This window comes from Rhodothalassium salexigens DSM 2132 (assembly GCF_004341375.1).
GTDB lineage: Bacteria > Pseudomonadota > Alphaproteobacteria > Sphingomonadales > Rhodothalassiaceae > Rhodothalassium > Rhodothalassium salexigens.
Genome location: NZ_SLXO01000006.1, coordinates 57,672 through 115,342, shown reverse-complemented (window position 1 = coordinate 115,342; position 57,671 = coordinate 57,672). Strand labels below are relative to the sequence as shown.

Sequence of the window (57,671 nt, the reverse complement as noted above, 5' to 3'; positions counted from 1 at the left end):
GCGGTGGTGCGTGCGGGTAGATCATGGGCAAAGACATCGAAACCGATAACGAACTGCGCAAATGGGCGGTTCGCGCGTCGATGACCGTGGCGATCACCTTGATCGTCGCCAAGGCGGTGGCATGGGTGATGTCGGACTCGGTGGCCATGTTCGGCTCGCTGGCCGACAGCACGCTCGACCTGGCCGCCAGCGCCATGACCTTCCTGGCGGTCAAGACGGCGATCATGCCGCCCGACCACAATCACCGATTCGGCCATGGCAAGGCCGAGGCGCTGGCGGCCTTGTTGCAAGCGGCGATCATGGCCGGGTCGGTGACCTTCATCGTGTTCGAATCGATCCGGCGCATCGGCGATCCGGTGGCGCTCGACCATACCGGTCTGGCGCGCAATGTCTCGATCCTGGCGATCGTGCTGACCGCCTTGCTGGTCAGTTTTCAGCACTGGGCGGTCAAGCGCACCGGGTCGATCGCCATCGCGGCCGACCAGATGCACTATCGCGGCGATCTGGCGCTCAACCTGGCGGTGATCGCCGCCATGGAGGTCTATCGCCTGGGCGGTCCGGCCTGGGCCGACGGGGCGTTCGGGTTGCTGGTGGCGGGCTATCTGGGCTGGCACGCCTGGCGGGTGGCGGTGCCGGCGGTCGACGTGCTGATGGACAAGGAATTCAGCAAGGCCGAACGCGACCAGATCTTCAATCTGGTGATGGGCAATGGCGAGGTTCAGGGGCTGCACGACCTGAAGACGCGCAATGCCGGCATGCAGCAATTCATCCAGATGCATGTGGAAATCGACGGTCGCGTGTCGCTGGCCCATGCCCATATGATCGCCACCGAGGTCGAGGCGACGGTGGGCGAGCGCTTCCCGCGCGCCGAGATCCTGATCCATATGGACCCGGCGGGCCTTGAACTGCCGCACCTGACCCACCGCGAACTGGATCTGGAGAGGATGCCGCCGTCATGATCGTCGTCTACGGCCTCAAGACCTGCGATAGCTGTACCAAGGCGCGGCGCTGGCTCGGTGACGCGGGCCTCGATCATCGCTTCGTCGACCTGCGCGCCACGCCGCCGGCGTCCGAGCGCCTGGCCCGCTGGGCCGACGCGTTGGGGGGCGGGGCGTTGGGGGCCGGGGCGCTGGTCAACCGCCGCTCGATCACCTGGCGCGGCCTGGATGCCGCTGAGCGCGCCGAGGCCGAAGACGCGTCCGGCGCGCTGGCCCTGGTCGCCCGCCACCCGAGCCTGATCAAGCGGCCGGTGATCGAGATCGAGGCCGAGACGCCGGGCGAGCCGGTGGTGCTTCAAGGCTGGACCGAGGCGACCCGCGCCGCCCTTGCCAACACGGCCTCGGCCGGGGCATAGCGGCGCAGCCCAAGCCGGCGTCCTCTTCCCCCCTTTTCGGGCGCGTCCGCCGCCCGACCCAGGAGCCTTTCGCGCATGCGCATCCCGCTGATCCAGGTCGACGCGTTCACCCGCCGGCGCTTCGGCGGCAACCCGGCGGCGGTCTGTCCGCTCAACGCCTGGCTCGACGACGACACGCTGCAGGCGGTCGCGGCCGAGAACAATCTGTCCGAGACCGCCTTTTTCGTCGCCAACGAGAATGACGCCGATGTGGACTATGACCTGCGCTGGTTCACCCCGACCCAGGAGGTCGACCTGTGCGGCCACGCCACCCTGGCCGCGGGCTATGTGATCTTTCGCCATCTGCGCGCCGGTGCGGGCCAGGTGGTGTTCGCCAGTCGATCCGGGCCGTTGCGGGTGTTTCGGCGGGGCGACGCGCTGGCGCTCGACTTTCCGCGCCGGCCGGCGCGCGCCGCGCGCGAGCGGCCGGGGGTCGCCGCCGCCCTGGGCGCGGCGCCGCGCCATGCGCTGTTGAGCGAGCGCGACGACCTGCTGGTGTTCGACGACGCCGGAGCGGTGGCGGGCCTGGAACCCGACTTTCGCGCCCTGCGGGCGTTCGACGGCCGGGGTTTCATCGCCACCGCGCCGGGCGCCGATTGCGACTTCGTGTTGCGCTACTTCGCGCCGGCGCTCGGCGTCGACGAGGACCCGGTGACCGGCTCGGCGTTCTGCGTTGCCGGGCCCTATTGGGCCGAGCGGTTGGACAAGGGCCGCCTGACCGCACGCCAGATCTCGGCGCGCGGCGGCGAACTGGTGGTCGAGATGGCGCCCGACGGCCGGCTGCACATCGCCGGCCACTGCGTCGAGGTGCTGAGCGGCGAATTCACCGTCGCTTGACGGAGGGGCCGGGTCGCCGGCGCCCCGCCCACCGTCACGGGGCTTGGCAAGCGGTCGGCAGGGACGCCAAAATGGCCGCCGAGCTTGCGGATGAGGGCGTCATGACCGAGCCGAAGTCTTCCGATCCCGCCGATCCGGGCGCCCGCCTTGCCTTGCCTGAGACGCCGTTACAAGGTGCGCCGCCGCAGGCGACGCTCGACCGGCTGTCGGCGCGTTTCGAGGCCGAGCCGCCGGCCGCCGTGGCGGGCGAGGCCGAGGCGGTGGCGCGCGCCTGGCCCGACCATCCGCTCGCCTGGCTGGTGCTGGCCATGTGCCGCCAGCGCCAGGGCGACCATGCCGGTGCCTTGCCGGCGTTCGAGCGCGTGCTCGCCCTGCGCGGCGAGGTGGCGCCGGTGTTGGTCAATTGGGGCGTGTCGCTGCGCCGGTTGGGCCGCATCGACGCGGCGGTGGCGGCCTATCGCCGGGCGCTGGCGGTGGTGCCCGACCATGCCGAGGCGATGCGCAACCTGGCGGCGGCGCTGTTGCACGGCCAGCGCTGGGCCGACGCCGTGCCGGTGGCCGAACGCGCGCTGGCGCTGGCGCCCGACAGCGCCGAGGCGGCGGCCAATCTGGGCCAGGCCTATCGCCGTACCGGCCGGCTGGCCGAGGCCGAGGCGGTGCTGCGCCGGGCACTTGGTGCCGGCGGCGGCGGGCTGCCGGGGCTGCGGCGCGAGTTGATCTACACGCTCAAGGACGCTGGCCGGCTGACCGAGGCGCTGGGCGAGGGCGCGCGCGCCGCCGCCGCCGGCGCCCATGCCGGCCTCGCCGCCGACGAATGGGTGCTTTTGCACCTGACCGCTGCGGCCTGGGACGGTCTCGACGCCTGGGAGGCGCGCGCCGCCGCCGCCCTCGACCGGCCCGATGGCGGCATCGCGCCCTTTACCGGCCTGCTCATGGGGCTGGCGCCCGCGCGCCAGGCCCAGGCGGCGCGCGCCATGGCCGCGCGCTATCGCCCGACGTATCCACTGCCGGCCCCGTCGCCGGCGCGGGCCAAGGCAATGGCCAAGGCGGGGCGGCGCCCGCTGGTGATCGGCTATCTGTCGGCCGACTTTCACGACCACGCCACGGCCTGGTTGCTGGCCGAGGTGCTGGAGACCCACGACCGGGCCCGGGTCGCGGTTCACGGCTATTCCTACGGGCCTGCGGCGGGCGGGGCGATGCGCGCGCGCCTGGCCGCGGGCGTCGACCGGTTCGTCGACCTTGCCGGGCTCGACGACCGCGCGGCGGCCGAGCGGCTGGCCCGCGACGGCGTCGATATCCTGGTCGACCTCAAGGGCTATACCCGCGACGCCCGGCCCGGCATCGCCGCCCACCGGCCGGCGCCGCTGGCGGTGAACTATCTGGGCTATCCGGGCACCATGGGCGCCGACTTCATCGATTATCTGATCGCCGACGCCTGGGTGGTGCCACCCGGCGACGAAGGCGCCTATGACGAGGCGGTGGTGCGGCTGCCGCACAGCTATCAGCCCAACGACCGCCGGCGCCGGGCCGCCGATACCGCCCCGACGCGCGCCCAACTGGGCCTGCCCCACGCCGCGCCGGTGTTCTGCTGCTTCAACAATCCGTTCAAGATCCGCCCGCCGGTGTTCGCCCTGTGGATGCGCATCCTGCGCGCCGTGCCGTCGGCGGTGCTGTGGCTTTATGCGCCGCAGGGCGAGGCGGCGGCCAATCTGCGCCGGTCGGCGGCGGCTGCGGGGGTGGCGCCGGGGCGGCTGGTGTTCGCCCCATCGGTCGACCAGGGCGCCCATCTGGCGCGTCTGGCGCAGGCGGATCTGGTGCTCGACACCTGGCCCTATGGCGCCCACACCACGGCCAGCGACGCGCTGTGGATGGGAGTGCCGGTGCTGACCTGTCCGGGCAGGCATTTCCCCGCCCGGGTCGGCGCCAGCCTGGTGGCGGCGTGCGGCCTCGACGAGATGATCGCCGCCGACGCCGAGGCTTATGTGGCCACCGCCGTGCGCCTGGGCCGCGACCGGGCGGCGCTCAAGGCGCTCAAGGCGCGGCTGGCGTCGGCCTTGGCCACCGCGCCCCTGTTCGACACGCCGCGCTATGTGCGCCACCTGGAGGCGGCCTATGACGCCATGTGGCAGCGGGCGGTTCAGGGCCTGCCGCCCGGGACCATTGATGTGGCGGCAAATGGGGGTATGGGGGAGGGGAAACGGCCGGACCCTTGATTGCATCGATTTCCTTTTACCTTTAATTATTTTCAGATCAAATATCTTTATTTACTTAAAAATAATGCAGAATAAATGTTAAGATGGAGGCTCGGTATTGGCTTTTTGGCAAAACACATTGGAGTGATGGTGAAGGCATTGGGCATTGGTTCGGTGAGGCCATTCTGAGGTTGACAAAAAGTTCATCAGATAGAACAGTTTTTTGAAGTGATTTTGGCGTAATTGGGGGCTGTTTTGGAAAAGATCAGGTTTCATTTTGAGGGAGCTCTTGCAGCAGAGCATCAATTAAATTTTTATGAGGCGGCAAGATTTCAGTACGCTGCTGCAAGGTTAATAGTGAAGTTGATGCAGTTCCAGAATTATGGGCGTTTTAACAAAAAAATTACTGCGAAAACAAATACGAATGCCCTTTTGGCTACGCATCAGAATGGTTCTTTCGATATTACAATATTGGTCCCGCTTGCTGTGGTGGCCGCTGAGGCTTTCGTTAATGTCCCAGTGGGGTACCTTATGTCCTATGTATTCGAGCGCATTCTTGGAAAGTCGAGCGATTCTCAAGTTCGTGACGTGCTGGACCGTCATGCGCAGGTGGTTGAGGAATTAGGGCGCATCAAAGAAAGTGATAGCGAGTCCTTAAAAAAAGCTCTTGAAATAGTTGATCAGCAACGCCAAGATCTAAAAGATTCTAATGATTATAGCAAAAAAGTCCTTGAGCGTCGCATCGCGGAGCTTGAGCGGGAAAAGATGCTTGAGCCCGTTGAGGATCAAATGAAACGCATAGATGGTGCGCAGCAAGAGAAGCTCTTGGCAATGGCGGCGCCACTTGTCGCGGAAATGGCAACAGTACTTCGTGTATCGGCGTATACTGTTGAGATTTTCGATGAATCGCGCGACGGGAAAGCTCAACGCTTTCTCTATTTAGACCGAGAAATGGCAGAGGACGTCATCGTCTCAAAAGTCGATGATCAAATTACATCTATCCGTGTGGATATTGTTCAATACAATAAAGAGACAGGGTGGGGAAAGTTGCGTTTGGCTGATTCTCGGGACCTTATTACCTTTAGTGTTCCGGCGGATTTAAAGGGAAATTTAACGGACAGGATTGTTCAGGAGATGAAAAATGAACAGACTTTTGTTCGGGTCAATTGCGTTCGCGATCGTGCGCAGGAACCAACACGAATGATCCTTGTTGGAATTATTGATGAGTAGAGCTTGGTGCGCCACTCAAATCTGTGAAAAGACCCTCGGTCCCGAGCGTTGATGGTTAATGCTTCTTGTTTCCCTCCGCTGGGGAAGTTTGGCTGGTCGGGCATGTCGCGCCGGTCCCGTGCCCGATGCGGTGTCAGGGCCGGACGGTTTCGAGCGGTGGGCGGGTCTCGTCGGATTTGCTCGCTGGTGGGGTGTCAGGGCCGGGCGCCGGTGTCGCGTCAGGCTTGTGGCGCTCAGTGCTGCAGGGCGGCGGTGATCCTTTGCGAGGCGGTGCGTAACTCGGTCAGGATGCGTCCGCCCATATCCGCCGGCGTGATCCGTGTCGCCGGGCAGCAGACGTTGAGCGCGGCGATCACCGTGCCCTGGCCGTCGCGCACCGGCACCGAGATCGCCGCCAGCCCCTCCTCCATCTCCTGGTCGACGATGCAATAGTCCTGACGCCGGGCGTCTTCGACCAGGCTGCGCAGCTTGACCTTGGAGGTGACGGTGTTGGGTGTCAGCTTGGTCAGGGTCACCTGGTCGAGATAGGCGTGCAAGGCGTCCTCGGGCAGGGCGGCCAGCAGCATCCGGCCGGTGGAGACGCTGTAGGCGGGCACCCGGGTGCCCACCGAGATGCCCACATTGACCAGCCGGTCGGCGTTGGCGCGCGCCACATAGAACAGATCGTGGCCGCTCAGAACCGCCAGAAAGCAGGACTCGCGCAACGTCTCGGCCAGCCGGGTCAGGATCGGTTGCGCCACATCGAGGAAGCTTATGGACGACAGCGCCGAATAGCCCAGTTCCAACACCTTCGGGCGCAACGAGAAATACTTGCCGTCGGTCTCGGCATAGCCCTCGCGCACCAGGGTCAGCAGAAAGCGCCGCACGGTCGCCCGGGTCATGCCGGTGGCGCGGGCGATTTCGCTCAAGGTCATGCGCGGCCTGGTGCGGGTGAAGGCGCATATCACCTCAAGCCCGCGGGCGAGGGAATTGACATAATCCCGGTCGCTGATCTCGCCGGGGGAACGGGGGGCCAAGGACGGTTTCATCGCAGCTCTTACCTGGTGTGTTCAACGCGCGGGGGGCGGGGCGGATCGCTCGCGCCATGCGTGTGGCGCCCGTGTCGGCATCGGCGCCGCGCCCATGCACTGCGGGCCGCCCGGCCGGCGGCAGGGGCGGCCGTCGGAGGCACGGGGCGCGCGGCGGGACGGGTGGCGAGGCAGGGGGGCGGAAGACGCGTCATGGTCGAGCAGTCCGTCGGTCAAGCGGGCGATGTTCACACAGAGAACGAACGGGCGCAAAGGTTTTGCGGGGGCGTCGACGCTTTGGCGCTTAACCCCGCCATCGGCGCCTTGTTGGTGGATTTCGGGGCGGCGTGCGCAGATAGCATTTGTCTAAATCGAACGGGTGTTCGATCAATGGACGAGGCGTGCCGGAGGCGGGGGCGCGACCGCGCCGGGCGTCGGTCAGTGCGGACGGATCGCCCAGAGCCCGCCCCAGGGCGGCAGGGTCACGGTGTCGCCGTCGATCTGGCCAGTCAGCGGGCCAGCCAACGGTGTCGCGCCGGCGAACGCCGGGTGGCGGAAGGTTTGCGGCCGGTCGGACAGGTTGAAGGCGGCGAGCACCGGGCGCGGGTCATGGTCCTCGGTGGCGTCGGGGGCTGGGCCGGCCTCGGCATCCAGGCACCGCACGAACCCGACCACCGGGTCGGCCAGGTCGAGCAGGTGGAGCCGGCCGCGCACCAGGGCCGGGTGGGCGCGGCGCAAGCGCAGCAAGGCGCGGGTGACGTGCAGCGTCGAGACGGCGTCGGCCTCCTGCCGGTCGACCGCCAGGGCGCGGTGTTGGGGGGCGACCGGCAGCCAGGGCTCGGCGTCGGAAAAGCCCGCATGGGGGGCGTCGGCCGACCAGGGCATGGGCGTGCGCGCGCCGTCGCGGCCCAGTGTTTGCGGCCACGACTTGATCGCCTCGGGGTCCTGAAGCCGCTCATAGGGCACATCCGCCTGGGCCAGGCCCAACTCCTCGCCCTGATAGAGAAACACCGTGCCTTGCAGGGTCAACAGGATCGCCAGATAGAGCCTGGGCAGGGCCGCCTGGTCCGGGTCGCCGCCGAAGCGGCTGGCGACCCGGGGCACGTCATGGTTGGAAAACGCCCAACTGGGCCAGGAAGCGGCCCCGTGCTGCCCCCAGTCCTTGAGCGGCTGGGTGAGCGTGCGCCCGTCGAGCGCGCCGCCATGGCCCAGATAGACGAAGTTGTAGGCGGTGTGCAGGCGCGTGTGTCCTTGGGTGTATTCAGCGGTGCGGGCGAGCGGGTCGTCGTCCTCGATTTCGGCCACCGCCATGCGCCCGTCATAGGCGTCGAGCAACGCCCGCAGCCGTTCGAGAAACGCCAGATTTTCGGGGCGCGATTTGTCGTAGACATGGCGCTGGCGATAATAGGGCCGGGTGTCCGCCGGCACGTCGGGGGCGGCGGGGTTGTCGCGCAGCAGCGGGTCGTGGAAGTAGAAATTCGCCACGTCGAGGCGGAACCCGTCGACCCCGCGTTCGAGCCAGAAGCGCGCCACGTCGAGCAGCTCTTTCTGCACCTCCGGGCTGTGCAGGTTCAGGTCCGGCTGTTCGGGCAGGAAATTGTGCAGATAGTATTGGTGGCGCCGGGTGCCCCAGGTCCAGGCCGGGCCGCCGAAGAAGGACTGCCAGTTGTTGGGCGGCGAACCGTCGGCGCGCGGATCGGCCCAGACATACCAGTCGGCCTTGGCGTTGGTGCGGCTGGCGCGGCTTTCCTGAAACCAGGCGTGGCGGTCGGAGGTGTGCGACAACACCAGATCGATGATCAGCTTGAGCCCGCGGGCGTGGGTGGCCTCGATCAGCGCGTCGGCGTCTTCGAGCGTGCCGAACATCGGGTCCACGTCGCGATAGTCCGACACGTCATAGCCGAAATCGCGCATCGGCGAGCGGAAGAACGGCGACACCCATAAGCCGTCGACGCCGAGCGCGGCGATATAGTCGAGCCGCCCGATGATGCCGGCCAGATCGCCGATGCCGTCGCCATTGGTGTCCAGAAAGCTGCGCGGATAGACATGGTAGATCACCGCGCCCTGCCACCAGTCGCGCCCCGGGGTCGCGCGCGCGTCCAGGGAGCCGGCCGGCGCCTTGGTGCCGGCGTCGGTCGGCCGGTTGCGGCCCAAGCCTGCCGGGGTTGGCCCCGGGGCGGGGTGGCCCCAATGGTCGGGCGTGGTCATGGCCGTGCGTTCCCTCGCATGGTGGCGGCCCCTGCGACCGCACCTTAAGCGCGGTCGAAAACGGAGCAAATGAAAATCCGCACAGCTTTACACCCACCCAGCGTTCGCCGGGCGCCGACGGCCATGGGCGAGACCGTCTTCGCGGTCCGGGCTGGTCATCCGCCTGTCGGGCCGCGCCGAGCGTACCGGCCAAGGGGACCATGTCGCCCGGCGATTTCTTTTCTTTTTCGTCCGTTTTGGCACTGATGATACCATATATGCGAGTAAAGACCGCAGACTGTACCTATCGAGGGCGCGAGGCTGGCGCATGCCCGGCGGCGACAAGGCGATGGCGGATACGCGTATTCACTCCCAGCGCGGCACCGACCGGCCCTCCGGCGCAAATCCGGGCCGCGCTTACCAGGCAATTGGTCAGGCAGCCTGCGAGGGGGGCGGCGAGGCTCGATCGGTTTGTGACCCACCGGTTTATGACCTGGCGATCATCGGCGGCGGCATCAACGGCGTCGGCATCGCGCGCGACGCGGCCGGGCGGGGTTTGTCGGTCTATCTGTGCGAGGCCGGCGATCTGGGCGGTGCCACCTCGTCGGCCAGCACCAAGCTCGCCCATGGCGGGCTGCGCTATCTGGAACAGTACGCCTTCAAGCTGGTGCGCGCGTCCTTGCGCGAGCGCGACATCCTGCTGGCCACCGCGCCGCACATCGTTTGGCCGTTGCGCTTCGTGCTGCCCCAGGGGCGCGGCCAGCGGCCGGCCTGGATGATCCGATTGGGGCTGTTTCTCTATGACCGGCTGGGCGGTCGGCGCTCGTTGCCGGGGGCGCGGGCGCTCGACCTGCGCCGCGACGCCGCCGGCGGGCCGCTCAAGGCCGGGCTGGGTCGCGCCTTCGCCTATTGGGACGGCTGGGCCGAGGACAACCGCCTGGCGGTGTTGACCGCGCGCGACGCCGCCGACCGTGGCGCCACCATCGCGCCGCGCACCCGCTGCACCGCCGCCGTGCGCGACGGGCGGCTTTGGCGGCTTTGGGTCACAGACGTGGCGTCGGAGGGCGTGGGGGGCGCCGCGCGCGGCGAGCCGGGCGGGCGCGTGGGCGCCGGGGTCTCGGATCGGGGGGCTGCCGGGCCGATGGTGCGGGCGCGCGCGCTGGTCAATGCCGCCGGGCCCTGGGCCGGGCAGGTGCTGGAGCGCGTGCTGGGGCGCCCCGGCGCCGCGCCGCTGCGTCTGGTCAAGGGCAGCCACATCGTCACCCGCCGGCTGTTCGACCATGACAGCGCCTATCTGTTCCAGAACGACGACGGTCGGGTGGTGTTCGCGATCCCCTATGAGGGCGAGTTCACCCTGATCGGCACCACCGACCAGGATGTGGGCGCCGACATGGGCACCCCGCAGGCCAGCGCGGCCGAGATCGGCTATCTGTGCGCCGCCGTCAGCGGCTATTTCCGCCAGCCGGTGACGCCCGATCAGGTGGTCTGGTCCTATGCCGGGGTCCGGCCGCTCTATGCCGAGGCGGCCGAGACGGCGGGGACGGCGGCGTCGGCCAGCCGCGATTATGCGCTCGATCTGGAGGCGCCCGCCGGTGCGCCGCCGCTGCTCACCGTCTATGGCGGCAAGCTGACCGGCTATCGCCATCTGGCCGAGACCGCGCTCGACCGGCTGGCTACGGCGATGGCGATCCCCGGCGGGCGCTGGACCCATGCCGCCTGTCTGCCGGGCGGCGACCTGGGCACCGATTTCGAGCGTTGGGCGGCGGCGTTCGCGGCCCGGCATCCGTGGCTCGACCCGGCGCTCGCCCGGCGGTTGGCACGCGCCTATGGCAGCCGGGCCGACCGCATCGTGGCCGGCGCGGCGGCCATGGCGGACTTGGGCCGGCATTTCGGCACCGGGCTCTACGAGGCCGAACTGGCCTATGCGGTGGCGTGGGAATGGGTTCGCTCGGCCGACGATTTCCTGTGGCGGCGCACCAAGCTTGGCCTGCGGCTGAGCCCGGCGGCGGCGCGTGACGTGGCGCACTGGATCGCCGCCCACCGGCCGGCTGCCCCGGATCGGGTGCCGGCCGCATCCGACGCGCCGTAGCGGAGAACCACCGCCCAAGGCCCGACGTAAACACCGCTGCCGCATCGGCCCGCCCCAATGCCGACAGACACAAGGCGGTGCGGGGCAGGGCGGGTGGCGGTCGCTTGGGCCGCCGGCGCGCCCTGCCCAGTGTCGGTCCGCTGCCGATCAGGTGTCGAGGAAGCTGCGCAACTTGCGGCTGCGGCTCGGGTGCTTGAGCTTGCGCAGCGCCTTGGCCTCGATCTGGCGGATCCGCTCGCGGGTCACCGAGAATTGCTGGCCCACTTCTTCGAGCGTGTGGTCGGTGTTCATGCCGATGCCGAAGCGCATGCGCAGCACCCGCTCTTCGCGCGGCGTCAGCGAGGCGAGCACCCGCGTCGTGGTCTCGCGCAGGTTCGACTGGATCGCCGCGTCCACCGGCAGGACCGCGTTCTTGTCCTCGATGAAGTCGCCGAGATGGCTGTCTTCCTCGTCGCCGATGGGGGTTTCCAGGCTGATCGGCTCCTTGGCGATCTTCATCACCTTGCGCACCTTGTCCAGCGGCATGGACAGCCGTTCGGCCAGTTCTTCAGGCGTCGGCTCGCGGCCGATCTCGTGCAGCATCTGACGCGACGTGCGCACCAGCTTGTTGATCGTTTCGATCATGTGCACGGGGATACGGATGGTGCGCGCCTGGTCGGCGATTGAGCGGGTGATCGCCTGGCGAATCCACCAGGTGGCGTAGGTGGAGAACTTGTAGCCGCGCCGGTACTCGAACTTGTCCACCGCCTTCATCAGGCCGATATTGCCCTCCTGGATCAGGTCCAGGAATTGCAGGCCGCGATTGGTGTATTTCTTGGCGATCGAGATCACCAGGCGCAGATTGGCCTCGACCATCTCCTTCTTGGCGATCCGGGCCTCTTTCTCGCCCTTCTGCACCGTGTGCACGATGCGCCGGAATTCGCCCACCTGCAGGCCGGTCTCGCTGGTGATCTCGGCCACCTGGGTGCGGATATTGCCGATCGCCGCGGTCTCATGGTCGACGAACTTGGCCCACTTCTTGTCGATGCCGGCGACCCGCTCGACCCAGCCGTCTTCAAGCTCGTTGCCCATATAGTGGTCGAGGAAGTCCTTGCGCTTGATCCGATAGCCTTCGGCGAGCCGCAGCAACCGCCCGCCCAGATTGAGCAGGCGCTTGTTGAGGCCGTAGAGCCGGTCGACCAGTTCCTCGATGCGGGCATTGTTAAAGCGCACCGAGCGCACCAGCGCCACCAGGTCGCCGCGCAGCTTGCGATAGCGCTTCTCCTGGTGCGGGGTCAGGCCCTCGCCGCGCTTGGCGGCGTCGAGCCGCTGGTCCTGAAGCCGGGCCAGCTTCTTGTAGGTCGACGCGATGGTCTCGAACTTTTCCAGCGTCTCAGGCGTCAGATGCTCTTCCATCGCGGCCAGCGACATGGCGGCTTCGTAATCCTCGTCGTCCTCGTCGCCGTCGCTGTCCTCGTCGCCCGCGGTCTCGCCGCTGGCCTCGCCGGTGGCCTTGTCGTCGGCCGGCTTGGCATCGGCTTTCGCGTCGCCCGCTGGTTCGCCCGCCGCTGCGCCGCCAGCTTTGCCGGCGTCGTCGCCGGCCGCTCCCGGCGCGCCGTCGGCACCGGCCGCGTCGGCCTGGCCGTCCTCGGAGGCGCCCGCCGGGCCGCCGCCCATGGTGGCGTCCAGGTCGATCACGTCGCGCAGCAACATGCGCCCTTCCATCAATTCGTCGTGCCAGAACACGATCGCCTGGAAGGTGAGCGGGCTTTCGCACAGCCCCTCGATCATGGTCTCGCGGCCGGCCTCGATGCGCTTGGCGATGGCGATTTCGCCCTCACGGCTCAGCAACTCGACCGAGCCCATCTCGCGCAGATACATGCGCACCGGGTCGTCGGTGCGCTCGCCTTCGCCGGCCTTGCCGGTGGTCTTGAACTCGTCGGCCTCTTCAGCCTCTTCCGGCTCGTCCTCCTCGTCCTCATCCGCCTCTGCGGCGGCCGGTTCGGGCTTGGCACGGGCGGCCTTTGCCGGGGGCTTGGCGTCCTTGTCCTCGGCCTCTTCGGGGTCGTCGCTGTCGACCACATTGATGCCCATTTCCGACAGCATGGTCATCACGTCCTCGATCTTCTCCGAGGACATCTCGTCGGTGGGCAGCGTCCGGTTCAACTCGTCATAGGAGATGTAGCCGCGCTCCTTCGCCTTGGCGATCATCTTCTTGACCGCGGCTTCGGTGCCGCCGCCGATGGGGGCGTCGGCCTCGTCGCGGGCTTCGGGCGCGTCGGTATCCGGGGTAGGGGTGGCCATGGGTTGCCGATCTCTCATGGGATGAGGAACCAACCGGTCGACTTGTAAAGCCGACTCGCATAATTCGCGTTAACTAACTTGATTCGCGACCCGATGCGACCCCGAAACTGCGCAACTCTGGCGGAGACTCGCTCAAGCTCGCCAATTCAGTTTGCAAAATGCGCATGCGCTCCATGTCGGTCGAGGTCAGATCATCCAGCGGCGTCCGGCTGAGCGCATCCAGTTCTGCGCGCAGCGCGGCCGACCGCACCAGGGTCATCGCATGGGTCAGGCCCAACTCAGCATCCGCCAGGGCGGCGTCGGGCCGGGCCTGCCAGACGGGAGCGAGCGCGGGCGCATCATCGAGGCGCGCCACGGTCTCCGCCCAACCGTCTGACGACAGATGGGCGCGCAGGTGCGTGCGATCAAGATGCGGCAGGCGTGTCCAGGCGTCGAGCACCGCGTTCTTGAGCCCGTTGAGCTCGGCATCGGCGAAGCGCAGGGCGGCCACCTGTTCGTCATGATGGGCCAGCAGGGCGGGGTGGTTGAGCAGGGTCAACAGCACCATCTGCGCCGCCCGGTCGGCCTCGGGCAGCGCCAGGGCGCGGTGGCCGGGCGCGCCGCCGGTCCCGCTCCGCCAGCCGCCGGCGCGGCCATTGTCTCGGCCGCCGCCGCGCCCGCCGGCGCCGCGCTGGCGCCATTGCAGGTCACGGAACAGGCGGCGGAACCGGGCGCCGATTTCCTTATGATAAAAGTGCCGGACCTTCTCGTCTTCGATCTCGGCGAGCTTGGCGAACAGCTGGCGTTCGGCGCCGGCGCGGCGTTCGGGCGTGTCGAGGCGCGCCTCGGCGGTCTCGAAGCGCCACAACAGATCCACCAGCGGCGTCGCCCGGTCGAGCAGGCGGCGCATGGCCTCGGGCCCGCTGCGGCGCACCAGGTCGTCGGGGTCCTGGCCCTCGGGCAGCAGCGCAAACGACAGGCTGGCGCCGGGCTTCAGCACCGGCAATGCGCGCTCGATCGCCCGGTGGGCGGCGCGCAGGCCGGCACTGTCGCCGTCGAAGCACAAGACGGGTTCGGGCACCAGCCGCCACAAAAGGGTCAATTGCTCGGGCGTCAGCGCGGTGCCAAGCGGTGCGACCGCCTGGGCGATGCCGGCGTCGGCGAGCGCGATCACGTCCATATAGCCTTCGACGACGACGATCTCGCGCGCGTCATGGGCGGCGCGGCGTGCCTTGTCCAGATTGTAGAGCGCGTGGCCCTTATGGAACAGCGGCGTCTCGGGCGAATTGAGGTACTTGGCCTTGGCGTGGCCGTCGAGCGCCCGGCCGCCGAACGCGATCACCCGGCCGCGGCCGTCGGCGATCGGGAACATCAGCCGGTTGCGGAACCGGTCGTAGCCGGCGCCGCCGTCTTCGGGGCGGATCAGCAGCCCGGCCTCGACCATCTGCCCCTCGCTGACCCCGCGCGCGCTGAGCGCCTCCTTGAGCGCGGTGCGCTGCGCCGGCGCGACACCCAGGCGGAAGCCCTCGACGCTTGCCGCCGAGACGCCGCGCCGGTCGAGATAGGCGCGCGCCTCGCGCCCGCCGGGGCCGGTCAATTGCGCCTGATACCAGCGCGCCGCCGTCTCCATCACGTCGTGGAGCGAGGCGGCGCGGGCCTCGCGCCGTTCGGTCTCGGGGTCGGGCTTGGGCAGGTCGAGCCCCGCTTCGGCGGCCAGCCGCTCGACCGCTTCGGGGAAGCTCAGGCCCTCATGGTCGGTCAGGAAGGTGATCACGTCGCCCGACGCGCCGCAGCCGAAGCAGTGATAGAAGCCCTTCTCGGGGATGACGTGGAACGACGGCGTCTTCTCGTTGTGGAACGGGCACAGGCCCTTGTACTCGCGCCCGGCGCGCACCAGTTTGACCGACCGGCCGATCACATCGGCCAGCGGCACGCGCTCGCGGATCTCGTCGAGGAAGCGGGGCGGAAAACGCATGGGCCTTGGGTCCTGGACCGGCGCGGCCGTGCCCCGCCCGCGCCATGGGGCGGATGCGGCGGTCGCGCCGCAGTGGATGAGCATAGGCCGAACGCCGCTGCGCACCAAGGGCCGCGCCTCGCTGGCCTTGGCGGCGGCGCTGTGCCGGCTTCGGTCGCGGCGCTAAGGTGCGCCGCCCGGGCCAAGCGGTCACCGGTCGGGGGCGCCCGGAGTTGGTCGCGGCCGGTCGGGTGCCGGTTCGGGCTGATCGGCTTTGGTTGCGGCCGGCTGGGGCTGCGGCCGCCCGCCGGCGCCGGTCAGGGGCGCCGATCAGGGGGGCGATCAGGGGGCGAGGATTTCCTTCACCTTGGCCGACGCCTTGGCGAAATCCATCTGTCCCGCATAGCGCGCCTTGAGCGTGCCCATGCAGCGACCGATGTCGCGCAGGCCCTGCGCGCCGACCTCGTCGACCACCTCTTGGCAGGCCGATTTGATTTCCCGGTCGTTCAACTGCTTGGGCAGAAAGCGTTCGATCACGCCGATTTCGTCGCGCTCACGCTCGGCCAGTTCGCAGCGGCCGGCGTCTTCATAGGCGCGAATCGACTCCTGACGCTGCTTGATCATCTTGGCCAGGATCTGGCGGATCTGCGTGTCGTCGTCCTGCTCGGTCTTGTCGTCCAGGCGATTGGCGATGTCCTGGTCCTTCACGGCAGCCAGGATCAGGCGCACCGTATCGGCCTTGGTGGTGTCGCGCGCCCGCATGGCGTCTTTCAGTTCGTGCTTCAACTGCTCGCGCAGCATGGCATGGCCTCATACGGACAGAAAACAGGGAAGCTTCGTATCTACACCCGGAGGCGGATTGGAGGCAATTCGAAACGTATCTGTTAACTCATTGATTAATAAGAGAAAAATTATTTTACTAAGGCGCTTGACCGGGCCCGGCGCGGGGCATAGGGTCCGGCCAATTTAGCCGCCGGCCCCGACATATGGCGGTACGGCCGGCGGTTTGCAACCGACTGCCGGCGGATTACTAAGGAAAACCAGTCCATGCCTCATGCCGACACGCCCGAGCCACGGTCCCGCTTGGCCAAACCGTTCGACCCCACGCCCTTGGCCACCGCTGTGCTGGTGTTGGCCGACGGCACCGTGTTCCGCGGCCAGGGCTGCGGCGCCGAAGGCGTGGCGGTGGGCGAGGTGTGCTTCAACACCGCCATGACCGGCTATCAGGAAATCCTGACCGATCCCAGCTATGCCGGCCAGATCATCACCTTCACCTTTCCCCATATCGGCAATGTGGGCGTCAACCCTGAGGATATGGAGGCCGAACGCCCGGCCGCGCGCGGATTCGTGCTGCGCGAGCCGGTGACCGGGCCGAGCAACTGGCGCGCCGCCCAGGACTTCGACGCCTGGGCGCGCGGTCATGGCCTGGTGGGGCTGTCGGGTGTCGACACCCGGGCGCTGACCCGGGCGGTGCGGCGCGGCGCGGCGCCCACCGGCGTCATCGCCCACAACCCGGACGGCGCGTTCGACCTGGCCGACCTGCAGGCGCAGGCGGCGGCGTGGCCGGGTCTCGCCGGCATGGACTTGGCGCAGGCGGTGTCGACGCCGGGCGAGCCGCGTCCCTGGGGGCAGGGCGCCTGGAGCGTGGCGAAGGGCTATGCCGCCGCGCCCGAGAGCGGGCCGCACATCGTCGTGGTCGACTATGGCACCAAGCACAATATCCTGCGCAACCTGGCGCGTGCCGGCGCGCGGGTGACGGTGGTGCCCGCCGACACCACGGCCGAGGCCATCGCCGCCCTCAAGCCCGACGGGGTGGTGCTGTCCAACGGTCCGGGCGACCCGGCGGCGACCGCCCACTATGCGGTGCCGACGATCCGGGCGCTGATCCACACCGGCATGCCGCTTTATGGCATCTGCCTGGGCCACCAATTGCTGAGCCTGGCGCTCGGCGGCAAGACCGTGAAGATGGCCCAGGGCCATCGCGGCGCCAACCATCCGGTCAAGGACCTGGCCACCGGGCGGGTCGACATCACGTCGATGAACCATGGCTTCGCGGTCGACCCCGACAGCCTGCCCGCCGACGTCAAGGTCACCCAGGTGTCGCTGTTCGACGGCTCGGTCTGCGCCATCGAGGCCGAGGGGCGCAAGATCCTGTCGGTCCAGCAGCACCCCGAAGCCTCGCCCGGCCCGCAAGACAGCTTCGCCCTGTTCGACCGCTTCCTGGCGATGGTGAAGAGCTGAGCCCTGGTCTCGCCGCCGTCCGTTCCCGTCTGCCCCTAGTGAAGGCCCGCACCCCATGCCCAAACGCACCGACATCAAAAGCATCCTGATCATCGGCGCCGGGCCGATCATCATCGGTCAGGCTTGCGAGTTCGACTATTCCGGCACCCAGGCGGTCAAGGCGCTGCGCGAGGAAGGCTATCGGGTGATCCTGGTCAATTCCAACCCGGCCACGATCATGACCGACCCCGAGCTGGCCGACGCCACCTATGTGGAGCCGATCACGCCCGAGATGGTCGCCAAGGTGATCGAGGCCGAACGCCCCGACGCGCTGTTGCCGACCATGGGCGGGCAGACCGCGCTCAACACCGCGCTCGCCCTGTCGCGCGACGGTACGCTGGAAAAATACGGCGTCGGGTTGATCGGCGCCAATGAGACCGCCATCGAGAAGGCCGAGGACCGGCAGTTGTTCCGCCGCGCCATGGACGCCATCGGCCTGGACAGCCCGCGCAGCCGGGTGGTCCACACCATCGAAGAGGCGATGGTCGCGCTCGACGACACCGGTCTGCCGGCGATCATCCGGCCGAGCTTCACGCTCGGCGGCACCGGCGGCGGCATCGCCTACAACCGCGAGGAATTCCAGGAGATCGTCCTGCGCGGCCTCGACGCCAGCCCGGTCAACGAGGTGCTGGTCGAGGAGTCGGTGCTCGGCTGGAAGGAATATGAGATGGAGGTGGTCCGCGACCGGGCGGACAATTGCATCATCATCTGTTCGATCGAGAATGTGGACCCCATGGGCGTCCACACCGGCGACAGCATCACCGTGGCCCCGGCGCTGACCCTGACCGACAAGGAATATCAGGTGATGCGCAACGCCTCGATCGCGGTGCTGCGCGAGATCGGCGTCGAGACCGGCGGCTCGAACGTGCAGTTCGCGGTCAACCCCAAGGATGGCCGCCTGGTGGTGATCGAGATGAACCCGCGGGTCAGCCGCTCGTCGGCGCTGGCGTCGAAGGCCACCGGCTTTCCGATCGCCAAGGTGGCGGCCAAGCTGGCGGTCGGCTACACCCTCGACGAGGTGGTCAACGACATCACCCGGACCACGCCGGCCAGCTTCGAGCCGACCATCGACTATGTGGTCACCAAGATCCCGCGCTTCACGTTCGAGAAGTTCGCCGGCACCGACCCGTCGCTGAACACGTCGATGAAATCGGTCGGCGAGGCCATGGCGATCGGCCGGTCGTTCCCGGAAAGCCTGCAAAAGGCGTTGCGCAGCCTGGAAGTGGGCTTCGACGGCCTCGACCCCGTGGAGATCCCGGGCTATGACCGCGACCACCCGGACGAGGGCGCGATCCTGGCCGCGCTGACCAAGCCGACCCAGGAGCGATTGTTGCTGGCGGCCCAAGCGATGCGCGAAGGCGTCGACCTGGCGACCATCCAGCGCGTCACCCACTACGACCCGTGGTTCCTGGACCAGCTTCAGCGCATCGTCGCGGCCGAGGCGTGGGTCGCCGAGCACGGCCTGCCCAGCGATGCGGCGGGCCTCCTGGGGCTCAAGCAACTGGGCTTTTCCGATGCCCGGCTGGCCACGCTCATCGGTCACAGTGCCGCCGACGTGCGCGCCCGCCGGCTCCAACTGGGCGTGCGCCCGGTCTATAAGCTGATCGACACCTGCGCGGCCGAGTTCGACGCCCACACGCCCTATCTCTATGGCTGCTATGAGACCGGCATCGAGACCGTGTCGGGCGAGCGGCTGCCGGCCGAATGCGAGGCCCGGCCCACCGAGGCGCGCAAGGTGGTGATCCTGGGCGGCGGTCCCAACCGGATCGGGCAGGGCATCGAGTTCGACTATTGCTGCTGCCACGCCTGTTTCGCGCTCAGCGCGGCGGGCTATGAAACGATCATGATCAACTGCAACCCCGAGACGGTGTCGACCGACTATGACACCTCCGACCGGCTCTATTTCGAGCCGTTGACCGCCGAGGATGTGCTCGCGGTCATCGACAAGGAGTGCGAGGCCGGCGAGTTGATGGGCGTGGTGTTGCAGTTCGGCGGCCAGACGCCGTTGAAGCTGGCGCGCGACCTGGCCGCCGCCGGCGTGCCGGTGCTCGGCACCGACCCCGACGCCATCGACCGCGCCGAGGACCGCGACCGGTTCCAGGCGCTGTTGCACGAACTGGGCCTGGAACAGCCGCCCGGCGGCATCGCCCGCAGCGAGGAAGAGGCCGCCTCAATCGCCGAGCGCATCGGTTATCCGGTGTTGCTGCGGCCGTCCTATGTGCTCGGCGGCCGGGCGATGGAGATCGTCCACGACCAGGCCGGCCTTGAAACCTATATCCGCGAGGCGGTGCGGGTGTCGGGCGACACGCCCTTGCTGGTCGATCGCTATCTGTCCGACGCCATCGAGGTGGACGTGGACGCGCTCGGCGACGGCGAGGAAGTGGCGATCGCCGGCATCATGGAGCATATCGAGGAAGCCGGCATCCACTCGGGCGACAGCTGCTGTTCGCTGCCGGCCCATTCGCTGCCGCAGGCGGTGCGCGACGAGATCGAGCGCGAGACCAAGGCGCTCGGCTTGGCGCTCGGCGTGCGCGGGCTGATGAACGTGCAGTTCGCGGTCAAGGACGGCCAAGTCTATCTGATCGAGGTCAATCCGCGCGCCTCGCGCACCGTGCCGTTCGTGGCCAAGGCCATCGGCCGGCCGGTGGCCAAGATCGCCTCGCGCCTGATGGCCGGCGAGAAGCTGGCCGACCTGTGGACCCCGGTGCCGCCCATGGACCATGTGGCGGTCAAGGAAGCGGTGTTCCCGTTCGCCCGCTTCCCCGGCGTCGACGTGCTGTTGGGCCCCGAGATGCGGTCGACCGGCGAGGTCATGGGCCTCGACCGGCGCTTCGACCTGGCGTTCCTCAAAAGCCAGACCGGTGCAGGCACCCACCTGCCGCGCGAGGGGCTGATCTTCGTGTCGGTCAAGGAGCAGGACAAGGCCCATTTCGTGCCGATCTGTCGCGATCTGACGGCGATGGGCTACCGGCTTCTGGCGACCCGCGGCACCGCCGCCTATCTGGCCGAGCGCGGGCTTGATGTGGAGGCGGTCAACAAGGTGGCCGAGGGCCGGCCGCACATCGTCGACCGGATGAAGGACGGCGATGTGGCGCTGATGCTCAACACCACCGAGGGCAAGCAGTCGATCGACGATTCCTACGAACTGCGGCGCACCGCGCTGACCATGAAGGTGCCCTATTACACCACGCTCGCCGAAGCGCGGGTGGCGGTGCAGGCGCTGCGCGCCTTGCGCGAGGAAATCCTGAGCGTTACACCGCTGCAAAGCTATGCGGTCGGGCTGCCGTCATAATCCGGCCGTGCGGGCGTGATCGGCTGTGCGCCTGGCGGCTGATGAACAGCGCCGCTGGACGCATGGAGCACAAAGGAGAGTAGCGGCCATGGGAAATGGTAACGGATTGGGAATTGCGCTGGCCGGCATGTTGCTGGCGGCGGGGCTGACGGCGGCCGGCGGCCTTATTGGCAAGGGCTTTGTCGAGGCGCGCATGGCGGATCGCTATGTGACCGTCAAGGGCCTGGCCGAGCGCGAGGTACAGGCGGACCTGGCGGTCTGGCCGCTGGGCGTTACCGCCGCCGGTGACGACCTAGCCGCGGTGCAGGCGTCGGTCGAGGCCGATCTGGACAAGGTTGCGGCGTTCCTGACCGATCAGGGCATCCGGCCGGCGTCGATCGAACGCCGGCGGCCCAATGTCACCGACATGGAAGCGCGCGAATACGGCAATACCGGCCAGGCGCCGCGCAACCGGTATATCGTCCGTCAGCAGATCGTCGTGCGCGGCGACCAGGTGGACCTGGTGCAGAAGCTGTCTGGCGACTTGGGGTCCCTGGTGCGCCAGGGCGTGGTGTTGAGCGACAATCAGGGGCCGTTCTTCACCTTCACCCGGCTTAATGAGATCAAGCCCGAGATGATCGCCGAGGCGACCCGCGCGGCGCGCGCCGGCGCTGAACAGTTCGCCGCCGACAGCAACGCCACGGTGGGCGGCATCCGCCAGGCGCGTCAGGGTCTGTTCTCGATCCAGGCCCGCGACGGGGCGGAAAGCTATGACCAGCGCCTGGAGCCGGTGAAAAAGGTCCGGGTGGTCTCGACCATCGAATTCTATCTGACCGATTAAAGCCTTACCGGGTCGGCTTGAGCGCCGGCCCGGTGCCGATCGCAAAACGTCTTGCCGCCGGTTGCGCCTTGAAGCCGGGCTTGCCAGTATCTATGTCCTGAGGCTGGGTTGCATGTCCGGGGGCACGAGCCCCCCGGACGGCTCCCGCTTCCGTTACAGATTGCGGTCAACCAGCCACCGGCCGCGGCGGCATAATCCCGTCGCGGTGTTAGAAGGATATTTGGAGTCTGCCATGGAAAAGGTTCCCATGCTGGCCACGGGCCACGATGCCCTGGTGCAGGAAGTGAAGCACCTGAAGTCGGTGGAGCGCCCCAATATCGTCGCGGCGATCGAAGAGGCGCGGGCCCATGGCGATCTGTCGGAGAATGCCGAGTATCATGCCGCCAAGGAACGCCAGGGCATGATCGAGGCGCGGCTGTCCGAGCTTGAAGACAAGCTCAGCCGGGCCGAGGTGATCGACCCCGCGCAACTCAGCGGCGACAAGGTGATGTTCGGCGCCACGGTGACGCTGATCGACGAGGACGACAAGGCCGTCGTCTATCAGATCGTCGGCGCGGAAGAGGCCGACGTGAAGCAGGGCCGGTTGTCCTATACCGCCCCGCTCGCGCGCGCGCTGATCGGCCGTCGCCTCGGCGACGATGTGGAGGTGCAAACCCCCTCGGGCGAGAAGTATTACGAGATCGAGAAGATCGAGTTCAAGTAACCGTCCGACCGTCCGACCGTCCGACCGTCCGGCACTCAGCCCCGGTGGGGCCAAACCGGACGGATCGAAAACCCGACGACCCGAAAAAAAGGGGCTCGCCATGGCGGCGGGCCCCGTTTTTGTGCTGGCGACGGTCGCGTCTGTGGGTCAGGCGTTGCCGGTCGGCTCGCCGGCGGCGTTGGTCGGCGCCGACAGCAGTTCCACCGGCACTCCTGGCGCCGATTTGCTGGCGCGGATCATCAGGGCCGTCTTGATCGAGCCGACGCCCGGCGCGCTGGTCAGATGGTTGGTCAGGAACCGCTGATATTCGCCCAGGTCGCGCGCGACGATCTTGAGCAGGAAGTCCACATCGCCATTGAGCAGATAGCATTCGCGGACCAGCGGCCAGTTGTGGGTCATCTCTTCGAACGCCTTGAGGTCCACATCGGTCTGGCTCTTCAGGCTGATCATGGCGATCACGGTGATGCCGAAGCCGAGCCGTTCGGGGTCCAGATCGGCGTGATAGCCGCGGATATGGCCGGTCTCTTCCAGGCCGCGCACCCGGCGCAGGCACGGCGGTGCGGTGATGCCGACCTTTTCGGCCAGATCCACATTGGTCATGCGGCCATGATCCTGCAGGGTCGACAGGATCTTCAGGTCCACATCATCGATTTTCATGCGCGGCATGCCGGGAGCCTCCATTGGGGTACGCGAACGCCCGCTGTATACGCGTCAGGATGTTAGGTGGAAAGGACATTTTGTTTCAAAGTCCGGTGCGCCGGGGGCGTTGGCCGGGGCGCCATGGGCGGGGCGGTCCGCGCCGCTATGCGGGGCCACGGCATGGTCGTCCAACAGCGTGATATCCGCTCGGTCATGAGCCCTCTCGGTGGCGGTCTTCTGCCCTTTTCAGGCTGCCGACGCAAGGGTTTTGGGGCGCTTTTTCGCCGCCGACCTTGCGCCCGGACGATGGTCCCCGCTAGCGTCGTCGCGGACCGTTGTGCGAACGGGGCTTGACGGCGTCGTCTTCGGTGCCAGGTATGGCCGTTGGACGATGGGTCAAGGCGGCCGACCACCGGTGCGCCGCCGGTCAGTACAAGCAAGCAGGTTTGTTGAACGAAGGGAGTCGGCCGCCATGGCGGAAACGCGTCACAGCAAGATGTTGATTATCGGGTCGGGGCCGGCGGGTTACACCGCCGCCATCTATGCCGCCCGGGCCAATCTGGAACCGCGCCTGGTCTCGGGCCTGCAACCGGGCGGGCAGTTGACCATCACCACCGACGTGGAGAACTATCCCGGCTTCGCCGAGCCGGTGCAGGGCCCGTGGCTGATGGAGCAGATGCAGGCCCAGGCGGCCAATGTGGGCACCGACATCGTCAACGATTACATCGTCGACGTGGATTTCACCGAGCGGCCGTTCAAGGCGGTGGGGGACAGCGGCACGGTCTATACCGGCGACACGGTGGTGATCGCCACCGGGGCGCAGGCGCGCTGGCTCGGCCTGCCGTCGGAGACCAAGTTCATGGGCTTTGGCGTCTCGGCCTGCGCCACCTGCGACGGGTTCTTCTTCCGCGGCCGCCAGGTGGCGGTGATCGGCGGCGGCAACACGGCGGTGGAAGAGGCGCTGTTCCTGACCAAGTTCGCCGACAAGGTGACCTTGATCCACCGCCGCGACGCCTTGCGCGCCGAGAAGATCATGCAGGACCGGCTGTTCGCCGATCCCAAGGTCGAGGTGTTGTGGGACCATGTGCTCGACGAGGTGGTGGGTGAGGAAAACCCGCTCAATGTCACCGGGCTCAAGGTCAAGAATGTCAAGACCGGGGCGGTCTCGGATCTGGCCGTGGACGGCGTGTTCGTCGCCATCGGTCACGACCCGGCGACCAAGCTGTTCCGGGGCAAACTGGCGATGGACGAGGAAGGCTATATCCAGGCCGACCTGACCAGCACGCGCACCGAGATTCCGGGCGTCTATGCTGCCGGCGATGTGGTCGACAAGACCTATCGCCAGGCGGTCACCGCCGCCGGCATGGGCTGCATGGCGGCCTTGGAGGCCGAACGCTTCCTCGCCGAACAAAGCGTCAAGGAAACCGTCGCAGCGGAATAGCCCGCCGGCCTATCCAGCCAAACAGGAACGACGGGCGCGCCGGCGCGCCGCCCGTCGCTCTCACCGGTCGGCACAGGTGCCAGCCCGTGGGGTCAGCCGGCGAGCCAAGTCGGCTTGCGCTTCTCCAGAAACGCGGCGATGCCCTCGCGACCCTCGTCGGTGGCGCGGCGCTGGGCGATGCGCTCGGCGGTGTCCTCGCGCAGATTGGCGTCGATCGCCGCGCCGTCGACGGTGAAGATCAGGTCCTTGGCCGCCGCCTGGGCCCCCGGCGCGCCCGCCAACAGCGCCTTCAGGACCGGTGCCGCCGCGGTCTCCAGCGCGTCGGCGGTGTCGACCACCTCGTGCACCAGGCCGACGGCCCGGGCCGCCGCGGCGTCGAAGCGCTCGCCGGTCAGGAAATAGCGCCGCGCCGCGCTTTGACCCATTTTGGCGACCACATAAGGGCTGATGGTCGCCGGCGTCAGGCCGAGCCGCACCTCCGACAGCGCGAAGCGCGCGTCCGCCACCGCCAGCACGATGTCGCAGCACGCCACCAGCCCGACGCCGCCGCCCATGGCCGCGCCGTTGACCAGCGCCAGCGTCGGCTTGGGGCAGGTGTTGAGCGTGTGCAGCATGTTCGACAGCCGCTCGGCGTCGCGCAGATTATCGTCATAGGCGTAGGTCGCCGCCTGCTGCATCCAGCCCAAATCGCCGCCGGCGGAAAAGGACGCCCCGGCACCGGTAAGCACCACCGCGCGCACATCTTCGGCTTCGGCGATCCAGGTGAAGGTGCTGTACAATTCCCCGATCAGCGCGTCGTTGAAGGCGTTATGCTTGTCCGGGCGGTTGAGGGTGATCCGGCAGACACCGCGCGCGTCGGTCTCGGCGAGCAGCAGGTCTTGGGCGGCGGTCTGGCTCATGGCGGCGGCCTCCTGGTCGGGTGCACCGGCGGTCGGCCGGCGGTGGGGGAACGAGCGCAGCCGCCAGCCTTGTCCGCCGGCGCGCGCGGGTCAAGTCCCCGCGCGCCCGGCGCCCCCGGTCCAGGCCGGCCCGATCCGCGCCCGATCCCCGATTGCCGGTCGACGCGGCCGCCAGCCGCGATTTCGGGTCGAACCGGACTTCGCGGCGGCCCCGTCTCGGGACGGCTGTCGGGGCGCGCCGCTCCTATCCGGGCGCGCCCGGCCTTGGGTCCGCCTGGGCTCAGCGGCGGGCCGGGGGCGCGGCCGCTGCGTCGTCGGGGGCGATCACGGTCACCGCCACCGGCCATTGGCCGAGCGCCAGGCGCGCTTCGGCGACGTCGCGCGCCAGTTTGGGAACCACCGTCACGGCCAGGCCGGCGCCGGTCAGCCGGGCGGTCACCTCGGCTTCGATGGTGCGCCGGTTGAGCGCGTCGCGCACGGCGTGTTCGGTGGCGCGCAGGCGAAGCGGTGCCTTGTGCAGGCGCCCCGACGCGGTGCTGGGCAGCCGGTCGAGGATTTCCACCGCCACCGGGTGAGCGGCCGGGTCGTCGAGCCTTGCGCGGGCGTGCTCCAACAGCGCCAGGGCGTCGACCCAGGCGCCGGGCTTGAGGGTCACGAAGGCCGACGGCACCGCGCCGGCGCGCCGGTCGGGGCGGGCCACCACCGCGGCACCGGCGACCGCGTCGTGGGCGGCGAGCGCCGCCTCGACCGCCGCCGGATCGACCGCCCGGCCGTCGCGGTGGATGCGGTCGTCGGCGCGGCCGACCAGCCACAGATAGCCGTCGTCGTCGAGCCGCGCCAGGTCGCCGGTGTCGAGCCAGCCGTCGTCGTCGACGGCCGTCGGGCCCCCGGGCGCCCGGGCGTCCAGACAGACATTGGGCCCGTGGACCAGCAGCCGGCCGACCCGGCCCGGCGCCACGTCCTCGGCCGGGCCGCCGTCGGTTTCGGCGGCGACGATGCGCAGCGACTGATAGGGCAGGCGCAGCCCTGCCGAGCCGATGCGCCGTGGGCCGTGCAGCGGGTTGAAAGCGCTGGCGCCGCCGGCCTCGGCGAGGCCAAAGCCTTCGAGCACGGCGAGCCCGGTGCGGTCCTCGAAGCGCTTGAAGGTCTCGGGGCTCAACGCGCCGGCGGTACACAGCGCGACCCGCAGGCTGCTGGCGTCGGCGGCGTCGGACGGCGTGTTCAGGAGCGCGTCGAACACCGGTGGCACGGCGGCGAAGGCGGTCGCGCGGTGGCGCTCGACCAGGCCCCAGAAACCGGCCAGCACGCCGGGGCTGCGAAAGCCGTGGGCGCCGGTCATGATCACGTGCGCGCCGACCGAAAACGGCGCCAGCCCCATGGTCAGGGCGGCGCCATTGTGGGACAGCGGCAGGCCGCTCAGCACCACATCGGTGTCGGCCAATTGGGCGACGCCGGCCATGGCCCAGGCCATATAGCGCTGGTTGCCGTGGCTTTGGCGGATCAGCTTGGGCGTGCCGGTGTTGCCGGCGGTGTGGGTCAGCGCGGCTGCCGTATTCGGCCGCACATGGCGCGGCACCCGCAGCGCGTCGCCCGGCATGCGCGCCAGGGCGCGGCGGAAATCCTCACAGCGCACGCCCTTGGGCGGCTTGGCGGTCAGCCGGGCCGGCAGCCCCGCCGCGCGCGCCTTGAGCCGTCGGGTGCGGCCGGCATGGGCCAGCGGATCGACGCGCAGGATCGCTTTCAGCCCCGGCAGGTCGGCGGCGATGCGGGCCATGCGCGGCCACAGGTCGAAGCCCGCCGCCGGCGCCAGCGTCACCAGCACGCGCACTTGGGCGGTGCGCAACAGACGGGCGATGTCGGCGTCGTCGAGCAACGGATTGACCAGACAGGCAAGCCCGCACGCCTCGGCCCCCCACAGCGCCAGATGACCCTCGGGCAGGTGCGGCAGCACGATGCCGACGCTGTCGCGCTGGGTCAGGCCGTAGGACTTGAACAGATTGGCCGCCCGGGTCACATCGGCGATCAGGTCGGCGTAGCGCCAGGTGGCGGCGATGGCACATGGGTCGCCGCTGGCGTCGGCGTCCATGGCGACGAAGCTCAGCGCCGGGCGCTCGCCGTGACGGTCGGCGCTCCGGTGCAGCAGGTCGTAGGTCGAGCCGGCATCCAGGCGCTCGGCGAACGGTACCTGTTCCAGCACCTCAAGGTCGCCGACGCCGGTGATCGGCGGAAAGGACGATCGGTATGCACCGCGGTCCACGGTGTCCTCCTCGGCAAAAGCGTGGTGGCCGTCGCGTCGGTGGCGACGGACACCGCATGGATCGAACGAAACGCACTAGAGGGCGGCGGGCAGGGCGGTCGCCAACGCCGGAACCAGAACCAAGACCACGATCATGGCGGCCATGATCGCGAAGAACGGCAGGCTCGCCCACGCCACGCGGCTCAACGGTTCGCCGGTCAGGGATTGCACCACATAGAGGTTGAACCCCACCGGCGGCGTGATCTGGGCCATTTCGACCATGATTACCAGAAACACGCCGAACCACAGTGCGTCGAACCCGGCCGCCGCCACAAGAGGCGCCGTGAACGGCAGCGTCATGACGATCACCGACAGCCCGTCGAGCACCATGCCGAGCCCTATGAACAACACCACCAGCGCGGCGATCAATACCGTCGGGGGCAGGTCCAACCCGGCCAGTGTCGCCGCCGCCGCTTGCGGCAGGCCCAGATAAGCCGCCACCCGTGACAAAAAGAAGGCGCCGGCCAGAATCAGGCCGAGCATGGCGACGGTGCGCACCGCGCCGCGCAGCGCCTCGGCCAGCATGGCCCGGCTGAGCGAGCCGTCGAGGGCTGCCAGCACGGCCGCGCCGGCGACGCCGATCACCGCCGACTCGCTCGGCGTTGCCAGTCCGGCATACAGGCTGCCGAGCACCGCCGCGATCAGCGCCGCGACCGGCAGCAGATCCAACAGCGCCCGGCCGCGGGTCAGGCCGCCGGGGCCGTGGCCGGCGTCCCGGTCGGTCGTGGGGGGCGGTGCGCGGCGCCCGGCGACCGCCAGATAGGCCATGAACGCCAGCGCCAAGAGCGCGCCGGGCACCATGCCGGCCAGGAACAGGTCGACGATCGACACCTCGGCCAACACCCCATAAAGGATCAGCACGATGCTCGGCGGGATCAAAAAGCCCAGCGTGCCGGCGCCGCACAGCGAGCCGAGCACCAATCGCCGATCATAGCCCCGGTCGAGCAATTCGCGCACGGTGATGCGCCCGACCGTGGCGGTGGTCGCCGCCGACGACCCGCAGGCGGCGGCGAACAGCGCGCAACTCAGCACATTGACGTGCAACAGCCGTCCCGGCACCCAGGTGGTGAACGGCCCGAGGGCGTAGAACAGGCGCTCGGCGACCCGGCCGCGGAACAACAATTCGCCCATCAGGATGAACAGCGGCAAGGGCGCGAGCCCGGCGTCGGCCAAGCCGGTCCAGATATTGAACGCCAGTACGGTCACCGGCGGCACCGACTTGAACAGCGCCAGCGCGCCCAAGCCGGTCGCGATCAGCGCCAGCCCGACCCACAGCCCGGCGGCGAGCAGGGCGAACAGCGCGAGCAGGCCCCACAAACCCGCCATCTCAGGGCCGCCCCGTCGCCGTGCGACCGGTGGCTAGCCGCACCGCCCGCCCGGCGAGCGACAGGGCCAGCCCGGCCACGCCCAGGCTGAACGGGGCCTGCGGGATCGCCAGCAAGGTGCGGCTGGCGAAGTAGGACCGCGCGCCCTCGACCGCGCTGGTCCAGGTCCAGGCCACAAGCCCGAGCGCGGCGGCGACGGCGATCCCGGCGCCCATCAGCGACAGCGCGATGTCCAGACGGCGCGCCGCCGGCTCGGGCAGCCGGGCGAGCAGGAACGGCAGGCGGATATGGCCGCCCTGGCCGACCGCCCAGCCGAGGCCGAGGGTGAAGGCAAGGCCGGTCAGATAGCCGGTATATTCGACCGCGAAGCCGAGCCCGCCGCCGCTTATTGCGCGCCAGCCGATCTCGGTCAGCCCGAGCGCGACCAAGGTCACAAGGCTCAAAGACGCGCCCCACAGGCCCAGCCGTTCGGCGCCGGCGACCAGGCGCAGAAACGCGGCGGTCATGGTTGCCCCGGTGGTCATGGGCCCGGTCATGGCTGGCCCGCGTCGGATCGGCGGTCCGCGCGGTCGGAGCCGGGCGCGCCGAGTGGCGCCAGCCCCGGCGTGGCGGCCAGATAGCGGTCCAGGATCGCGCGTGCCTCGGCGCGGGGGGCCGGCGGCATCTCGGCCAGATAGGTGCGCCAGATCGGTCGGGCGGCGGTGCGCATGGTGGCGCGGAACGCCGGCGCGGGCTCGGCCACGGTCATGCCGGCGGCGACCAGACGGGCCAGTTGGCGGGCGTCGTCGGCGCGGGCCTCGGCCCAGAAGTCCGCCTCCAGGTCGGCTGCCGCGGCCTCGATGGCGGCGCGCTGCGTGGCGCTCAGCCGCTCCCAGGCGTCGCGGTCCACGGCCATGGTGTTGGTCAGCCAGGTATGGTTGGTGCGCAGCACCTGGTTCTGGAACGCCCACAGGCGCTGGGCGGCGGCACTGCTGGTCGAGGTCATGGTGGCGTCGATGGCGCCGGCCGCCAGCGCCGGCACCACGTCGCCGAGCGGCATCTGCACCGGGATCAGGCCCAATTGCCGCACCAGCGCCGTCGACAACCGGTCGTAGGTGCGCATGCGCAGGCCGGCCAGGTCTTCGAGGTCCGCCACCGGGCGGTCGAAGAACAGGTTCTGGTTCGGCCATGGCACCCGGTAGAGCAGCTTGACGCCGTGGGCGTCGAGGGTGCGGGCGAGGGCCGGGCGCAGCAGCCGGTCGAGCCGGCGCAGATCGTCCTGAGTTTCGACCAGGAACGGCAGGCTGTCGAGGCCCAAAAGCGGCGCGGTGCCGATCTGCTGGACGCCGGGCATCTCGGCCATCTGGACCACGCCCTGGCTGAGCGCGCGCAGCGTCTCGGGCCCCTTGAGCCCGAGCACGCCGCCCGGGTGCACGGCGATGCGCACGCGGCCCTGGGTGGCCTGTTCGACCCGGCGGGCGAAGCGCTCGGCATTGGCCACATGGTAGGATTGCGGCGACCAGGGCAGCGACAGGTCCCACCGCACCGCGGCGCTCTCCGAGCGGCCTTCGTCGCCCGATCCAGGGCCCGATCCGGGGCCGCCGGCCGGTCGGTCCCGGCACCCGGCGAGCGTCAGGGCGGCACATAGCAGCGCGATCGGCACCAGGGCGAGGCGGGTCATGGCCGGATGGCGAAATAACAAAAGCGGGGCCCCCGTCGGCGAACCATGCCGCGATGATGACAAGCCGGGGCGGCGCGTGCAACCGGCGGCCCGGCTTTTCTATCGGTTGGCGATCGGCTATCACCGCGGGCGAGGCGGCCCCGCCGGCGCGGCGCAATTGTCGCCATTCATTCTTATCTGGCTTTGCCCTAGGGTGGGCCGGCCATGGTGCAGAGCAACAAAAGGAGACGGGTATGGGCTGGTCCAGGCTTTGGGCGACGGGATGGATGCTGGGTGCGGTGGCGGCACTCGGCGGTTGCCTGAAGGTCGAGCGGCTGGCGGTGCCCGAGGCGCAGATGGCCGATGCGCGCTGGGCGGTCGCCCGGGTCGAGCCGGCGGTCCGGGTGGACCATGGCCCGTGGAGCGCCTGGCTCGACGACCATCTGGTGGTCGACGCCCAGGGCCGCACCCGGCTGGCCTATGGCGAGGTCACGCTGACCGCGCGTCAGGCGCTCAAAACCTATATCCGGTCGCTCGAACGGGTCGATGTGACGGCGCTGACCCGGGCGCAGCAATTGGCCTACTGGCTCAACCTTTATAATGCGGTGGTGGTGCGCACGGTGCTCGACGCCTATCCCGTGGACAGCGTCAAGGCGATCGACTTCCAGGGCCTGTTCACCTTCGGACCGTGGGCGGAGCCCCTGGTGCGGGTGGACGGCGAACCGCTCAGCCTCAACGATATCGTCCACGGTATTCTGCGCCCGGTGTTCCGCGACCCGCGGCTGCTCTATGGCCTGGCCTGCGGGGCGCTCGGCTGTCCCGATCTCAACCCGGTGGCCTATGGCGCCGAGGATGTGGACGCCCAACTCGACCGGGCGGCGCGGGCGTTCGTCAACAGCGACCGGGGCTTGGCGGTGATCGACCCGGGCGCGGGCGACGCCAAGAGCGAGATCGCGGTGTCGCGGCTTTACGGTTGGTTCCGCGCCGATTTCGGTGGCGACGAGGCCGGCATCGTGCGCCATTTGCGCCGGTTCGCCGAGGGCGCGCGGGCACAGGCCCTGGCCGGCGACGTGGCCATCGACGACTATACGTTCGACTGGGCGCTCAACGACGCCACCCGGCCCGAGGCGCGGCGCAAGGTCGACCGGATCGAGGCGCCGGCGTCCTGACCGGGCGCCTTGATCGGGCGCCCTTATCTGGGGGCTGGCCGGTCAGTTCGGCCGGGACGCGGGGGGCCGGCTCAACGATTGTGACCGGCGCGGCGCGGGTCGGTGCGCCGGGCGCGGTCGATGAAGGCGTCCATGCTCTGGCGCATCAGGAACGGAAACAGGCGCTCGGAAAACCGTTTCACCAGCGGGTCGGAGAAGGTGTATTCCACGTCCAGGCGCACCCGGGTCTGGTGGCTTTTCGGTTCCTCGAACCGCCAGACCTGGTCGAGGGTGCGGAACGGCCGTTCGGTGGTGCGGATGCGGATCCAGTTCGGCCGGTCGAAGGTGGCGTAGGTGCGAAAGGTCTGGCGCAGGCCCTTCAGCCCCAGGCTCTGGCGGACGATCAATTCGTGGCCGCGATGGCCTTCGACCCGCACCGCCTGGAAGCCCGGCAGAAAGTCGGGATAGCGGGCCACGTCGGCGACGATGTCGTAGACATGGTCGCGCGGGAAGGTCACGTCGCGGGCGAGGCTCAGCGTGGCCATGGGTCTCAACTCCCCCAGATGAGCGCCAGCGCCAGCCACAGGCTGGCCAGCGTGTGCAGGGTGATGGTCGCCTTGATCGCGCCGGTCATCGCCGCGCGGTCGTCGGGGGCGGCGCGCAACACCGCAGCGACCGCCAAGGCGGTCAACAGCGCCGGCACCGGCACCGCCCACCAGGGCAACAGCGCCGCCGGCCCGGCAAGCCACACCACCAGCGCCAGCGCGGTCAGGCTGAGCACCGCGTGGAGGACCAGCGCACGCCGGGCGCCGAGCGCCACGACGAGCGTGGTCTTGGCCACCAGGGCGTCGGCGCGCCGGTCGGGCACCTCGTTGACCAGCAAAAGATTAGCGATCCACAGCGCCACCGCCAGCGACAAAAGCACAAGGTCGGTGTCCCAGGTGCCGGCCTGCAACCAGCCGGCCATGGTCACCGGCAGCACCCCGAAGGTCAGCCCGATGACGGTTTCGCCCAGGCAGCGATGGTTCAACTTCACCGGCGGCAGGTGATAGGCCAGCACCAGCACCGCCATGACCAAGCCGAACAGCAAGACCGGCAGCCCGAAGGCGGGCACCAGATAGAGCGCGGTCACCGCCGGCCCGGCGAGCAGGGCGGCGCCGAACCGGGTCATGGCCCGGCGCGACAGGGTGCCGTCCTGGATGATCCGCGAGCCGCCGGTAAAGGGCGTAATGCGGCCGTCGTTGAGCGCGTCATTGCCCGAAATATCGTCGCAGACGTCGTTGATGACATTGCCGGCGGCGTGGCCGAGCATCATGCCGATCAGGAACAGCGCGGCGGCCAGCGGGTCGAAACGGCCCGCCGTGACCGCCCCCCAGGCGGTGCCGACCACCACCGGCACCACCGAGGCGGTCAGGAACTGCGGCCGGGTGGCGTGCCAGTAGCGGGCAAGCCCGGTTGCCGGGCTCGGCCCACCTTGGCTGTCTTGGGCCTGTTGGTCGCGCCGGTCGGGCCGGCTGGGCAGGGTGGTGGATCGGCTGGTCATCGGCGACGCACTCCGGTCAACGGGGGCCGCCGATCGACAACGCCGGCCCGGTCACAAGCTTTTCAGATACTCGTGGATGGCTTTTATTTCAGCCTCGCTCAGCGACGCAACCGTTCCCCCGGTGTTCATGTGGGTCTCGATCCGCGACATAAACGCCTCGGGGCTCAGCGCGGCCATGGTCTTCGGCCCCGGCGCGAACTTGCCGTGGCAGGAGGTGCAGCTCTCGAACAGCTTGGCGCCATCGGGCGCCGGGGCGGCGGGGTCGGCGTCATTGGCTTGCGGGGCTGCGCCCGGTTCGGTCTTATCCGACATGGCCAGGCGCGCCGAAGCCAGTTGGGCCGACACCGGTTCGCCGGCGGCGTCTTGATAGGCGGCCAGCGCGCCTTCGGGGATCGAGTGGGCGATGCCCTTGTGGCAGTCGATGCAGGTGGCGTTGCCGCTCAGCACCGCCTGGTGGGCGCCTTGGGCAGCCTGGGATTGTGCGGTCAGGTCCCAGGCTTCGGTCTCGTGGCAGCGCCGGCAGCGCATGCTGTTCTCGCGTTCGTAGCGCGCCCACACTTCCTTGGCGAGCACCGCGCGGCGTTCCTCGAACTCCTCGGGCGTGTTGATGCCGCCGACGGTATAGGCGGCGGCGTCCTTGAGGCCCGAGCGCGCCTTGTGGACCATCATGTTGATCCAATTGTCGTGCGGGATATGGCAGTCGGCGCATTCGGCCCGGTTGCCGGTGGCGTTGGTATGGTGAACCGAGCCTTTATACTCTTCGTAGAAATCGTCATAGACGTGGCAGGCGACGCAGAATTCGGTCTTGTTGGTGTGTTGCACCATGGTTGCCGTGCCGCCGGCGCCGACCAGGCCCAAGGCCGCGCCGCCGATGAACAGGACGGTGCCCAGGCGCACCGTGGGGCGGGCCCACAGCGCCTTGAGGCGCGCCAGGGGGCCTCGGGGGGATTGGTCGCTCATCATCTTTCTCCATGCCAGTGTCACGCAGCGGAACGGGAACGCGAACCCATCATTGCGACGCCGTGGGGCTTGGCTGTCAACCCGGCCAATGGTTGCCCCGGGCGCTGCTGGTACCATGCTATCACGCCCGCATGTCCCGAATAAGTCGTCAATTCTAAAGTGGAATTGGGCCTGTTCATGGCGCCCTGGCGGTGCGTTGGGCGTGCCAACAAGGGCGCGGGCACGGGCGGTCGATGGCCCCTGGCGAGCGTGCCCGGCGCCGGGCGATCATTGCATCGCCGGGGGTGACACGCCAAGCTGGCGGGCAACCGGGCGACCCCCGGACCCACAGATGCCAGGGGAGGCGGCGATGGATCGGGCCTATTTCTACGCCATGATGTCCGGGCGCGGCGATCTGGATTACGAGGCGTATCTCAACACCCGCCAGGTGCTGACCGCGCAGAAGGACTTCGACGCCCTGTGCAACCGCGACGAGTTGCAGTTCCAGATCGTCCACCAGGTGGAAGAGTTGTGGATGAAACTGGTCGCCTACACGCTGCTTGACATCGACGAGCGGATCGCCGCGCGCGAGACCAACCGGGCGCTCACCCTGTTCGCCCGGGTGCACCGCACGCTGCGGCTGATGGCCGACCAGTTGGGCCTGCTGGAGACCATGTCGCCCAAGGAATATCAGCAGATCCGGTTGCAACTGGGCAATGGCTCGGGCCAGGAATCGCCCGGTTTCCGCACCATCCTGAAGATGCACCGGCCGCTGTGGCAAAGCTTCGACGCGGCTTATGTGACCGGCGCGGGGCGCACGCTCGACCAGATCTACGACACCGGCTACGGCCATGACGACGCCTATATGGTGGCCGAGGCGATGACCGAGTTCGACGAACTGTTCCAGGCGTTCCGCACCCGCCATATTCAGTTGATCGGCCGGTCCATCGGCATCGGCGCGCAGTCGCTCAAAGGGCGGCCGGTGACGCTGCTGGCTGAGGGCGCGGCGCGCCGCTTCTTTCCCGAGCTGTGGGCGGTGCGCGAGCGCATGACCGACGCCTGGGGCGGCGCCTATGGCCGGGTGCGCGACAGCCTCGACCCCGGCGCGCGCCACCCCGCGCCGGCCGGCGCCGACATCGACGCCGACGGCGGGGGGAACTGACCATGGCGGCCCGGAAGGACCCGGCCGCGCCCGCCCCTGTGGCGGCCGGCATCGAGAGTGTCGAAACCGGTCCGGCCATGCCCCGGCGGCTTGGCCGGTGTTTGAACCTGGACGATCTGCGCCGGCTGGCCCGGCGGCGCATGCCGCGGGCGTTGTTCGATTATATCGACGGCGGTGCCGAGGATCTGGTTACCCTGACCGACAACCGCCGGGCGTTCGACGGCTATCGCCTGGTTCCGAAGATGCTGCGCGACGTGGGCCGGGTGGAAACCGCGCGGACGGTGCTCAACACCCGCTCGCGCCTGCCCTTGATGCTGTCGCCCACCGCCATGTCGCGGCTGTTCCACTGCCAGGGCGAGCGGGCGGTGGCGCGCGCCGCCGGGCGCGCCGGTCTGCCCTATACGCTGTCGACCCTTTCCACCGTGTCGATCGAGGACATCGGCGCCATCCCCGGCCCCAAATGGTTCCAGCTTTATGTCTACAAGGACCGCGATCTGGTCCAGGGGTTGGTCGAACGGGCCCGGGCGGCGGGCTTTTCCGCCCTGGTGGTGACCGCCGACGCGCACATCGCCGGCAATCGCGAGCTTGACCTGCGCAACGGGCTGACGGTGCCGCCGCGCATCGGGCCGGGGCTGGTCTGGCAGGGGCTCCGTCACCCGGCCTGGAGTTGGGATTTCGTCACCTCGGCGCCGATCACCACCGCCAATGTGGCCGGCGGCGGGCCGACCTTGGGCGGTCGGGCCGGGTCGCTGTCGCTCTTGTCGTATCTGAACCAGCAGTTGGACGAAACGCTCGATTGGGGGGCGATCGCCTGGTTGCGCCGGTTCTGGGACGGGCCGATCCTGGTCAAGGGCATCATGGACCCGGCCGACGTGGCGCGCGCGCGTGCCCATGGCTGCGCCGGGGTGGTGGTGTCGAACCATGGCGGGCGACAGTTGGACAGCGCGCCCTCGGCCTTGCAGATGCTGCCCGAAATCCGTGCCGAGGCCGGCCAGGACATGGCGGTGCTGATCGACGGCGGCGTGCGTCGCGGCACCGACGTGCTCAAGGCGGTGGCGCTTGGCGCCGACGCGGTGATGGTCGGCCGGCCCTATCTCTATGGCTTGGGCGCCGGCGGCGAGGCCGGGGTCGACCGGGCGCTGGCGATCCTCGGCGCCGAGATCGTGCGCGACCTGCAATTGATGGGGGTCGCCGACGTGGCGCAACTGGGGCTCGACGATCTGCGCCCGGCGCCGGCGGTCGGCTGATCCACAGCGCGGCCTTGGCCATTGCGCTGCGGGCCGGATCGGCGCTTAATGGGGGCATGATCGGACCCGCTTTCACCTTGACGTGGCAACTTTTGGTGCCGGTGGCGCTGATGAGCTATCTGCTCGTCGGCCGGCTGATGCACGAGGGGCATCTGCCCGATTTCGAAACCCGCAAGGCGCTCAAGGCGCATCTGAAGAAGGCGCGCAAGGCGCGTGAGGGCGCGGGCCAGACGCGCAACCCGCTGGTGCGCCGATGGCTGCGCTTCGGCGGCGGCTTTTATGGCATCGTCGCGGCCTATACCTTCTTCGTGCTGGAACCGCCGATCCTGTTCAGCCTGATCGTCGCCCTGTTTGATGCCGACACCTGGTCGCTCGAAGGTCTCATCGAATTGGCGTTCACCTTCCTGGCCAATTCGTTCGCGCAGTTCGTCACCGCGCTTTTGTGGTTCGGCTATTGGCTGGAAGACGCGCCCGCCTGGCTGTTCTTTTCCGGCCTGGTCGCCGTCTATGTGGCCTATGCCCAGGGCGTGCGCTGGGCGCGTGTGCACCAGGCCCGGGGCATCGGCCATGTGGCGCTGTGGCGGTGGTTCGAAGGACCGGTGCCGACCCGGCGGGCAGGGACAGCATCCGCGACGATCCCCGAGACGGTGCCAGAGACACCGTTTGCGACACCGCTCAAAACCGACGCCGCCACCGAGGCCCCGGTCGGCCGACCGTTTCTGACGCCGGTCGAGCCCCCCGACGCCGGGCCGCCCGCCGGCCCCGCCTGAGCCGGCGGGGACGGCGTAGACCGGGCGGCCACAGGGGGGGCGACGGCGGGCGGCGTCTGCGTTCGCTCAGGAATGTTCGATGCGCAGCACGCAGGGCTCTTCGAGCACCGTGTCGAGCGCCTTGAACCGGTCGATGACGGTCTGCATCTGCGCTTCGCTGGTCTCGTGGGTGGTGATGATCATGTGCACCGAGCCATCGGCCTCGGGCGTGCCTTGGATCATCCGCTCCATGGACACCTCGCCGTCGCGCATGGCGGTGGCCACCTGGGCCATGACGCCGGTGCGGTCGGTGACCCGCAGGCGCACATAGAACGCGCCGCGCCGGGCCTCGGCGGCGAGCATGGCCACGTTGGCGAAATCCTTGGCCGGCTGGCTGAAGGTGGAGCCGCCCTGGCCGCGCGCCACGTCGATCAGGTCGGCGGCGACCGCCGAGGCGGTCGGTCCGGCGCCCGCGCCCAGTCCCTCGACCAGGGTCGGGCCGGCGAAATTGCCGTGGATCTGGATGGCATTGGACACGCCGCCCACCTTGGCGAGCGTGGCGTCGGTGGGGATCAGGCAGGCTTGCACCCGCTGGTCGAGCCCCGCCTCGGTCATCCGCGCCAGGCCCAGCAGCTTGATGCGATAGCCCAGTTCGCGGGCATAGCGGATGTCCACATGGCTGACCGCGCGAATGCCTTCGACCGGCAATTGTCCCATGTCGGGCGCCACGCCGAACGCCAGGCTGGTCAGGATGGCGGTCTTGTGGGCGGCGTCGACGCCGTCGATGTCGAAGCTCGGGTCGGCCTCGGCATAGCCCTCTTCCTGTGCCTTGGCGAGCGCGGCCTCGAACGTGCTGCCGGTCTCTTCCATCAAGGTGAGGATGAAGTTGGCGGTGCCGTTGAGGATGCCCTTGAAGCCGTCGATGCGGTTGGCGGCCAGGCCTTCCTTGAGCGTCTTGACGATCGGGATGCCGCCGGCGACCCCGGCCTCGAAGTGCAGCGAGGTGCCGGTGCTCTCGGCCAGGGTGGCCAGTTCGGCGCCATGGTGGGCGATCAGCGCCTTGTTGGCGGTGACCAGGGGCAGGCCGCGGCTCAGGGCGGCGCGGGCGATCGCCAGGGCCGGGCCGTCGGCGCCGCCGATCAGTTCGACCACCACGTCCACGTCGGCGGGGTCGGCGATGTCGAGCGGATTGTCGCGCCAGGGATAGGGCGACACGTCCACGTCGCGACGCTGGTGGCGGTTGCGCGCCGAGACCGCGCTGACCGCGAAGCGCCGGCCGGCGCGCCGGGCGATCAGGTCGCCATTGCGGTTGATCAGGTCGATCAGCCCGCAGCCCACGGTGCCAAGGCCGGCAAGGCCGATGCGCAGCGGTTTGGCGGGCTCGTCGGCGTCGCCGGCGGCGGCGCCTTTGGGCTCGGGGGATAGGGTGTCGGACATGGGGTCAATCCATAGAATGGGAGGGTCGATCCATAGAACGGGGAGGCTTAATCCACAAAAGGGTGGCGGCGTAAGATCACAGACGTTGGCAGACCGCCTCGGCGACCGCGTGGGTGCCGGCCTCGCCGCCGAGGTCGGCGGTGGTGACGCCGTCGTCGATCACCCCGGTGATGGCGGTGCGCAGCCGGCTGGCCTCGTCCGGGCGGTTCAGGCTCAAGTCCAGCAGCATGGCCAGGCTTTCCAGCAGCCCCAAGGGGTTGGCCTTGTCCTGGCCGGCGATGTCGGGGGCCGAGCCGTGGATCGGCTCGTACAGGCCGCACGGGCCGTCGCCGAGCGAGGCCGACGGGATCACGCCCAAGGCCCCGGCCAGCACCGAGGCTTCGTCGGTCAGGATGTCGCCGAACAGGTTTTCGGTGACGATCACGTCGAAGTCGCGCGGCCGGGTCAACAGGTGCATGGCGGCGGCGTCGACCAGCAGGCATTCCAGGGTCAGGTCCGGGAATGCCTCGGCGATCACCGCTTGGGTGACCTCGCGCCACAGCCGGCTGGTCTCCAACACATTGGCCTTGTCCACCAGGGTCAGCTTGCCGCGCCGGTCGAGCGCCAGATTGGCGGCCATGCGCACCACCCGCTCGATCTCGCGCTTGGAATACTGGCAATTGTCATAGGCGTTGTGGGCGGTGCGGCCCTTGTCGCCGAAATAGAGCCCGCCGGTCAGTTCGCGCACGAACAGGATGTCGGCGCCGGCGGAAATCTCGGGCTTGATCGGCCCCAATTGGGCCAGGCCGGGGCGCACGACGATGGGGCGCAGATTGGCGTAGACACCGAGGTGCCGGCGCAGCGCCAAAAGCCCGGCTTCGGGGCGGCTCGCCCCCACCTGGTCGGCCCATTGCGGGCCGCCGACGGCGCCCAACAGCACCGCCTGCGCGCCCTCGATGGCGTCGAGCGTCTTTTGCGGCAGGGCGATGCCGGTGGCGTCCACCGCCGCGCCGCCGATCAGATGCTCGTCGACGCTGAGGTCGGGGGCCAGCGTGTCGAGAACGTGGCGGCCGGCGGCACAGACCTCGGGGCCGATGCCGTCGCCGGGCAGAAGGACGATGCGCTGGCTCATTCCGCGGCCGTCGGGGTGGCGGCCACCGACGCGCTTTGGCCTTCGGTGCCGACCGGTTCCAGCCAGCCCCAATGGTCCTGGGTGCGGCCATCGAACAGGCCGAAGAAGGCGTCCTGGATGGCGCGCGTGATCGGCCGTTCGCCATTGCCAACGGCAAAGCGGTCGACCGAGCGGATCGGCGTCACTTCGGCGGCGGTGCCGGTGAAGAACATTTCGTCGGCGATATAGAGCATTTCCCGCGGGATCGTTTGTTCGACCACAGTATAGCCCATATGGCGCGCCAACGTCACCACGGTGTCGCGGGTGATGCCCGACAGAATCGACGCGGCGGTCGGCGGCGTGTAGAGCGCGCCATTGTGCACCAGGAACAGGTTTTCACCCGCGCCCTCGCTGACCAGGCCGTCGGTGCCCAGGCCGATGCCCTCGGCAAAGCCGCGCGCCTTGGCTTCCTGGCTGATCAACTGGCTGGACAGATAATTGCCCGCCGCCTTCAGCCCCGGCGGCACGGTGTTGGGCGCCAGCCGGTTCCAACTGGACACGCACACGTCGATGCCGTCGCGCAGGCCCTCGTCGCCCAGATAGGCGCCCCAGGGGAAGGCGGCGATGACCACCTCGATCGGGCTGTTGAGGGCGGCGACGCCGATATCGCCATAGCCCTTGAAGGCGATCGGGCGCAGATAGGCGCTGCGCAGGTCGTTCTTGCGCAGCAGGGCGCGCGACGCCTCCATCAACACCTCGGTGGAATAGAGGATGTCGATGCCGTAGACGCGGCCCGAATGGTGCATCCGCTTCATGTGGTCGGCCATGCGGAAGGTGTAGGGGCCGTCGGGGGTGTCGTAGCAGCGGATGCCCTCGAACACCGCCGAGCCGTAATGCAGGCCGTGGGCGAGGACGTGAACGGTGCATTCGTGCCAGGGTTTGAAGGCGCCGTTCATCCAGATGTAGTCGGTTTCGGTAATTGCCATGATTAGGGTCTCACGCTGTCATCGCCTTGGAAGGGGTCCCGGCGGCCGGGTCTGACGGCGCGTCCGCCGGCGTCGCGGGCGCAGTGTCGGGATCGGAAACGTCTGGCCCGGTCGGCGTGGCGCTCGGCCGTTCGGGGCTGTCTTGGGCGGCGGACTTGTTCTCCAGCCGGTTCATGGCGTCGAGATAGGCGCTGGCGCCGGCGAACACCACGTCGGTGGCGACCCCCGATCCATGCACCGACAAGGCCGACCAGTCCAGGCGCACGTCGGCCCAGCCCTGGGCGTCGATGCCGGCACCGATCGAGCGCACCGAGAAGTCGGCGAGCCGGGCCGGGATGCCGGTGGCCGAGCGGATGGCGTTGAACGCCGCCTCGATCGGGCCGTTGCCGGTCGCCGCCCGGGTCACCTCGCGCCCGTCGGTGTGCACCAGGCACACGGTGGCGGTCGCCGCGGGCTCGCCGCCCTGGTTGGTGGAGACCTGGAAGGTCTTGATCCGCCACGGCGTCTGCGCGCCCATCTCGTGGCCCATGACCAGGCTTTCCACGTCGCTGTCGGTGATCACCTTCTTGCGGTCGGCCAGTGCCTTGAAGTTGGCGAACGCGCGGTCGAGCTCTTCGCGGGTCATCGCGTGGCCGAGCAACATCTCGGCGCGCTGGGCGAAGGCGTGGCGGCCGGAATGCTTGCCAAGCACGATCTGGTTGCGCGGCACGCCCACGTCTTCGGGGCGCATGATCTCGTAGGTTTCGGCGTTCTTGATCACGCCGGCCTGGTGGATGCCGGCTTCGTGGGCGAAGGCGTTTTCGCCGACGATCGCCTTGTTGCGCTGCACCGTGTGGCCGGTGACGCTGGCCAGCAGCCGCGACGTGGGATAGATCTTGCGCGTGTTGGCGCGGGTCTGGATGGCGAAATGGTCGGCGCGGGTGGCCAGCGCCATGATCACCTCTTCGGTGGCGCAGTTGCCGGCGCGCTCGCCGATGCCGTTGACCGCGCATTCCACCTGGCGCGCGCCGGCCTCGACCGCGGCCAGCGAATTGGCCACCGCCAGCCCCAGATCGTTGTGGCAGTGGGTGGAAAACACTGCCCGGTCGGCATTGGGCACCCGGCCCATCACCTGGGCGAAGATCCGCCGCACGTCGTCGGGCACCGCATAGCCCACGGTGTCGGGCAGGTTGATGGTGGTGGCACCGGCCTCGATCACCGCCTCGACCACCCGGCACAGATAGTCGGGCTCGGTGCGGAACGCGTCCTCGCACGAGAATTCCACGTCGTCGCAGGCCGCGCGTGCCCGGCGCACGCCGGCCACCGCCGCCTCGACCACCGCGTCTTCGGTCATCTCCAGCTTGTCGCGCCGATGGATCGGGCTGGTGCCGATGAACACGTGGATGCGCCGGCGCTCGGCCTTGGCGGTGGCCTCGGCGACCGCGTCGATGTCGGCGTCGCGACAGCGGGCGAGCCCGCAGATCACCGGGCCGCGGACCTCCTCGGCGATGGTCTTGACCGAGCGGAAGTCGCCGCGGCTGGCAGCGGGAAAGCCGGCCTCGATCACGTCGACGCCCAGTTCGGCCAGCGACAGGGCGACCCGGCGCTTCTGGTCATTGTCCATCGAGAAGCCGGGCGCCTGTTCGCCGTCGCGCAGGGTGGTGTCGAAGATGCGCACATGGTCGCCGGCGGTCGCGCCGCCTACCTCGGGCTCCGGGGTCTGGTCTTGGCTGTGCTCGGTCATGATGCCGCTCCTACGGCTGCTCGCATGGAACTCGGGGTGGGGCCGGCGGCCGACAAGGGGGCCGACGGCGGTGTCCAGCCGGGGCTGCGCCGGCTGTCGGTGGGCTCGGCCCGGTCGCTCCGGTCGGCGCGCGCGGCCTCGGTGCCCAGGGTCACGTCGGCGACGCAGAACAGCTTGCTCACATGGCGGGCCAGGATCTCGGGCGTGCCGGCGTGCCACGGCAGGCGCTCGACCTCGAAGCGGGCGGTCTGGCCGGCGGGCTCGGCGGGGCGCAGGTCCAGGTGCGTGACTTTCCAGCCGCGCCGTTCGATAAGCCCCAGGGTGCGCAACAAGGCGCCGTGGCTGTCGTCCAGATGCAGGGTCAGGGTCTCGCGCATGGTCAGTGGTCCTCGTCCATCATATCGCTATTGGCGGCACCCGGCGGCACCAGCGGCCAGACATTGGCGGCCGGGTCGATGTGCACGTGCATGAGTGCCGGGCCCGGGGTCTTGAGCAGCGTCTCGATGGCGGTGGGCACCTCCGAGCGCTGGGTGACGGTGATCGCCTCAAGCCCGAAGACGCGCGCGAGCGCGGCGAAATCCGGATTGTCGGCCAGGTCGATCTCGCTGAAATTGCCGGCGAAGAACAGGTCCTGCCATTGCCGGACCATGCCGAGTGCCTGGTTGTCCAGAAGCACGATCTTGAGCGGCAGGTTGTAGCGCTTGAGCGTCGCCAGTTCCTGGATGTTCATCATGATCGAGCCGTCGCCCGACACGGTGATCACCGGCGAATGGGGCTCGGCCAACAGCGCGCCGATGCCGGCGGGCAGGCCGAAGCCCATGGCGCCGAGCCCGCCCGAGGTCAGATGGCCTTCGGGGCGCGAAAACCGGCAATGCTGGGCGACCCACATCTGATGCTGGCCCACGTCGCAGGTGATGATCGCGTCGTCGCCGGCGGCGCGGCTCAACTGCTTGAGCAGCAGGGGCGCGAACACCGCTTCGCCCGGCGCGTCATAGCGCCACGCGTGGGTCTGCTTGAGCGCCATGGTGTGGTCGCGCCACGGCGCGATGTCGAGCGGGCCGGGGTCGAGCGCGTCGAGGGCCGCGACCATGTCGCCGACCAGGGCGTGGTCGGCGGTGCGCAGCTTGGAGATCTCGGCCGGGTCGGCGTCGAACTGGAGGATGCGGGCATTGGGCGCGAAGGTGTCGAGCTTGCCGGTGGCGCGGTCGTCGAAGCGCGCGCCGCAGCAGATCAACAGGTCGCTTTCCTGCACCGCCAGATTGGCCGCCGCATTGCCGTGCATGCCCAGCATGCCGAGGAAATCGGTGTCGTCGGTGGGGATGCCGCCGAGCCCCTTGAGCGTCGCCACCATGGGGATCTGGGTGCGCTCGATGAACCGCTGCAAGGCGTCGGTGGCGCCGGCCATGCCGACGCCGCCGCCGGCGTAGATCAACGGCTTGTGCGCCGAGCGGATCAACGCTTCGGCCTCGGCCAGCGCATCGGGCGCGGGCCGCGGGCAGGGCTGGTGGTGGGCGGCCAGCGCCGGGCGGTCGGTCACCTGGGCGGCGGCGATGTCCTTGGGCAGGTCGATCAACACCGGCCCCGGCCGCCCCGACATGGCGATGCGGAACGCCTCGGCCACCTGTTCGGGGATCGATTCGGCGTCGGTGATGATCATCGAATGCTTCACCACCGGCAGGGTGATGCCGAACATGTCCACTTCCTGGAACGCGTCGGTGCCCATCAACGGCCGCGCCACCTGGCCGGTGACCGCGATCAACGGCACGCTGTCGAGCATGGCGTTGGCCAGCCCGGTGACCAGATTGGTGCCGCCGGGCCCGGAGGTGGCGAAGCACACGCCGGGCTTGCCGGCGACGCGGGCATAGGCGTCGGCGGCGAAGGCGGCGCCTTGTTCGTGGCGGGTCAGGATGTGGCGCAGGCCCGAGCCCGGCAGGGCGTCGTAGACCGGCATGATCGCCCCGCCTGGATAGCCGAACACGGTGTCGACGCCCTGGGCCTGGAGCGCGCGGACCAGCATCTTGGCGCCGGTGAAGCTGTTCGACCGGCGGCGCACCGCGCCGGTGGGCGCGGCCGCCGGGGCCGCCGCCGACCGGATGTCGGCGGCGGTGCCTGCCGCGCCGCCGGTGGCGGCGGCGGGCTCGGCGGTGGGGGCGGAAGCGGCGTCGGTTGTCATGATGCGGCTTTTCGTTGGTTATGGGTCGGGTCGAGCCACGCCATGCGGGCGCGCAAGCCTTCGCCGGTCTTTTCGATCGGGTGTTCCAGGTCCTGGCGCCACATGGCCTTGTAGCGCGGCAGCCCGGCCTGGTTTTCCAGGATCCATTCGCGCGCGAAGGTGCCGTCCTGGATGTCCTTCAACACCGCGCGCATATTGTCCTTGCTGCGCTCGTCGACGACCCGCGGGCCGGAGACGAAGTCGCCGAACTTGGCGGTTTCCGAGATGAAGTCGTGCATCTTGGACAGCCCGCCTTCCTGCAACAGGTCGACGATCAGCTTGAGCTCGTGCAGGCATTCGAAATACGCCACCTCCGGCTGATAGCCTGCCTCGACGAGGGTTTCGAAACCCTTGCACACCAGTTCGCTGACGCCGCCGCACAGCACCGCCTGTTCGCCGAACAGGTCGGTTTCGGTCTCTTCGCGGAACGTGGTCTCCAAGACCCCGGCATGGGCGCCGCCCAAGCCGTCGGCATAGGCGAGCGCGCGCGCCTGCGCCTTGCCCGAGGCGTCCTGTTCGACCGCCAGCAGGCACGGCACGCCGCGGCCGCGCTCGAACTCGCGGCGCACCAGGTCGCCCGGCGCCTTGGGCGCGATCATCACCACGTCCACGTCGGCGGGCGGGGTGACGCGGCCGTAGAGGATCGAAAAGCCGTGGGCGAACAACAGCGTGTTGCCGGCCTGAAGCCCCGGCGCGATGGCCTGCTCATAGACCGCCTGTTGCGCCATGTCGGGCACCAGAAGCGCGATCAGGTCGGCGCGTGCGGCGGCGTCGGCCGGTTCCATGACCGTGTGGCCGAACTCGGCGGCGCGGGTGGCGCCGCGCCCGCCGGCGCGGGCACCGACGATCACGTTGAAGCCGCTGTCTTTCAAATTGTCGGCGTGGGCGCGGCCCTGGCTGCCATAGCCGATGATGGCGATGGTGGCGTCGGCGAGCGCGCGGCGGTCGACATCGTTTTGGTTGAACAGTTTCATCGGGCAGAACCTCTTATGTCTGAAAGGAAGTGTCAGGATTTGTCGAACGGAAAGCCGGTGACCGCGCCGTGCGAGGCGGATGCCACCTGGTCGGCATATTTGGCGTAGACGCCGCTGCGCACCGCCGGTTCGCGCGGCGTCCAGTTGGCGCGTCGGGCGTCCAGGTCGGCGGCCACGTCGAGCCGCCGGCTGGCCACGTCGAGGGTGATGCGGTCGCCGTCCTCGATCAGCGCGATCGGGCCACCCTGAGCCGCTTCGGGCGCCACATGGCCGACCATCAGCCCGTGGGTCGCACCGGAGAAGCGGCCGTCGGTGATCAGCGCCACGTCGGCGCCCAGGCCCTGGCCTTGCAGGGCGGCGGTGACCGCCAGCATTTCGCGCATGCCGGGGCCGCCGCGCGGGCCTTCGTTGCGGATCACCACCACGTCGCCGGGCTGGATCTGGCCCGCCTGGACGGCGGCGAAGGCGGCTTCCTCGCCGTCGAAGACCCGGGCCGGGCCCTCGAAATGCTCGACCACTTGGCCCGCCAGCTTGACCACGCAGCCTTCGGGCGCCAGGTCGCCGAACAGGATCGAGAAGCCGCCATGGGGCTTGAACGCCTGGTCGAGCGGCACCACGCAATCCTGACCCGGCTTTTCGGGGCGGTCGGCGGCTTCGGCCAGCAGCGTCTTGCCGGTCACCGTCATGGTGTCGTGCAATTTGTCGGCGGCGGCCAGGGTGCGGATGATCAGCGGCGTGCCGCCGGCTTCCGACATTTCGACCGCGGTGTAGCGCCCGCCGGGCTTGAGGTTGGTGATCACCGGCGTGGTCGCGGCGATGGCGTCGAAATTGGCCAACTGGAAGTCGCGGCCGGCCTCGCGCGCGATCGCCAAGAGGTGCAGGATCAGGTTGGTCGAGCCGGCGGTGGCGGCGCCGAGGGTGGCGGCGTTGCTGAGGCTTTCGTCGGTGATCAGGTCGCGCGGCAGCGGGCCGCCGTCGCGCACCCGATCCATCAAGATTTCGCCGCAGCGATGGGCTGCGGCGTGCTTGGCGGGATCGGTGGCGGGGATGTCGTTGGCGCCCATGGGCGACAAGCCCAACATGGTCAACGCCATGGCCATGGTGTTGGCGGTGAACTGGCCGCCGCACGCGCCGGCACCCGGGCACGCCGCCCGTTCGATCTCGACCAATTCCTCTTCGGTGATGCGCCCGGCGGCGCGCGCGCCGACCGCTTCGAACACGTCCTGGATGGTGATCAGCCGGCCGTCCTTGGCCCGGCCCGGGGCGATCGAGCCGCCATAGAGGATCACGCCCGGCAGGTTGAGGCGGGCCAGCGCCATGGCGGCGGCGGGGATCGTCTTGTCGCAGCCGACCAGCATGGCGACGCCGTCGAGGCAGTGACCGCGCACCGCCACTTCGGCCGAGTCGGTGATCACCTCGCGGCTGATCAGCGAAGCGTGCATGCCGTCGCTGCCCATGGCGATGCCGTCGGTGACCATGACGGTGTTGAAATCGACCGGGGTGCCGCCGGCCGCCCGAATGCCGGCTTTCAACGGATCGGCCAGGTCACGCAGGTGCATGTTGCACGGGCTGACCGTGCTCCAGGTGTTGATCACGCCGATCATCGGCCGGGCCAGCGCCTCGTCGTCCATGCCGGTGGCGCGGAACATGGCGCGCGCCGGGGCGTTGCGTTTGACGGCGTCGCTGGGCCGGTTTGTCTTGCTCATTTTATGCCTCTTTGGAAACAAAAAAACCCGCTTCGGAATGAAGCGGGTCGGGCTTACAATCTGACGGTTGATTCCGCGTCAGGTCACCCCCCGCTACTGCCGATAAGAAGCAGTACGGTTAGGATCAGACCCAGTACGACCAGCGCGCCCGCAGCGGCGTCGCCGAGGATCGGCGCCGTCGGGGCGGGCAGGGCAATGGCACGGGGCTGGGCCCCGCGACGCTGTGCTGCGCTGCGGTGGTGTTGGGTGTGCCCGAACCAGGGGCTGATGGCGGGATCGCGTTTCATGATGGCAGCACTATACAGTTCGAAGCGTTTCTGTCAAAGGGTCGATTGAAAAGATTTCTCAGGGTAAGCGAAGCGTAATTAATTGTCCCCGGCCGTCGGGCTGTGTCTGTCGCGTCTCCCTCAACCAGTAAGAGAATCCATGCAAGAAGAGTTCTATCGTATCCGTCGCCTGCCGCCTTATGTGTTCGCTGAAGTGGATAAGTTGAAGGCCGCGGCGCGCGCGGCCCGCGTCGACGTGATCGACTTCGGCATGGGCAATCCCGATCTGGCCACGCCGCCGCACATCGTCGACAAGTTGACCGAGGCGGTGAAGAATCCCAAGACCCATCGCTATTCCACCTCGCGCGGCATCCCCGGCCTGCGCCGGGCGCTGAGCGGCTATTATGAGCGCCGCTTCGGGGTGTCGGTGGACCCCGAGCGCGAAGCGATCGTCACCTTGGGGTCGAAGGAGGGGCTGGCCAATCTGGCCCAGGCGATCACCGCGCCCGGCGACACGATTTTGTGCCCCAATCCCAGCTACCCCATCCACGCCTTCGGGTTCATGGTCGCGGGCGCGTCGGTGCGCAGCGTGCCGCTGTTGCCGGTGGAGAATTTCCTCGCCGAGGTGGAGAAGGCGTGCCGCTACAGCGTGCCCAAGCCGACGGCGCTGATCCTCAACTTCCCGTCGAACCCGACCGCCCGGGTGGTCGACCTGGATTTCTACGGTCAGGTGGTCGATTACGCGCGTTCGCAGGGGCTCTATATCCTCTCCGATCTGGCCTATTCCGAGATCTATTTCGACGGCAATCCGCCGCCCTCGATCCTGCAGGTGCCGGGCGCCAAGGATGTGGCGGTGGAGTTCACCTCGGTGTCGAAGACCTATTCCATGCCCGGCTGGCGGATCGGCTTCGCGGTTGGCAACCGGGAGTTGATCGCGGCCCTGACGCGGGTCAAGTCCTATCTGGATTATGGCGCCTTTACGCCCATTCAGGTGGCGGCGACGGCAGCGCTCAATGGCCCGCAGGACTGTGTGGCGGAGGCGCGCGCGGTTTATAAACGGCGCCGCGACGTGCTGGTGGAGAGTTTCGCGCGCGCCGGCTGGGAGATTCCGTCGCCGCCGGCGACCATGTTCGCCTGGGCGCCGATCCCTGAGCGGTTCGCCCATATGGGCTCGGTGGACTTCGCCAAGATGCTGCTTAACGAGGCGGCGCTGGCGGTCAGCCCGGGGCTCGGCTTTGGCGAGTATGGCGACGGCTATGTGCGCATCGCCCTGGTGGAAAACGAACAGCGCATCCGCCAGGCGGCGCGCAACCTGAAGCCGGTACTGGCCCGATAGGTCCGAAAGCGCGTCATGGCCCACCGGCCAGGCCGGGGCCATGGCGCGCTCTCCCCTTAGGTTGCGTCCGGACGGTCTAGGTCTTTCGGTTCAGACGACGTTTCACACATAAACTTTGGATTGAAATCACTCTAAATAGACGACACTCCAGTCGGTATAAAAAAATGTGACTGGAGGAAGCGATGACGGGATGGAAACGGGCGCCAAGCGTGCGCAATGCATTGCTTGGCTCGACGGCGTTGAGTTTTGTGCTGTTTGGCGCTGCGGGCGCGGCCGTCGGGGCGGACCGGGACGGTCCACTGGCCGAGTTACCGGAACAACAGGCGCAACAGCGCCAGGCGGCGCCGCCGGTCGCCACCCGCGACGCCGACGAGCTGGTCGAACCGACCGTCGAGGAGATCGTCGTCACCGGGTCGCGGCTGCGCACCACCAATTTCGAGACCAGCGTGCCGCTGACCATCGTCACGTCGGAACAGCTGGAATTCCGCGGCTTTACCAATGTGGTCGACGCGGTGAACGAAATTCCGCTGATCGGCGGCGCCAACACGTCGGCCGGCGGCAATACCCAATTCGGCGATAACTTTTCGTTCCAGGACATTCTGGACCTGGGCACCAACCGGACCCTGACCCTGATCAACGGCCGCCGGGTGATCAGCAACAACCAGGGCTCGGTGTTCGTGCCCGGCAACGCCACCGGCGCGCAGGTGGATGTGACCACCATCAACCCGTTCCTGGTCGAACGCCAGGAAATCGTCGCCGGCACCGGCGGCGCGATCTATGGCGCCGACGCCCTGGCCGGGGTGATCAACTATGTGCTCAAGGACGATTTCGACGGTCTGAGCGCCACCGCCCAAGGCGGCATCACCCAGGAAGGCGACGGCGCCAACTATCGCGCGAACCTGGCCTGGGGGAAGAACTTCCTCGAAGACCGGGCCAATCTTTCGGTGGCGGGCGAGTTTTTCCGTCAGGAACTGGTGCGCGGCGGCGGCCCGCGCGACATCCTCGCCGCCGACATCAGCGGTATCATCAACCCCGCCGACGGGGCCCGTCGGGCGCCGGCGGCCGGGGCGGGCGATCTGCTGGCCCAGTTGCGCCAGGGCGACCTGACCTCGGCGTTCGTCCCCGCGGGCTCGGACGGGCGGCGCAGCACGATCTTCATCCGCGACACCACCAACCCCTATCTGCCGATCGGCGGCGGCGCCATCGGCACCACCTTCCAGGCGTCGGGCAATGCCAGCCTGCTGGAATTTTTCCCGCGCCAGCCGGTCTCGGGCGGGCTCGCAGCACCCGGGGCGGACCCCGCCGGTTTCGCCTTTTTCGCGCCGTCGTCGCTGCCCGCCGGCGTCGACCCCTTGGCGGTGATCAACCAGTTTGCGCCCGGCGCCGACCTGAGCGGCCTCAGCAGCGCCGACCAGGCACAACTGGCGCTCAACCTGTTGCAGCGCAACAGGCCGACGCCGGGGGAGTATTTTCTGGGCAATCCGGGTCTCGACCCCAATCTGTTCGTCGGCACGTTCGCCAATGGCGGCGGCGCGATCCCGACCATCGCCAACCCCGACCCGGCGACCCAGGGGCTGTTCCCGCGCCTCGCCGTGCCGTTGCGGTTCGACAATGGCGGGCGTCTGGTGCCCAACGATCTCGGCCGCATCACCCCGCCCGGTCAGGCGGTGTTGAACGAGACCTCGGGCGGCGACGGCTTCGACTTCACGTCGTTCGAGAACCTGGAATCGGCGGTCGAGCGGCGCACCTTCAACCTGCTCGGGCGGTATGACCTGACCGACAATATCACCTACAAGCAGACCTTCTTCTTCGCCGATCTGGCGTTCGATTCGCTGGGCTCGCCGCTGGCCAACAGCTTCACCGGCAGCGTCGCCGGGGGCAGCCTGCCGATCCCGGTCTATGTGGACGACAATCCCTATCTGACCAACCAGGCGCGCACCGAACTGGGGCGGTTGCGGAGCCTGGGGCTGCAACTGCCCAACGAGCCCAATGACGGCGGCGAGGTGGTCTATCTGTCGCGGGTGCACGACGACCTGTTCCCCAACGGCCCGCGCAGCGGCGAACGGGTGCGCAATTATCGCACCGCCAACGAACTGCTCGGCGAATTCGAGCGCTTCGGCCGTGAGTTCTATTGGGATGCCGCGTTCGTCTATGGCCGGAACACGACGATTTCGTATCAGGAGACCCTGAGCGACATCAATTTCGCCCTGGCCACCGACCCGGTGGACGACGGCACTGGCAACATCGTGTGCCGGCAGCAGACGCTCGCCCAGCCGGAGTCGATCGCCAATCGCAACTTCCTGCTCGGCTTCATCAATATCGACGCCGACGGCGACGGCTCGCTCGGCGAGCCCGAGGATCTGGTGCCGAGCCAGGCCGCGGTCGACGGCTGCCTGCCGTTCAATGTCACCGCCAAGGGCCCGGTGTCGCAGGAATTGCGCGACTATCTGGTGATCGATTCGGGGGCCGAGAACCGCAACGAGCAATTCTACGGCGCCGCCTCCATCGGCACCGATATCGTCCAACTGCCGGGCGGTCCGTTCGCGGGCTTGATCCAGGCGGAATGGCGTCGGGAAAGCACCGACTTCGATCCCAAGGACCCGTTTGCCCGTGGCCTTGGCCGCAACACGGTGGGCCAGGGGACCCAAGGCACGCTGAGCTTCTTTGAAGGTGGCTTCGAGGGCAAGCTGCCGATCTTCGGCGAGGACTTCACCCTGCCGGGCTTCGAGCGGCTGATCCTGGAAGGCGGGGTGCGGGTGGTCAACCGCAGCCAAAGCACCCAAAATCCGCTGTTCTCCGGCATCGACGCCGGGTCGGTGACCGACATCACCTATACCGCCGGCGGGCGCTGGGTGCCGTTCGAGGGCTTGGTGTTCCGCGGTGCGCGCAGCCGCACCGTGCGCTCGCCCTCGGCGGTCGAGTTGTTCGGCGCGCCGCAGACCGGCTTCGGCGGCCGGGTCAACCCGTGCGACGTGACCAACATCAACCAGGGCCCGGCCCCGGCGACCCGGCGGGCCAATTGTATCGCGGCGGTGCAGGCGGTGGGGCTGGCGGCCAACGATGCCGAGGCGGCGGCGTTCCTGAGCGGCTATCAAGGCGCCGGCGGTAGCGCGCCCGGCGGCACCGCGGGCAACCCCAATCTTCAGAACGAGTTCTCCGATGCCTGGAGCGTCGGCGGCACGTTCGCACCCGATTTCGTGCCGGGCTTGACCCTGTCGCTCGACTATTATGCGGTCGACCTGAAGGGCGAGATCGGTCTGGTGGGGCCGGGCGTGAACGTCAATGCCTGCTTCGACCAGCCCAATTTCCCCAACAACGAAATCTCCGGCACCAATGTGTGCGACCAGTTCCTGTTCGGCGTCCAGGACGAGACCGGCGCGTTCGTGATCCCCGAGGTCAACCCGCTGACCGGCAATCCGGTGTCGGAAACCCTGGTGACCGCAGTGCCGGGGCAACGGGCGAGCTTGCAGGACCCGTTCCAATTGGCGTTCGTCAACTTCCCGCAGCTCAATCTGGCGGCGACCCAGTTGCGCGCCATCAATGCCCAGGTGACCTATACCTTCGAGCCGGCCGACCTGCTGCCATGGGATAGGGATCTGGGCGCGATCACCTTGCGCGGCTACAACTACTTCCTGCAGCGCTACGACCAATCTTCGCTCGGTGATTTCACCGATACCAATCCGCAAGCGGGCGACGTCTTCTCGCGGTTTGAAAGCCGGATCGACTTCATCTGGCGCTATCAAGATTTCCAGATGCAGCTGCAGTGGTTCCGCAACCAGGGCACGGTCGACAACGTCCAGACGGAAGAAGAGGATCTGCCCGAACAGTCGCCGATCTTCTTCAATCCGACGACCCAGTTCTTCAACCTGAACATGGCCTATGTGATCAACGAAAACCTCAATGCCCGGTTTATCATCAACAATCTGAACAATAGTCGCGGGCCACAGCCGCAGTTTGACGTTCTGCAAAGCCCGCTCGGGCGCAGCTTCATCTTCGCGCTCGACTTCCGCTTCTAAGGCGCGGGCCGGGGGGGGGGGGGGGGGGGGGGGCGGCGCCCCCCCCCCCCCCCCCCCCCCCGGCCCGCGCCTTTCTGGACCGAGGCTGTGGATCGCGCCGGTTGAGGCGTGCAAACAAAAGCGCCCGGCCGAGGGGAGGGCCGGGCGCTGGTCGGCGGCCCGCCGGAACTCTGGCGGGCTGACCGAAACCGAAACGGTGGGGTCAGACGGCGGCGGAGTGTTTGGCCGCCTGGGTCTGGAGATAGGTGTCGAAACTGGCGGCGACGATGCGCACCAGCCGCTCGCCCAAGGGCGTCAGGGTGATCCGCGAGCCCTCGCGCACCAGCAGGCCGTCCTCGGCAAAGGCGTCCATCTTGGCCAGTTCCGGCCCGCACCAGTCGGCCGGCCGGCCGAATTCGGCGCCGATGGCGGCGGTGTCGACGGTGTTGTCGCACATCAGCCGGGTGATCACGCGGCCGCGCAGGGCGTCTTCCTCGCTGATCGCCACGCCCTTTTCCACCGGCAGGTGGCCGGCTTCGACGGCGCGCGACCAGGCGCGGGTGTCGGGGATGTTCTGGATATAGCCCGACGGCGTGTAGCCGATGCCGGTGGTGCCGACGCTCAGCAGCGTTTCGGCGTCATCGTCGGTATAGCCCTGGAAATTGCGGTGCAGCGTGCCGGCTTCGGCGGCCAGGGCCAGGCTGTCATGGGGCAGGGCGAAGTGGTCGAGCCCGATGGCCCGATAGCCCGCCGCGGTCAACGCGGCCTCGGCCATTTCCGCCTGGGCGGCGCGCTCTTCGGGCGCGGGCAGGCTGGTGTCGGGGATCATGCGCTGGTTCTTGGCCCGCCACGGCACATGGGCATAGCCGAACAGCGCGATGCGGTCGGGCGCGAGTTCCTTGGTCAACTCGATGGACCGGCGCAGGGTCTCGACGGTCTGATAGGGCAGGCCGTAGATCAGGTCGAAATTGATCCGCTCGACGCCGACGCTGCGCAGGCCCTTGACCGCGTGCTCGACCATCTCGAAGGGCTGGATGCGGTTGATCGCCGCCTGCACCTTGGCGTCGAACTCCTGCACGCCGAAGCTGGCGCGGGTGATGCCCAGCTCGCCCATGGTGGCGATCAGCGCGTCGGTCAACGAGCGCGGGTCACATTCAACCGCGTGTTCGGCGTCGTCGAGGATCGTGAAACGCTCTTTCACGGTGTCGACGATGGCGCGGAAGTCCTCGGGGCTGAGCGTGTTGGGGGTGCCGCCGCCCCAGTGGATGTGGCTGATCGACAGCCGGCCGGGCAGCGCGTCGGCAAGCAGGTGGATTTCGCGCTTGAGCAAGGCCACATAGTCGGCGATCGGCTGATATTGGGCCGACAGCTTCATGTTGCAGCCGCAATACCAGCACATCTGCTTGCAGAACGGCACATGCAGATAGAGCGAGATCGGCTTGGCCGGGTCGAGCTCGGCCAGCCAGCCGCGATAGGTGGCTTCGTCGATCCCGTCGTGGAAGTGCGGCGCGGTGGGATAGCTGGTGTAGCGCGGCACCGCCTGGGTGGCGTATTTCTCTGGGATCGCGATGGTCATGGGGCTCTAGCCTCCTATCCTCGATACAGGGCCCGGCGGTCGGTCGCCGGGTGGGGGCCGACGGTCCCGGGGACCCGCATAGGCCGCGGCGGGGTGCGGTCAGCTCGCCCGGCGGCCGTCCAGGGTGATCACGAACCGGCATACCGGGTCGCCCCGGTGGCAGCAAGCGGTGCTGGTGACCCGGGCGCGCGGCGTGACCAGTTCCTGGAACAACCGCTCGAACACGGCGCTGTGCCAGGGACAATCGGGGGTCGCCAGGGGGTTGTTGGCGATCTCGATCACGCACGGCGCTCCGGCCCGTCCGGTCATCTGTCCCGATCCGGCGAACGTCCAGGCGTGCTTTTCGATCGCCTTCATCAGGATCTTCGCCGACAGTTTTGGCGGCAGGAGCTTAAGAATATGTTGGACCGGGCCCGGCAGTCGGTGGGCGAGGATGTAGTCTCCCGTCCGCCGCCCCGCCTCAGCCGAAGCTGCGCGAGCCCGGTCCGGTGGCAGATGCGCGAAAACGGCGTGGTGCAGCCTTGCCGCTTCGCTTTCCGCCACCATGCTCGCCGGCGGTGATGCCAGATAATGGGCGAGTCCCGCGGCCCCGAAAATAACCGCGGTTGCCCCCTCGCCCTCCAAGGCCTCAAGGGCCTCGGCTGTCTGGATCACCGCATTAGGACCGACCCGAGCGCCGTCCGCACGACTGAACGGTTCTTGATCGATCCCGGCGGGCATGTGTGTGTCCGGCATGGTTCAAGTCCTCATGCCGGCTCGGATTCCGCCCGTGCCTTGGGCTGCGGGTCAGCCTCGGCCACGGACGCGTTGGCGAGCGCTTCGAGTTGCTCGTCGCTCATCTGTTGGTCGCCGCCACCGCACGCCTTGGGGGCTGCGGCCGGTTCGGTCGCCGGCGCGGCGGTCGGTTGGGCAGATTCTGTCGAAACCACGCCGACGGTGTCGTCCATCTTGCCCTCAAGCGAGTTGAGCGACGCCTTGTGGGCACGCTTGCGCGCGGCCTTGTCGGCGGCGGATTCCCAATCGTCCCACTGCGCCTTGGCGATCTTGCGGGTTTCGTCGAAGGCGAAGTCCACCTTGCCCTTCGACTGCGGGCCCCAATAGTTGACCCGGCCCAGATCGTAGAAGCTGCGCTGCACGCCGGCCTTGAGGAACGCCTTGAGACAGCCGAGCAGATACTTGCGCCGGTAGCCGGTGCCCTTCCACGGGTAGGAGAACAGCGCCTTCTTCATGTAGAAGCGGCGATAGTTGTTCATCACCCGGTCGAGCAATTCGCCCCGGTCCATGGCCTCGGGCTTGATGATCGGGGTGACGAAATTGTACTTCTCGAAGTCGAAGATCTCGACCTTGTCGTCCAGTTCCTCGAACAGGGTCGAGAACGGCCAGGGCGTGTACATGGCCCAGTTGGCCAGGTCCGGCTTCCAGTCCTCGGCCATGCGATAGGTTTCTTCCAGCGTCTCGGCGGTCTCGTTTTCCAGGCCGACGATGAACTGGGCTTCGACCACGATATCGGCTTCGCGCAGCAGGCGGATCGCCTTCTTGTTCTGCTCGATCGTGGTTTCTTTGTTGAACAGGTTGAGCTTGAGCTGCGCGGCGGCTTCCGTGCCCAGCGACACGTGCACCATGCCGGCCTTGCGGTAGAAGGGCAGCAGCTCTTCGTCGCGCATCACGTCGGTGACCCGGGTGTTGATGCCCCACTGCACCTTGTCCGGCAGGCCGCGTGCGATCAGCTCTTCACAGAACTGGATGAACTTCTTGCGATTGATGGTCGGTTCTTCGTCGGCCAGGATGAAGAAGCCCACATCGTGCTTTTCGACCAGCTCTTCGATCTCGTCGACCACCGCCTTGGGGTCGCGGATGCGATAGTCGCGCCAGAACTTCCACTGGCTGCAGAACGAGCAGGTGAACGGGCAGCCGCGCGCCATGTTGGGGATGGCGACGCGCTTGTTGAGCGGCACGTAGATATATTTGTGCCACTCCAGAATGTCCCAGTTGGGCTTGATGGCGTCCAGGTTCTTGACCGTCGGCGCCGCCGGGGTGGCGACGATCTGGTCGCCGTCGCGATAGGCCAGCCCGCGGATCTGATCGCGGTCGCTGGGCCAGCGACCTTCGTGGATCGCCTCCACGAGGTTGACCATGATCTCCTCGCCTTCGCCGCGGATGATGGCGTCGATCCACGGCGCCTCGCTCAGCACCTGCTTGTACATGAACGTGGCGTGGATGCCGCCCAGGATCGCCACGCAATCGGGCAGCTCTTCCTTGGCGATTTCCAGGATCCGCTCGGCCTTGTAGATCGACGGCGTGATCGCCGTGGTGCCCACAATGTCGGGTTGGATTTCCTTGATCTTGGCCCGGATCTGGTCCTCATCCATCTTGTCGGTCATGGCGTCGACGAAGTGGATGTCTTCGAACCCGGCCACATTGAGCGGGCCGGTCAGATAGGCGACCCAGGCAGGCGGCCAGCTGCCTGCGATTTCCGCCCCGCCGGACAGATAATTGGGATGGATCAGCAGAATGCGCATTGGCTCGCTCCCGAATCAATCACTTGAGCGTAAACGTGCCACCACTGCCGTCACCGCGACTTGACACAAATCAATGTCAACTTTGCTTGACAGTCGGCGCTGTCAAGCGATGAGTCCGACCGCCGGGAAGGCGCGGCAAAGCGGGCCTTCCCGGAGCCTCTGCCGAGCGCGGGGCGGACGGGCTCTCGACCGGCCCGGGCGGTCGGGTGGCGCAAGCGGGGACGGGGCGGTTTGCGCGCCTCGGATGGCCGGCAGGGCGCCGGCCGCCGCCCGCCCGACCCAATCGCATCGCCAGCGGTCCGCGCGGGGCAAGGCGATGGCGCGCCCGGCCCGCCGCGGGTCACGATGCCGGGCTGGGTTGGTGGGCTGCGCTCAGGTGCCGCAGAAGGTTTGCTGGACCACTTCGTGGGGCTGGGGCGGCTCGGCGTAGGCGGCGAAGGCCGGCTGGTCGTCATAGGGCCGCGACAAGACCGCCATCAGGTCGTCGATGACGCCCATGTGGCCGTCATAGGCGGCGTCGATCGCCTGTTGGATGCGGTGGTTGCGCGGGATGAAGGCGGGATTGGTCGCGCGCATGG

43 protein-coding genes (1 of these 43 only partly in view) are annotated in these 57,671 nt (G+C 68.5%); 17 read left to right on the top strand and 26 right to left on the bottom strand.

What is annotated here, in order from left to right; all coding sequences use genetic code 11:
- Positions 1-23: 23 nt before the first annotated feature.
- The 5 genes from EV659_RS09240 (at position 24) to EV659_RS09220 (ending at position 5,652) form a co-directional block, all read left to right on the top strand.
- Entirely contained in the window at positions 24-959 is a 936-nt protein-coding gene (locus EV659_RS09240; RefSeq protein ID WP_132708592.1) for a cation diffusion facilitator family transporter, read from the top strand.
- Positions 956-1,354: an ArsC/Spx/MgsR family protein gene (locus tag EV659_RS09235; RefSeq protein WP_207894071.1), complete on the top strand. Its 399-nt coding sequence runs from the start codon at positions 956-958 to the stop codon at positions 1,352-1,354. Before EV659_RS09240 ends, EV659_RS09235 begins: the two co-directional genes overlap by 4 nt.
- Positions 1,355-1,429: 75 nt before the next feature.
- On the top strand, positions 1,430-2,230 hold the full coding sequence (locus EV659_RS09230; RefSeq protein WP_132708591.1) for a PhzF family phenazine biosynthesis protein: 801 nt from the start codon (positions 1,430-1,432) through the stop codon (positions 2,228-2,230).
- A 101-nt stretch (positions 2,231-2,331) separates the two neighbouring features.
- Positions 2,332-4,443 carry an O-linked N-acetylglucosamine transferase, SPINDLY family protein gene (locus EV659_RS09225; RefSeq protein ID WP_165878810.1) on the top strand — a complete coding sequence of 704 codons (2,112 nt, stop codon included), beginning with the start codon at positions 2,332-2,334 and terminating at the stop codon, positions 4,441-4,443.
- A gap of 234 nt (positions 4,444-4,677) precedes the next feature.
- Positions 4,678-5,652, top strand: a complete 975-nt coding sequence (locus tag EV659_RS09220) for a DUF7946 domain-containing protein (RefSeq protein ID WP_132708589.1) — start codon at positions 4,678-4,680, stop codon at positions 5,650-5,652.
- Between the two features lie 233 nt (positions 5,653-5,885).
- On the opposite strand, the gene EV659_RS09215 is transcribed toward EV659_RS09220, so the two are convergent.
- Both EV659_RS09215 and EV659_RS09210 read right to left on the bottom strand, forming a co-directional pair.
- The gene (locus tag EV659_RS09215) at positions 5,886-6,680 is read right to left on the bottom strand and encodes an IclR family transcriptional regulator domain-containing protein (RefSeq protein ID WP_132708588.1); all 795 of its coding nucleotides are present in this window, start codon (positions 6,678-6,680) and stop codon (positions 5,886-5,888) included.
- A gap of 417 nt (positions 6,681-7,097) precedes the next feature.
- Positions 7,098-8,867, bottom strand: coding sequence for an alpha-glucosidase (locus EV659_RS09210; RefSeq protein WP_132708587.1), 1,770 nt, complete (start codon positions 8,865-8,867; stop codon positions 7,098-7,100).
- Positions 8,868-9,195: 328 nt separating this feature from the next.
- Here EV659_RS09210 and glpD point away from each other — a divergent pair, with 328 nt between their 5' ends.
- Positions 9,196-10,935 carry a glycerol-3-phosphate dehydrogenase gene (gene glpD / locus EV659_RS09205; protein ID WP_132708586.1) on the top strand — a complete coding sequence of 580 codons (1,740 nt, stop codon included), beginning with the start codon at positions 9,196-9,198 and terminating at the stop codon, positions 10,933-10,935.
- Between the two features lie 147 nt (positions 10,936-11,082).
- Here the strand turns inward: glpD and rpoD are convergent, their stop codons facing one another.
- From rpoD to EV659_RS09190, 3 genes are all read right to left on the bottom strand, one after another.
- Positions 11,083-13,218: an RNA polymerase sigma factor RpoD gene (gene rpoD, locus EV659_RS09200; RefSeq protein WP_132708585.1), complete on the bottom strand. Its 2,136-nt coding sequence runs from the start codon at positions 13,216-13,218 to the stop codon at positions 11,083-11,085.
- Between the two features lie 73 nt (positions 13,219-13,291).
- Positions 13,292-15,172, bottom strand: coding sequence for a DNA primase (gene dnaG / locus EV659_RS09195; protein WP_132708584.1), 1,881 nt, complete (start codon positions 15,170-15,172; stop codon positions 13,292-13,294).
- Between the two features lie 321 nt (positions 15,173-15,493).
- Entirely contained in the window at positions 15,494-15,952 is a 459-nt protein-coding gene (locus EV659_RS09190) for a GatB/YqeY domain-containing protein (RefSeq protein WP_132708583.1), read from the bottom strand.
- A 246-nt stretch (positions 15,953-16,198) separates the two neighbouring features.
- On the opposite strand from EV659_RS09190, the gene carA reads away from it, so the two are divergent.
- From carA to greA, 4 genes are all read left to right on the top strand, one after another.
- Positions 16,199-17,392: a glutamine-hydrolyzing carbamoyl-phosphate synthase small subunit gene (gene carA, locus EV659_RS09185; RefSeq protein ID WP_132708582.1), complete on the top strand. Its 1,194-nt coding sequence runs from the start codon at positions 16,199-16,201 to the stop codon at positions 17,390-17,392.
- 55 nt (positions 17,393-17,447) lie between these two features.
- Positions 17,448-20,723 (top strand): carbamoyl-phosphate synthase large subunit, encoded by a 3,276-nt coding sequence (carB, locus tag EV659_RS09180; RefSeq protein WP_132708581.1) that lies wholly within the window; start codon positions 17,448-17,450, stop codon positions 20,721-20,723.
- Positions 20,724-20,811: 88 nt separating this feature from the next.
- Positions 20,812-21,543 (top strand): SIMPL domain-containing protein, encoded by a 732-nt coding sequence (locus EV659_RS09175; protein ID WP_132708580.1) that lies wholly within the window; start codon positions 20,812-20,814, stop codon positions 21,541-21,543.
- Between the two features lie 232 nt (positions 21,544-21,775).
- Entirely contained in the window at positions 21,776-22,246 is a 471-nt protein-coding gene (gene greA, locus EV659_RS09170) for a transcription elongation factor GreA (protein WP_132708579.1), read from the top strand.
- Positions 22,247-22,393: 147 nt separating this feature from the next.
- On the opposite strand, the gene EV659_RS09165 is transcribed toward greA, so the two are convergent.
- Complete coding sequence (locus tag EV659_RS09165) at positions 22,394-22,912, bottom strand: Lrp/AsnC family transcriptional regulator (RefSeq protein WP_132708578.1); 519 nt, start codon at positions 22,910-22,912, stop codon at positions 22,394-22,396.
- A gap of 445 nt (positions 22,913-23,357) precedes the next feature.
- Between EV659_RS09165 and trxB the strand changes: the two genes are divergently transcribed.
- Complete coding sequence (trxB, locus tag EV659_RS09160; RefSeq protein WP_132708577.1) at positions 23,358-24,326, top strand: thioredoxin-disulfide reductase; 969 nt, start codon at positions 23,358-23,360, stop codon at positions 24,324-24,326.
- Between the two features lie 92 nt (positions 24,327-24,418).
- Here trxB and EV659_RS09155 read toward each other — a convergent pair whose 3' ends face one another.
- The 5 genes from EV659_RS09155 to EV659_RS09135 form a co-directional block, all read right to left on the bottom strand.
- Entirely contained in the window at positions 24,419-25,225 is an 807-nt protein-coding gene (locus EV659_RS09155) for an enoyl-CoA hydratase-related protein (protein ID WP_132708576.1), read from the bottom strand.
- 280 nt (positions 25,226-25,505) lie between these two features.
- Positions 25,506-27,482 (bottom strand): AMP-binding protein, encoded by a 1,977-nt coding sequence (locus EV659_RS09150; RefSeq protein WP_132708575.1) that lies wholly within the window; start codon positions 27,480-27,482, stop codon positions 25,506-25,508.
- Positions 27,483-27,557: 75 nt separating this feature from the next.
- Positions 27,558-28,847: a TRAP transporter large permease gene (locus EV659_RS09145; RefSeq protein ID WP_132708574.1), complete on the bottom strand. Its 1,290-nt coding sequence runs from the start codon at positions 28,845-28,847 to the stop codon at positions 27,558-27,560.
- A gap of 1 nt (position 28,848) precedes the next feature.
- On the bottom strand, positions 28,849-29,370 hold the full coding sequence (locus tag EV659_RS09140; protein ID WP_165878809.1) for a TRAP transporter small permease: 522 nt from the start codon (positions 29,368-29,370) through the stop codon (positions 28,849-28,851).
- 8 nt (positions 29,371-29,378) lie between these two features.
- Positions 29,379-30,506, bottom strand: a complete 1,128-nt coding sequence (locus tag EV659_RS09135; protein WP_132708572.1) for a TRAP transporter substrate-binding protein — start codon at positions 30,504-30,506, stop codon at positions 29,379-29,381.
- A 233-nt stretch (positions 30,507-30,739) separates the two neighbouring features.
- On the opposite strand from EV659_RS09135, the gene EV659_RS09130 reads away from it, so the two are divergent.
- Positions 30,740-31,654 (top strand): DUF547 domain-containing protein, encoded by a 915-nt coding sequence (locus tag EV659_RS09130; protein ID WP_165878808.1) that lies wholly within the window; start codon positions 30,740-30,742, stop codon positions 31,652-31,654.
- A gap of 71 nt (positions 31,655-31,725) precedes the next feature.
- Here the strand turns inward: EV659_RS09130 and EV659_RS09125 are convergent, their stop codons facing one another.
- The 3 genes from EV659_RS09125 to EV659_RS09115 are packed head-to-tail and all read right to left on the bottom strand — an operon-like array spanning position 31,726 to position 34,136.
- Entirely contained in the window at positions 31,726-32,178 is a 453-nt protein-coding gene (locus tag EV659_RS09125; protein WP_132708570.1) for a type II toxin-antitoxin system RatA family toxin, read from the bottom strand.
- A 5-nt stretch (positions 32,179-32,183) separates the two neighbouring features.
- The gene (locus tag EV659_RS09120; RefSeq protein ID WP_132708569.1) at positions 32,184-33,176 is read right to left on the bottom strand and encodes a prenyltransferase; all 993 of its coding nucleotides are present in this window, start codon (positions 33,174-33,176) and stop codon (positions 32,184-32,186) included.
- Positions 33,177-33,227: 51 nt separating this feature from the next.
- Entirely contained in the window at positions 33,228-34,136 is a 909-nt protein-coding gene (locus tag EV659_RS09115) for a NapC/NirT family cytochrome c (RefSeq protein WP_165878807.1), read from the bottom strand.
- A 349-nt stretch (positions 34,137-34,485) separates the two neighbouring features.
- Here EV659_RS09115 and EV659_RS09110 point away from each other — a divergent pair, with 349 nt between their 5' ends.
- From EV659_RS09110 to EV659_RS09100, 3 genes are all read left to right on the top strand, one after another.
- Positions 34,486-35,277 (top strand): tryptophan 2,3-dioxygenase family protein, encoded by a 792-nt coding sequence (locus EV659_RS09110; RefSeq protein WP_132708567.1) that lies wholly within the window; start codon positions 34,486-34,488, stop codon positions 35,275-35,277.
- 2 nt (positions 35,278-35,279) lie between these two features.
- A complete protein-coding gene (locus tag EV659_RS09105; protein ID WP_132708566.1) occupies positions 35,280-36,524 on the top strand; it encodes an alpha-hydroxy acid oxidase in 1,245 nt (414 codons plus the stop codon).
- A gap of 77 nt (positions 36,525-36,601) precedes the next feature.
- Positions 36,602-37,294, top strand: coding sequence for a hypothetical protein (locus EV659_RS09100; protein WP_132708565.1), 693 nt, complete (start codon positions 36,602-36,604; stop codon positions 37,292-37,294).
- Between the two features lie 66 nt (positions 37,295-37,360).
- On the opposite strand, the gene EV659_RS09095 is transcribed toward EV659_RS09100, so the two are convergent.
- From EV659_RS09095 to ilvD, 8 genes are all read right to left on the bottom strand, one after another.
- Positions 37,361-38,710: a homoserine dehydrogenase gene (locus EV659_RS09095; protein ID WP_132708564.1), complete on the bottom strand. Its 1,350-nt coding sequence runs from the start codon at positions 38,708-38,710 to the stop codon at positions 37,361-37,363.
- A gap of 76 nt (positions 38,711-38,786) precedes the next feature.
- Entirely contained in the window at positions 38,787-39,821 is a 1,035-nt protein-coding gene (gene leuB, locus EV659_RS09090) for a 3-isopropylmalate dehydrogenase (RefSeq protein WP_132708563.1), read from the bottom strand.
- Positions 39,818-40,786, bottom strand: a complete 969-nt coding sequence (locus EV659_RS09085) for a branched-chain amino acid transaminase (protein WP_132708562.1) — start codon at positions 40,784-40,786, stop codon at positions 39,818-39,820. The genes leuB and EV659_RS09085 overlap by 4 nt, the downstream gene beginning before the upstream one ends.
- A 10-nt stretch (positions 40,787-40,796) precedes the next feature.
- A complete protein-coding gene (locus EV659_RS09080; protein ID WP_132708561.1) occupies positions 40,797-42,509 on the bottom strand; it encodes a 2-isopropylmalate synthase in 1,713 nt (570 codons plus the stop codon).
- The gene (locus EV659_RS09075; protein ID WP_132708560.1) at positions 42,506-42,886 is read right to left on the bottom strand and encodes an ACT domain-containing protein; all 381 of its coding nucleotides are present in this window, start codon (positions 42,884-42,886) and stop codon (positions 42,506-42,508) included. The genes EV659_RS09080 and EV659_RS09075 overlap by 4 nt, the downstream gene beginning before the upstream one ends.
- A gap of 2 nt (positions 42,887-42,888) precedes the next feature.
- The gene (gene ilvG, locus EV659_RS09070) at positions 42,889-44,526 is read right to left on the bottom strand and encodes an acetolactate synthase 2 catalytic subunit (protein WP_165878820.1); all 1,638 of its coding nucleotides are present in this window, start codon (positions 44,524-44,526) and stop codon (positions 42,889-42,891) included.
- Between the two features lie 152 nt (positions 44,527-44,678).
- On the bottom strand, positions 44,679-45,695 hold the full coding sequence (gene ilvC, locus EV659_RS09065) for a ketol-acid reductoisomerase (RefSeq protein WP_132708558.1): 1,017 nt from the start codon (positions 45,693-45,695) through the stop codon (positions 44,679-44,681).
- A 32-nt stretch (positions 45,696-45,727) separates the two neighbouring features.
- Positions 45,728-47,401 carry a dihydroxy-acid dehydratase gene (gene ilvD / locus EV659_RS09060; RefSeq protein WP_132708557.1) on the bottom strand — a complete coding sequence of 558 codons (1,674 nt, stop codon included), beginning with the start codon at positions 47,399-47,401 and terminating at the stop codon, positions 45,728-45,730.
- Between the two features lie 426 nt (positions 47,402-47,827).
- Between ilvD and EV659_RS09055 the strand changes: the two genes are divergently transcribed.
- Positions 47,828-49,003 (top strand): LL-diaminopimelate aminotransferase, encoded by a 1,176-nt coding sequence (locus EV659_RS09055; protein ID WP_132708556.1) that lies wholly within the window; start codon positions 47,828-47,830, stop codon positions 49,001-49,003.
- A 182-nt stretch (positions 49,004-49,185) separates the two neighbouring features.
- Entirely contained in the window at positions 49,186-53,019 is a 3,834-nt protein-coding gene (locus EV659_RS09050; protein ID WP_132708555.1) for a TonB-dependent receptor, read from the top strand.
- Positions 53,020-53,221: 202 nt separating this feature from the next.
- On the opposite strand, the gene hemN is transcribed toward EV659_RS09050, so the two are convergent.
- The 4 genes from hemN to EV659_RS09030 form a co-directional block, all read right to left on the bottom strand.
- Positions 53,222-54,574: an oxygen-independent coproporphyrinogen III oxidase gene (gene hemN / locus EV659_RS09045; RefSeq protein WP_132708554.1), complete on the bottom strand. Its 1,353-nt coding sequence runs from the start codon at positions 54,572-54,574 to the stop codon at positions 53,222-53,224.
- 99 nt (positions 54,575-54,673) lie between these two features.
- On the bottom strand, positions 54,674-55,309 hold the full coding sequence (gene bchJ / locus EV659_RS09040; protein WP_200287464.1) for a bacteriochlorophyll 4-vinyl reductase: 636 nt from the start codon (positions 55,307-55,309) through the stop codon (positions 54,674-54,676).
- Between the two features lie 11 nt (positions 55,310-55,320).
- Positions 55,321-57,093 carry a magnesium-protoporphyrin IX monomethyl ester anaerobic oxidative cyclase gene (bchE, locus tag EV659_RS09035; RefSeq protein ID WP_132708553.1) on the bottom strand — a complete coding sequence of 591 codons (1,773 nt, stop codon included), beginning with the start codon at positions 57,091-57,093 and terminating at the stop codon, positions 55,321-55,323.
- 372 nt (positions 57,094-57,465) lie between these two features.
- Positions 57,466-57,671, bottom strand: the end of a protein-coding gene (locus tag EV659_RS09030) for a protein adenylyltransferase SelO (protein WP_132708552.1). The gene runs 1,327 nt beyond the window's last position; 206 of the gene's 1,533 nt are visible here — the last part of the coding sequence; its start codon lies beyond the right edge, outside the window — the gene reads right to left on this strand; the stop codon is at positions 57,466-57,468.

What these genes read in the sequence shown, in the direction of transcription:
- EV659_RS09240 (WP_132708592.1), top strand. Translation starts at nt 24, where the DNA reads ATGGGCAAAGACATCGAAACCGATAACGAACTGCGCAAATGGGCGGTT.
- EV659_RS09235 (WP_207894071.1), top strand. Translation starts at nt 956, where the DNA reads ATGATCGTCGTCTACGGCCTCAAGACCTGCGATAGCTGTACCAAGGCG.
- EV659_RS09230 (WP_132708591.1), top strand. Translation starts at nt 1,430, where the DNA reads ATGCGCATCCCGCTGATCCAGGTCGACGCGTTCACCCGCCGGCGCTTC.
- EV659_RS09225 (WP_165878810.1), top strand. Translation starts at nt 2,332, where the DNA reads ATGACCGAGCCGAAGTCTTCCGATCCCGCCGATCCGGGCGCCCGCCTT.
- EV659_RS09215 (WP_132708588.1), bottom strand. Translation starts at nt 6,680, where the DNA reads ATGAAACCGTCCTTGGCCCCCCGTTCCCCCGGCGAGATCAGCGACCGG.
- EV659_RS09210 (WP_132708587.1), bottom strand. Translation starts at nt 8,867, where the DNA reads ATGACCACGCCCGACCATTGGGGCCACCCCGCCCCGGGGCCAACCCCG.
- glpD (WP_132708586.1), top strand. Translation starts at nt 9,196, where the DNA reads ATGGCGGATACGCGTATTCACTCCCAGCGCGGCACCGACCGGCCCTCC.
- rpoD (WP_132708585.1), bottom strand. Translation starts at nt 13,218, where the DNA reads ATGGCCACCCCTACCCCGGATACCGACGCGCCCGAAGCCCGCGACGAG.
- dnaG (WP_132708584.1), bottom strand. Translation starts at nt 15,172, where the DNA reads ATGCGTTTTCCGCCCCGCTTCCTCGACGAGATCCGCGAGCGCGTGCCG.
- EV659_RS09190 (WP_132708583.1), bottom strand. Translation starts at nt 15,952, where the DNA reads ATGCTGCGCGAGCAGTTGAAGCACGAACTGAAAGACGCCATGCGGGCG.
- carA (WP_132708582.1), top strand. Translation starts at nt 16,199, where the DNA reads ATGCCTCATGCCGACACGCCCGAGCCACGGTCCCGCTTGGCCAAACCG.
- carB (WP_132708581.1), top strand. Translation starts at nt 17,448, where the DNA reads ATGCCCAAACGCACCGACATCAAAAGCATCCTGATCATCGGCGCCGGG.
- EV659_RS09175 (WP_132708580.1), top strand. Translation starts at nt 20,812, where the DNA reads ATGGGAAATGGTAACGGATTGGGAATTGCGCTGGCCGGCATGTTGCTG.
- greA (WP_132708579.1), top strand. Translation starts at nt 21,776, where the DNA reads ATGGAAAAGGTTCCCATGCTGGCCACGGGCCACGATGCCCTGGTGCAG.
- EV659_RS09165 (WP_132708578.1), bottom strand. Translation starts at nt 22,912, where the DNA reads ATGCCGCGCATGAAAATCGATGATGTGGACCTGAAGATCCTGTCGACC.
- trxB (WP_132708577.1), top strand. Translation starts at nt 23,358, where the DNA reads ATGGCGGAAACGCGTCACAGCAAGATGTTGATTATCGGGTCGGGGCCG.
- EV659_RS09155 (WP_132708576.1), bottom strand. Translation starts at nt 25,225, where the DNA reads ATGAGCCAGACCGCCGCCCAAGACCTGCTGCTCGCCGAGACCGACGCG.
- EV659_RS09145 (WP_132708574.1), bottom strand. Translation starts at nt 28,847, where the DNA reads ATGGCGGGTTTGTGGGGCCTGCTCGCGCTGTTCGCCCTGCTCGCCGCC.
- EV659_RS09140 (WP_165878809.1), bottom strand. Translation starts at nt 29,370, where the DNA reads ATGACCACCGGGGCAACCATGACCGCCGCGTTTCTGCGCCTGGTCGCC.
- EV659_RS09135 (WP_132708572.1), bottom strand. Translation starts at nt 30,506, where the DNA reads ATGACCCGCCTCGCCCTGGTGCCGATCGCGCTGCTATGTGCCGCCCTG.
- EV659_RS09130 (WP_165878808.1), top strand. Translation starts at nt 30,740, where the DNA reads ATGGGCTGGTCCAGGCTTTGGGCGACGGGATGGATGCTGGGTGCGGTG.
- EV659_RS09125 (WP_132708570.1), bottom strand. Translation starts at nt 32,178, where the DNA reads ATGGCCACGCTGAGCCTCGCCCGCGACGTGACCTTCCCGCGCGACCAT.
- EV659_RS09120 (WP_132708569.1), bottom strand. Translation starts at nt 33,176, where the DNA reads ATGACCAGCCGATCCACCACCCTGCCCAGCCGGCCCGACCGGCGCGAC.
- EV659_RS09115 (WP_165878807.1), bottom strand. Translation starts at nt 34,136, where the DNA reads ATGAGCGACCAATCCCCCCGAGGCCCCCTGGCGCGCCTCAAGGCGCTG.
- EV659_RS09110 (WP_132708567.1), top strand. Translation starts at nt 34,486, where the DNA reads ATGGATCGGGCCTATTTCTACGCCATGATGTCCGGGCGCGGCGATCTG.
- EV659_RS09105 (WP_132708566.1), top strand. Translation starts at nt 35,280, where the DNA reads ATGGCGGCCCGGAAGGACCCGGCCGCGCCCGCCCCTGTGGCGGCCGGC.
- EV659_RS09095 (WP_132708564.1), bottom strand. Translation starts at nt 38,710, where the DNA reads ATGTCCGACACCCTATCCCCCGAGCCCAAAGGCGCCGCCGCCGGCGAC.
- leuB (WP_132708563.1), bottom strand. Translation starts at nt 39,821, where the DNA reads ATGAGCCAGCGCATCGTCCTTCTGCCCGGCGACGGCATCGGCCCCGAG.
- EV659_RS09085 (WP_132708562.1), bottom strand. Translation starts at nt 40,786, where the DNA reads ATGGCAATTACCGAAACCGACTACATCTGGATGAACGGCGCCTTCAAA.
- EV659_RS09080 (WP_132708561.1), bottom strand. Translation starts at nt 42,509, where the DNA reads ATGACCGAGCACAGCCAAGACCAGACCCCGGAGCCCGAGGTAGGCGGC.
- EV659_RS09075 (WP_132708560.1), bottom strand. Translation starts at nt 42,886, where the DNA reads ATGCGCGAGACCCTGACCCTGCATCTGGACGACAGCCACGGCGCCTTG.
- ilvG (WP_165878820.1), bottom strand. Translation starts at nt 44,526, where the DNA reads ATGCTGGTCCGCGCGCTCCAGGCCCAGGGCGTCGACACCGTGTTCGGC.
- ilvC (WP_132708558.1), bottom strand. Translation starts at nt 45,695, where the DNA reads ATGAAACTGTTCAACCAAAACGATGTCGACCGCCGCGCGCTCGCCGAC.
- ilvD (WP_132708557.1), bottom strand. Translation starts at nt 47,401, where the DNA reads ATGAGCAAGACAAACCGGCCCAGCGACGCCGTCAAACGCAACGCCCCG.
- EV659_RS09055 (WP_132708556.1), top strand. Translation starts at nt 47,828, where the DNA reads ATGCAAGAAGAGTTCTATCGTATCCGTCGCCTGCCGCCTTATGTGTTC.
- EV659_RS09050 (WP_132708555.1), top strand. Translation starts at nt 49,186, where the DNA reads ATGACGGGATGGAAACGGGCGCCAAGCGTGCGCAATGCATTGCTTGGC.
- hemN (WP_132708554.1), bottom strand. Translation starts at nt 54,574, where the DNA reads ATGACCATCGCGATCCCAGAGAAATACGCCACCCAGGCGGTGCCGCGC.
- bchJ (WP_200287464.1), bottom strand. Translation starts at nt 55,309, where the DNA reads ATGCCGGACACACACATGCCCGCCGGGATCGATCAAGAACCGTTCAGT.
- bchE (WP_132708553.1), bottom strand. Translation starts at nt 57,093, where the DNA reads ATGCGCATTCTGCTGATCCATCCCAATTATCTGTCCGGCGGGGCGGAA.